The 56,860-nt window shown below is 65.3% G+C and carries 50 protein-coding genes (2 of these 50 cut by a window edge); 14 read left to right on the top strand and 36 right to left on the bottom strand.

The features are described from left to right. On the top strand, window positions 1–767 hold the 3' portion of the coding sequence (locus tag J0O65_RS11490) for an efflux RND transporter periplasmic adaptor subunit (protein ID WP_215406849.1). 439 nt of this gene lie to the left of the window's left edge; 767 of the gene's 1,206 nt are visible here — the last part of the coding sequence; its start codon lies off the left edge, out of view; the stop codon is at window positions 765–767. A 25-nt stretch (window positions 768–792) separates the two neighbouring features. Beyond that, window positions 793–3,963 carry an efflux RND transporter permease subunit gene (locus J0O65_RS11485; RefSeq protein ID WP_215406848.1) on the top strand — a complete coding sequence of 1,057 codons (3,171 nt, stop codon included), beginning with the start codon at window positions 793–795 and terminating at the stop codon, window positions 3,961–3,963. A 133-nt stretch (window positions 3,964–4,096) separates the two neighbouring features. On the opposite strand, the gene J0O65_RS11480 is transcribed toward J0O65_RS11485, so the two are convergent. Together J0O65_RS11480 and J0O65_RS11475 are read right to left on the bottom strand one after the other, a co-directional pair. Next, entirely contained in the window at window positions 4,097–4,609 is a 513-nt protein-coding gene (locus tag J0O65_RS11480; RefSeq protein ID WP_215406847.1) for a hypothetical protein, read from the bottom strand. A 123-nt stretch (window positions 4,610–4,732) separates the two neighbouring features. Then, the gene (locus tag J0O65_RS11475; RefSeq protein WP_215406846.1) at window positions 4,733–4,969 is read right to left on the bottom strand and encodes a hypothetical protein; all 237 of its coding nucleotides are present in this window, start codon (window positions 4,967–4,969) and stop codon (window positions 4,733–4,735) included. Between the two features lie 212 nt (window positions 4,970–5,181). On the opposite strand from J0O65_RS11475, the gene J0O65_RS11470 reads away from it, so the two are divergent. Continuing rightward, a complete protein-coding gene (locus J0O65_RS11470) occupies window positions 5,182–5,556 on the top strand; it encodes a hypothetical protein (protein ID WP_215406844.1) in 375 nt (124 codons plus the stop codon). Here J0O65_RS11470 and J0O65_RS11465 read toward each other — a convergent pair whose 3' ends face one another. Beyond that, a complete protein-coding gene (locus J0O65_RS11465; protein ID WP_251373674.1) occupies window positions 5,557–8,595 on the bottom strand; it encodes a sensor domain-containing diguanylate cyclase in 3,039 nt (1,012 codons plus the stop codon). Between the two features lie 203 nt (window positions 8,596–8,798). Here J0O65_RS11465 and J0O65_RS11460 point away from each other — a divergent pair, with 203 nt between their 5' ends. Beyond that, complete coding sequence (locus J0O65_RS11460) at window positions 8,799–9,296, top strand: hypothetical protein (RefSeq protein WP_215406842.1); 498 nt, start codon at window positions 8,799–8,801, stop codon at window positions 9,294–9,296. After that, a complete protein-coding gene (locus J0O65_RS11455) occupies window positions 9,293–9,529 on the top strand; it encodes a helix-turn-helix domain-containing protein (protein ID WP_215406975.1) in 237 nt (78 codons plus the stop codon). The genes J0O65_RS11460 and J0O65_RS11455 overlap by 4 nt, the downstream gene beginning before the upstream one ends. On the opposite strand, the gene J0O65_RS11450 is transcribed toward J0O65_RS11455, so the two are convergent. Together J0O65_RS11450 and queC are read right to left on the bottom strand one after the other, a co-directional pair. Continuing rightward, on the bottom strand, window positions 9,513–10,418 hold the full coding sequence (locus J0O65_RS11450; protein ID WP_215406840.1) for a sterol desaturase family protein: 906 nt from the start codon (window positions 10,416–10,418) through the stop codon (window positions 9,513–9,515). The two genes, J0O65_RS11455 and J0O65_RS11450, sit on opposite strands and share 17 nt — an antisense overlap. A 78-nt stretch (window positions 10,419–10,496) precedes the next feature. Further along, entirely contained in the window at window positions 10,497–11,210 is a 714-nt protein-coding gene (queC, locus tag J0O65_RS11445) for a 7-cyano-7-deazaguanine synthase QueC (RefSeq protein WP_215406838.1), read from the bottom strand. Between the two features lie 221 nt (window positions 11,211–11,431). On the opposite strand from queC, the gene J0O65_RS11440 reads away from it, so the two are divergent. Both J0O65_RS11440 and J0O65_RS11435 read left to right on the top strand, forming a co-directional pair. Further along, complete coding sequence (locus tag J0O65_RS11440; RefSeq protein WP_215406836.1) at window positions 11,432–13,321, top strand: autotransporter assembly complex protein TamA; 1,890 nt, start codon at window positions 11,432–11,434, stop codon at window positions 13,319–13,321. Further along, complete coding sequence (locus tag J0O65_RS11435; RefSeq protein WP_215406834.1) at window positions 13,321–17,745, top strand: translocation/assembly module TamB domain-containing protein; 4,425 nt, start codon at window positions 13,321–13,323, stop codon at window positions 17,743–17,745. Before J0O65_RS11440 ends, J0O65_RS11435 begins: the two co-directional genes overlap by 1 nt. 69 nt (window positions 17,746–17,814) lie before the next feature. Here J0O65_RS11435 and J0O65_RS11430 read toward each other — a convergent pair whose 3' ends face one another. Genes J0O65_RS11430 through J0O65_RS11420 form a run of 3 tightly spaced genes read right to left on the bottom strand, consistent with a single transcriptional unit; the run spans window position 17,815 to window position 20,784 of the window. After that, window positions 17,815–18,054 (bottom strand): hypothetical protein, encoded by a 240-nt coding sequence (locus J0O65_RS11430; RefSeq protein ID WP_099378551.1) that lies wholly within the window; start codon window positions 18,052–18,054, stop codon window positions 17,815–17,817. 24 nt (window positions 18,055–18,078) lie between these two features. Next, the gene (locus J0O65_RS11425) at window positions 18,079–18,231 is read right to left on the bottom strand and encodes a hypothetical protein (protein WP_180277129.1); all 153 of its coding nucleotides are present in this window, start codon (window positions 18,229–18,231) and stop codon (window positions 18,079–18,081) included. A gap of 57 nt (window positions 18,232–18,288) precedes the next feature. Further along, window positions 18,289–20,784, bottom strand: coding sequence for an alpha/beta hydrolase family protein (locus J0O65_RS11420; protein ID WP_251373673.1), 2,496 nt, complete (start codon window positions 20,782–20,784; stop codon window positions 18,289–18,291). Window positions 20,785–20,973: 189 nt separating this feature from the next. Between J0O65_RS11420 and J0O65_RS11415 the strand changes: the two genes are divergently transcribed. Then, the gene (locus J0O65_RS11415; RefSeq protein WP_215406832.1) at window positions 20,974–21,492 is read left to right on the top strand and encodes a CcdC protein domain-containing protein; all 519 of its coding nucleotides are present in this window, start codon (window positions 20,974–20,976) and stop codon (window positions 21,490–21,492) included. Between the two features lie 6 nt (window positions 21,493–21,498). On the opposite strand, the gene J0O65_RS11410 is transcribed toward J0O65_RS11415, so the two are convergent. From J0O65_RS11410 to J0O65_RS11375, 8 genes are all read right to left on the bottom strand, one after another. Beyond that, window positions 21,499–22,290, bottom strand: coding sequence for a hypothetical protein (locus J0O65_RS11410; RefSeq protein ID WP_215406830.1), 792 nt, complete (start codon window positions 22,288–22,290; stop codon window positions 21,499–21,501). A gap of 89 nt (window positions 22,291–22,379) precedes the next feature. Then, window positions 22,380–22,592: a nucleotidyltransferase family protein gene (locus J0O65_RS11405; RefSeq protein WP_215406828.1), complete on the bottom strand. Its 213-nt coding sequence runs from the start codon at window positions 22,590–22,592 to the stop codon at window positions 22,380–22,382. Window positions 22,593–22,596: 4 nt separating this feature from the next. Next, window positions 22,597–23,601 carry a DUF4424 family protein gene (locus J0O65_RS11400; RefSeq protein ID WP_215406826.1) on the bottom strand — a complete coding sequence of 335 codons (1,005 nt, stop codon included), beginning with the start codon at window positions 23,599–23,601 and terminating at the stop codon, window positions 22,597–22,599. After that, window positions 23,601–26,432 (bottom strand): ATP-binding protein, encoded by a 2,832-nt coding sequence (locus J0O65_RS11395; RefSeq protein WP_215406824.1) that lies wholly within the window; start codon window positions 26,430–26,432, stop codon window positions 23,601–23,603. The genes J0O65_RS11400 and J0O65_RS11395 overlap by 1 nt, the downstream gene beginning before the upstream one ends. 8 nt (window positions 26,433–26,440) lie before the next feature. Further along, entirely contained in the window at window positions 26,441–27,175 is a 735-nt protein-coding gene (locus J0O65_RS11390) for a hypothetical protein (protein ID WP_215406822.1), read from the bottom strand. Next, window positions 27,168–28,538 (bottom strand): hypothetical protein, encoded by a 1,371-nt coding sequence (locus J0O65_RS11385; protein ID WP_092608970.1) that lies wholly within the window; start codon window positions 28,536–28,538, stop codon window positions 27,168–27,170. The genes J0O65_RS11390 and J0O65_RS11385 overlap by 8 nt, the downstream gene beginning before the upstream one ends. 223 nt (window positions 28,539–28,761) lie before the next feature. Next, window positions 28,762–29,526, bottom strand: a complete 765-nt coding sequence (locus J0O65_RS11380) for a DUF3108 domain-containing protein (RefSeq protein WP_215406820.1) — start codon at window positions 29,524–29,526, stop codon at window positions 28,762–28,764. Beyond that, the gene (locus J0O65_RS11375) at window positions 29,527–30,645 is read right to left on the bottom strand and encodes a DUF3108 domain-containing protein (RefSeq protein WP_215406818.1); all 1,119 of its coding nucleotides are present in this window, start codon (window positions 30,643–30,645) and stop codon (window positions 29,527–29,529) included. It abuts the gene before it with no gap. 149 nt (window positions 30,646–30,794) lie between these two features. On the opposite strand from J0O65_RS11375, the gene J0O65_RS11370 reads away from it, so the two are divergent. Continuing rightward, on the top strand, window positions 30,795–31,517 hold the full coding sequence (locus J0O65_RS11370; RefSeq protein ID WP_215406816.1) for a PhaM family polyhydroxyalkanoate granule multifunctional regulatory protein: 723 nt from the start codon (window positions 30,795–30,797) through the stop codon (window positions 31,515–31,517). 20 nt (window positions 31,518–31,537) lie between these two features. On the opposite strand, the gene J0O65_RS11365 is transcribed toward J0O65_RS11370, so the two are convergent. From J0O65_RS11365 to pdxR, 11 genes are all read right to left on the bottom strand, one after another. Further along, window positions 31,538–31,834 carry a hypothetical protein gene (locus tag J0O65_RS11365; protein ID WP_353056183.1) on the bottom strand — a complete coding sequence of 99 codons (297 nt, stop codon included), beginning with the start codon at window positions 31,832–31,834 and terminating at the stop codon, window positions 31,538–31,540. After that, a complete protein-coding gene (locus J0O65_RS11360) occupies window positions 31,818–33,548 on the bottom strand; it encodes a tetratricopeptide repeat-containing response regulator (RefSeq protein WP_215406813.1) in 1,731 nt (576 codons plus the stop codon). The genes J0O65_RS11365 and J0O65_RS11360 overlap by 17 nt, the downstream gene beginning before the upstream one ends. An 11-nt stretch (window positions 33,549–33,559) precedes the next feature. Beyond that, the gene (locus tag J0O65_RS11355) at window positions 33,560–34,279 is read right to left on the bottom strand and encodes a sensor histidine kinase (protein WP_215406811.1); all 720 of its coding nucleotides are present in this window, start codon (window positions 34,277–34,279) and stop codon (window positions 33,560–33,562) included. 157 nt (window positions 34,280–34,436) lie between these two features. Continuing rightward, the gene (locus J0O65_RS11350) at window positions 34,437–36,230 is read right to left on the bottom strand and encodes a family 2A encapsulin nanocompartment cargo protein cysteine desulfurase (RefSeq protein ID WP_215406809.1); all 1,794 of its coding nucleotides are present in this window, start codon (window positions 36,228–36,230) and stop codon (window positions 34,437–34,439) included. Then, window positions 36,205–37,134, bottom strand: coding sequence for a family 2A encapsulin nanocompartment shell protein (locus J0O65_RS11345; RefSeq protein ID WP_092718515.1), 930 nt, complete (start codon window positions 37,132–37,134; stop codon window positions 36,205–36,207). The genes J0O65_RS11350 and J0O65_RS11345 overlap by 26 nt, the downstream gene beginning before the upstream one ends. 117 nt (window positions 37,135–37,251) lie before the next feature. Further along, window positions 37,252–37,476 (bottom strand): helix-turn-helix domain-containing protein, encoded by a 225-nt coding sequence (locus tag J0O65_RS11340; protein ID WP_034784364.1) that lies wholly within the window; start codon window positions 37,474–37,476, stop codon window positions 37,252–37,254. Window positions 37,477–37,483: 7 nt separating this feature from the next. Then, entirely contained in the window at window positions 37,484–38,470 is a 987-nt protein-coding gene (epsC, locus tag J0O65_RS11335; RefSeq protein WP_215406807.1) for a serine O-acetyltransferase EpsC, read from the bottom strand. 19 nt (window positions 38,471–38,489) lie between these two features. Continuing rightward, window positions 38,490–38,987 (bottom strand): rhodanese-like domain-containing protein, encoded by a 498-nt coding sequence (locus J0O65_RS11330; RefSeq protein WP_215406806.1) that lies wholly within the window; start codon window positions 38,985–38,987, stop codon window positions 38,490–38,492. A gap of 117 nt (window positions 38,988–39,104) precedes the next feature. After that, window positions 39,105–40,736 carry an FAD-dependent 5-carboxymethylaminomethyl-2-thiouridine(34) oxidoreductase MnmC1 gene (gene mnmC1, locus J0O65_RS11325; RefSeq protein ID WP_215406804.1) on the bottom strand — a complete coding sequence of 544 codons (1,632 nt, stop codon included), beginning with the start codon at window positions 40,734–40,736 and terminating at the stop codon, window positions 39,105–39,107. After that, a complete protein-coding gene (locus J0O65_RS11320) occupies window positions 40,736–41,308 on the bottom strand; it encodes a DNA-3-methyladenine glycosylase I (RefSeq protein ID WP_215406970.1) in 573 nt (190 codons plus the stop codon). The genes mnmC1 and J0O65_RS11320 overlap by 1 nt, the downstream gene beginning before the upstream one ends. Window positions 41,309–41,352: 44 nt before the next feature. Further along, complete coding sequence (gene pdxR, locus J0O65_RS11315) at window positions 41,353–42,849, bottom strand: MocR-like pyridoxine biosynthesis transcription factor PdxR (RefSeq protein WP_215406802.1); 1,497 nt, start codon at window positions 42,847–42,849, stop codon at window positions 41,353–41,355. A 106-nt stretch (window positions 42,850–42,955) separates the two neighbouring features. Between pdxR and J0O65_RS11310 the strand changes: the two genes are divergently transcribed. Next, entirely contained in the window at window positions 42,956–43,417 is a 462-nt protein-coding gene (locus tag J0O65_RS11310; protein ID WP_215406800.1) for an OsmC family protein, read from the top strand. Next, window positions 43,418–44,071 (top strand): FMN-binding negative transcriptional regulator, encoded by a 654-nt coding sequence (locus J0O65_RS11305; protein WP_215406798.1) that lies wholly within the window; start codon window positions 43,418–43,420, stop codon window positions 44,069–44,071. It abuts the gene before it with no gap. Between the two features lie 157 nt (window positions 44,072–44,228). Here the strand turns inward: J0O65_RS11305 and J0O65_RS11300 are convergent, their stop codons facing one another. Then, on the bottom strand, window positions 44,229–44,666 hold the full coding sequence (locus J0O65_RS11300) for a CHRD domain-containing protein (RefSeq protein ID WP_215406796.1): 438 nt from the start codon (window positions 44,664–44,666) through the stop codon (window positions 44,229–44,231). A gap of 154 nt (window positions 44,667–44,820) precedes the next feature. Then, window positions 44,821–45,378, bottom strand: coding sequence for a winged helix-turn-helix transcriptional regulator (locus tag J0O65_RS11295; RefSeq protein WP_034753667.1), 558 nt, complete (start codon window positions 45,376–45,378; stop codon window positions 44,821–44,823). Window positions 45,379–45,630: 252 nt separating this feature from the next. Here J0O65_RS11295 and J0O65_RS11290 point away from each other — a divergent pair, with 252 nt between their 5' ends. Beyond that, window positions 45,631–45,867 carry a hypothetical protein gene (locus J0O65_RS11290; protein ID WP_215406794.1) on the top strand — a complete coding sequence of 79 codons (237 nt, stop codon included), beginning with the start codon at window positions 45,631–45,633 and terminating at the stop codon, window positions 45,865–45,867. Here the strand turns inward: J0O65_RS11290 and J0O65_RS11285 are convergent. The 4 genes from J0O65_RS11285 to J0O65_RS11270 form a co-directional block, all read right to left on the bottom strand. Next, entirely contained in the window at window positions 45,864–46,868 is a 1,005-nt protein-coding gene (locus tag J0O65_RS11285) for a Csu type fimbrial protein (protein WP_215406792.1), read from the bottom strand. The genes J0O65_RS11290 and J0O65_RS11285 overlap by 4 nt on opposite strands. Then, complete coding sequence (locus J0O65_RS11280) at window positions 46,868–49,240, bottom strand: fimbria/pilus outer membrane usher protein (RefSeq protein ID WP_251373672.1); 2,373 nt, start codon at window positions 49,238–49,240, stop codon at window positions 46,868–46,870. The genes J0O65_RS11285 and J0O65_RS11280 overlap by 1 nt, the downstream gene beginning before the upstream one ends. A 64-nt stretch (window positions 49,241–49,304) precedes the next feature. Further along, window positions 49,305–50,033, bottom strand: a complete 729-nt coding sequence (locus J0O65_RS11275; RefSeq protein WP_353056182.1) for a fimbrial biogenesis chaperone — start codon at window positions 50,031–50,033, stop codon at window positions 49,305–49,307. Window positions 50,034–50,045: 12 nt separating this feature from the next. After that, the gene (locus J0O65_RS11270; protein WP_215406790.1) at window positions 50,046–50,576 is read right to left on the bottom strand and encodes a Csu type fimbrial protein; all 531 of its coding nucleotides are present in this window, start codon (window positions 50,574–50,576) and stop codon (window positions 50,046–50,048) included. Window positions 50,577–50,925: 349 nt separating this feature from the next. Here J0O65_RS11270 and J0O65_RS11265 point away from each other — a divergent pair, with 349 nt between their 5' ends. After that, entirely contained in the window at window positions 50,926–51,732 is an 807-nt protein-coding gene (locus J0O65_RS11265; protein WP_215406788.1) for a response regulator transcription factor, read from the top strand. 2 nt (window positions 51,733–51,734) lie between these two features. Here J0O65_RS11265 and J0O65_RS11260 read toward each other — a convergent pair whose 3' ends face one another. Both J0O65_RS11260 and pnuC read right to left on the bottom strand, forming a co-directional pair. Then, window positions 51,735–54,293 carry a TonB-dependent receptor gene (locus J0O65_RS11260; RefSeq protein ID WP_215406787.1) on the bottom strand — a complete coding sequence of 853 codons (2,559 nt, stop codon included), beginning with the start codon at window positions 54,291–54,293 and terminating at the stop codon, window positions 51,735–51,737. 332 nt (window positions 54,294–54,625) lie between these two features. Continuing rightward, entirely contained in the window at window positions 54,626–55,216 is a 591-nt protein-coding gene (gene pnuC, locus J0O65_RS11255) for a nicotinamide riboside transporter PnuC (protein WP_215406786.1), read from the bottom strand. Between the two features lie 229 nt (window positions 55,217–55,445). Here pnuC and J0O65_RS11250 point away from each other — a divergent pair, with 229 nt between their 5' ends. Next, entirely contained in the window at window positions 55,446–56,201 is a 756-nt protein-coding gene (locus J0O65_RS11250; RefSeq protein ID WP_251373671.1) for a substrate-binding periplasmic protein, read from the top strand. A gap of 14 nt (window positions 56,202–56,215) precedes the next feature. On the opposite strand, the gene J0O65_RS11245 is transcribed toward J0O65_RS11250, so the two are convergent. Beyond that, a protein-coding gene (locus tag J0O65_RS11245; protein WP_215406784.1) for a pirin family protein crosses the window boundary here: on the bottom strand, window positions 56,216–56,860 show its 3' portion. The gene runs 219 nt beyond the window's last position; the window shows 645 of its 864 coding nt (coding positions 220–864); the start codon falls outside the window, past its right edge — the gene reads right to left on this strand; its stop codon occupies window positions 56,216–56,218.

The raw sequence follows: 56,860 nt of genomic DNA, 5'->3' as shown, positions 1-56,860 counted from the left end.
CGCAGCGGCGGCTGTCCCTGGCCCGCTCCACGTATGAGCGCGAAGACAAACTGTGGCGCGAGAAGATTTCGGCCGAGCAGGATTATCTGCAGGCGCAGCAAGCGTGGCGCGAGGCGGAAATCGCCGTGCAGAACGCGCAGCAAAAGCTCAGCGCGCTGGGCGCCAACGCCACCAGCAAGGGCCCGCTGAACCGCTACGACATCCGCGCGCCGTTCGACGGCATGGTGCTGGAAAAACACATCACCCTGGGCGAAGCCGTCAAGGAAGACGCGAACATCTTCGTCATTTCCGACCTGTCGACCGTGTGGGCGGAAATCGCCGTGCCGGCGAAAGACCTGGCCACCGTGCGCATGGGAGGCAAGGCGGAGGTGAAAGCGTCCGCATTCGATGCCAGCGCGCAAGGCACGATCACCTACGTGGGCGCGCTGCTGGGCGAGCAGACGCGCACGGCCAAGGCACGCATCAGCTTGCAGAATCCCGACATGGCCTGGCGCCCGGGCCTGTTCGTCACGGTGGAAGTGGTGTCCGGCGAAGCGGACGCGCCCGTCACCGTGCACAGCACGGCCATCCAGACGGTGGAAGACAAGCCCGTCGTCTTCGTGCAGGTGAAAGATGGCTACCAGGCCACGCCCGTGGTGCCGGGCCGCAGCGATGGCAGCTTGACGCAGATCAAGCATGGCCTGGCCGCCGGCACGCCGTACGCGGCGCAAGGCAGTTTTGTGCTGAAGTCCGAGCTGGGCAAGGACTCCGCCGGCCACGAACACTGATCACGTCAAAGCCAAGGAAACCATCATGTTTGAACGCTTGATCCGCTTCGCCATCGACCAGCGCTGGCTGGTTCTGCTGGCCGTCGCTGCCATGGCCGGCCTGGGCATCTACAGCTATCAAAAGCTGCCCATCGACGCCGTGCCCGACATCACCAATGTACAGGTGCAAATCAATACCCAGTCCGCCGGCTATTCGCCGCTGGAAACCGAGCAAAGGGTCACCTTCCCCATCGAGACGGCCATGGCCGGCTTGCCCAACCTGGAGCAGACGCGCTCGCTGTCGCGCTATGGCCTGTCGCAGGTGACCGTGATCTTCAAGGATGGCACGGACATCTATTTTGCGCGCCAGATGATCAACGAGCGCTTGCAGGAAGCGAAGGAAAGTCTGCCGTCCGGCATCACGCCGAAGATGGGCCCGGTTTCCACGGGCCTCGGTGAAATCTACCTGTGGACGGTGGAAACACAGGACGGCGCGACAAAGCCGGACGGCACGCCGTACACGCCGACGGACTTGCGCGAAATCCAGGACTGGATCATCAAGCCGCAGTTGCGCAACGTCACGGGCGTGACGGAAATCAATGCCATCGGCGGCTACGCCAAGCAATACCAGGTGGCGCCCTACCCGGAAAAACTGGCCGCCTACGGCATCAGCCTGCAAGACGTGGTGACGGCGCTCGAGCGCAACAACGGCAACGTGGGCGCCGGCTACATCGAAAAGCAGGGCGAGCAGCTGCTGATACGCGCGCCGGTCCAGGTGGCCTCGAAAAGCGACATCGGCAACATCGTCGTCGCCAATGTGCAGGGCGTGGCCATCCGCATCCGCGACGTGGCCGACGTGGTGCTGGGGCGCGAACTGCGCACGGGCGCGGCCACGGAAAACGGCCGCGAAGTGGTGCTCGGCACGGTGTTCATGCTGATCGGCCAGAACAGCCGCGCCGTGTCGCAAGCCGTCGATAAAAAAATGCTGGAGATTAACCGCAGCCTGCCGAAGGGCGTGCACGCCGTCACCGTGTATGACCGCACGGTGCTGGTCGACAAGGCCATCAATACGGTGAAGAAAAACCTGTTGGAAGGCGCCGTCCTGGTGATCGCGATTTTGTTCCTGTTCCTCGGCAATATCCGCGCGGCCGTCATCACGGCCATGGTGATACCACTGGCCATGCTGTTCACGTTTACGGGCATGGTGCAATACCATGTGAGCGCCAACCTGATGAGTTTGGGGGCGCTGGACTTCGGCATCATCATCGATGGCGCCGTGGTGATCGTGGAAAACTGCGTGCGCCGCCTGGCCCATGCGCAGCAAAAGCTGGGACGGCCGCTGACCCTGCAGGAACGTTTTCAGGAAGTGTTTGCGGCATCGCAAGAGGCGCGCCGCCCCTTGCTGTATGGCCAGCTGATCATCATGGTCGTGTACCTGCCCATCTTCGCCCTCACCGGCGTGGAAGGCCGCATGTTTACGCCGATGGCCCTGACGGTGGTGATCGCCCTGCTGGGCGCCATGCTGCTGTCGATCACCTTCATTCCGGCCGCCGTGGCGCTGTTTATCGGCGACAAGGTGGCGGAGAAGGAAAACGCCATCATGCGCGCCGCCAAGCGCTGCTATGCGCCGCTGCTGGACCAGGTGATGCGCAACACGCCCGTCGTGCTGACGGGCGCGGCGGTGGCTGTCGTGCTGTCGGGCTTGCTGGCCACGCGCATGGGCAGCGAATTCGTGCCCAGCCTGAACGAGGGCGACATCGCCATCCAGGCCCTGCGCATCCCTGGCACCAGCCTGACGCAATCGCTGGCCATGCAGCAGCAGCTGGAACGCAAGCTGATGGCAAACCACAAGGAAATCGCGCGCGTGTTCGCCCGCACGGGAACGGCCGAGATCGCGTCGGACCCCATGCCGCCGAACATTTCCGACGGCTACATCATGCTGAAACCCCGCGACGAATGGCCGGACCCGAAAAAGTCGCGCGAGCAATTGCTGGCGGAAATCGAAGCGACGGCCACCAGCCTGCCGGGCAATAACTACGAGTTTTCGCAACCGATCCAGCTGCGCTTCAATGAACTGATTTCCGGCGTGCGCAGCGACGTGGCCGTAAAACTGTTCGGCGACGACATGCTTGTCCTCGACGGCACGGCGGCGAAGATCGCCGGCGTGCTGGGCAAGATTCCGGGCGCCACGGAAGTGAAAGTCGAGCAGACCACGGGCCTGCCCATGCTGACGGTGCAGATCGACCGCGAGCAGACGGCGCGCTACGGCCTCAATATCGCCGACGTGCAAGCGGCGATCGCCACGGCCATCGGCGGGCAGGCGGCGGGCACCCTGTTCCAGGGCGACCGCCGCTTCGACATCGTCGTGCGCCTGCCCGACAGCCTGCGCAGCGACCTGGAGCAACTCAAACGCCTGCCCATCGCCCTGCCCCTGGGCGCGGCGGCAGAAGGCCGCGCGCGCTTCATCCCGCTCGGCGAAGTGGCCAGCCTGCACGTGGCGCCGGGGCCGAACCAGATCAGCCGCGAAGACGGCAAGCGCCGCATCGTCGTCAGCGCCAACGTGCGCGGGCGCGACATCGGTTCGTTCGTGGCCGACGCCGCGCAGCAGTTGCAAACGCAGGTGGCCATTCCGCCCGGCTACTGGACCAGCTGGGGCGGCCAGTTCGAGCAGCTGCAGTCGGCCACGCAACGCCTGGAGCTGGTGGTGCCGGTGGCGCTGGCCCTCGTGTTTGTATTGCTGTTCGCCATGTTCGGCAACGTGAAGGATGGCTTGCTCGTGTTCAGCGGCATCCCGTTCGCCTTGACGGGCGGCATCGTCGCCCTGTGGCTGCGCGACATTCCCATGTCGATCTCGGCGGCCGTCGGCTTCATCGCCCTGTCCGGCGTGGCCGTGCTGAACGGCCTGGTGATGATCGCCTACATCCGCCAGCTGCGCGAACAGGGCATGCCCTTGCAGGAAGCGATACGGGCAGGGGCGATCACGCGCCTGCGGCCCGTCTTGATGACGGCGCTGGTGGCGTCCTTGGGTTTCGTGCCGATGGCGATCGCCACGGGCACGGGCGCCGAAGTGCAGCGTCCGCTGGCCACCGTGGTGATCGGGGGCATCCTGTCGTCGACGGCCTTGACCCTGCTGGTGCTGCCGCTGCTGTACCGGCTGGCGTACCGCAAGGAAGAAGAGGTGGAAATGCACACCGCGCCCGAAGGCGCGGCGGTGTAGTCATGGAGCCAGGCGTAGCAAAATCGTAGCGAGCGGCTCCGAGGCTCGGCGCCCCCTTGTGGCTGAGAAGCGCAGCTGTACTCAAGTACAGCGAGCATCGGAGGCCGCAAAGCGTGCCGCGCAGTAGATTTTGCTAGCCTGGACGGCGGTAGCCGCCTTCGATCCAGTTCGCGGCCGACGTGGCGTTGAACTTGAAGGCGGCCGAGGTGCGCACCTTGGCGATCTGTTCGCCGTCGACGTCGTAGGCGCTCAGTTCCGCGTACGGGTGGTCTTCGTCGGGCACGATGTCGAACATCACCTTGACCTGCCCCTCGTCGGTGGCGACGAACAGGTTCTTGTGCAATTGCGCATGCAGCTGCTGCTCGTGGCGGCGCAGCACTTCCGAGGCCGTCTTGACCAGCGTGTTGAAGGCGTTGACGTCGAGCGGCTTCGGGTTTTTCTTGTCGCGGCCCATGGTCCACGGGCCCACCAGCGCCGGCTCCGGTTCGCCATCCTTGATCATGGCCACGGCCCAGCCTTCATCTTCCTCGTTCTTGATCACCCGCGCCGTCCAGCCATTGCCTACCCACAGGCGCGGCTCCTGGATCGGGGCGTCATTGTCCTGCTCGGCTGCTTCGTCGGAAAAGTCGGGGAAATCGGTACTCATGGCGGTGCTCGTGATGGAAGGTCGGGGCTAACATGATAGACGAAATCAGCCTCCCGTGCCGCCTTGCCGGCGGCATGGCGGCACGTCCAGCACTTCCGTCCGGCACCTGCGCCCCGGCGGCTGTCAGCACATGGACATGGCAGGCCGGTTGGGCCAGGTCAGCGGTGGACCGGGCGGTACCCAGCGCGGGTCGATGGCCGGCAGCGGCGCATGGTAATTGAACGGGGTGATGATGATCGGCGGTATCGCCGATGGCGCGCCGACGGGCTCGGCGCAGGACTGCGTGGCGCTACGCTGGCGCGTGATGCGATGGTCGCGGGGGGATAGCGATTGATCCCCGGTATCTGCAAACACAAGCATGTTGCCCTCCTTGCGAGACTGAGGTAGTCAGTATAGGACGGCTTGCGCACATTACAAGAAAAGAAATCTTGTTCCAGGTCAGCGTTTTCTTGGCCTCCAGCGCCTTCCATACCGTGAAAATGACGGCCTGTCGCATGCCGCTGGCGGCGAGCCGGGCACGCCCCTACAGTGTGACCATGCAACACCCGATTCCCCACACACCGAGGCTTACCATGAAAAAACTGCTCACCTTCGTCCTCATCGTCATGCTCGCCTGCCTGTTCCTCGACAAGATCAGCGGCAGCGACATGCACATGCAATTCCACGGCGACGATGTCGACGGTCCGCTGGAGTGGCTGTTCGGCCTGGTGTTTGCCGGCGGCGGCTTGCTGGTCGCCGCCATTGCGCTGGTGTGCGCCGCCGTCGTGACGGGAGTCGTCCTGGCCGGCGTGGGCGTGGTGCTGATCGCCGTGGTGGCCTTCTGCGTGGTGCTGGCGCTGGCCTTGAGCACGCCCGTGCTGCTGCCGCTGCTGATTCCCGTCGCCATCATGTGGCTGATCGTCAGCCGCAACCGCAAGCAGGCGCAAGCGCGTCAGCACAGCCTGTAATCACTGCGCCATGAACTTGCTGAGCACGCGGTCGCCGCCGCCATCATTCTGTTCGATGCGGTTGCGTCCGCCCCGCTTGGCCCGGTACAGCGCCTCGTCGGCGCGCGCCAGCACGGCGTCGCAATCGGCGTCGGTGCCGGCCATGGCGGCCATGCCGATGCTCACCGTGATGGTAATCACAATGCCGCCATCGGTGGTCAGTGCACTTTCCGCCACGCGCCTGCGCAGCCGTTCGGCAAACACGGCCGCAGCGGCCAGGTCCGTGCCCGGCAACAAGATGGCGAATTCCTCGCCGCCCACGCGGCCCGGCACGTCGACCTTGCGCAGCGCCTGGCACATCAGCGCACCCAGGTGGCGCAGCACGGCATCGCCCACGGCGTGGCCATACTCGTCATTGACGCGCTTGAAGTGATCGATGTCGAGCATCAGCACGCTGGCGTAGCTGGCCAGTTCGCGCTGCAAGCGGGCATGCTCGTTTTCCAGCGACGCCATGAAGTGGCGCCGGTTCGGCAAGCCGGTGAGGAAATCCGTGGTGGCCAGCTGCAGCAGTTCTGCATTCATGCGCTTGCGCTCGGTGATATCGAGCGAGGACACCATGACGAAGTCCAGGCTGTCCGCATGGCCGGGCATCACCAGCAAGCTCAATTCATTTTGCCGCGCCGCACCGTCGAGACGCACGAAGCTGCTTTCGCACTCATACAGGTGGGCGCCGCCAGCCAGCGCCAGCAGCGCATCGCCGAAACGGTGCAAGGCGCTGTCGTCGAAATTCTGCGCCAGGCCCAGCGCGCCGCGGCGCTGGTCGTCCTCGTTGGCGCGCACCTGCGCCAGCGCGGCGCCGTTCGCATCGATGATGCGCACCAGCCCCGCCAGCCGCTGCAGCGCGTCCGGATTGGCCTGGAAGTGGGCGCCCAGGTCGCGCACGCCCGCTTGCTCGAGAGCGTCTAGCGCGGCGCGCACGGCCGACCAGTCCTGTTCCCACAGGGCCACGGGCGCATGGTCGTACAGGCTGCGGAAGCGCGCTTCGCCGGCGCGCAGGGCCAGCGCCACCTGCGCCTGTTCGATGGCCATGCCGGCCAGGTGCGCCGCCTCGCTCAGCCGCGCCAGGTGCGCCGCGCTCGGCAAGGTGGGCTGGCGGTGATACGCCATCAGCACCCCGAGGAGCTTGCCCGAGCCGCCACGCACGGGCTCGGCCCAGCACGATTGCAGCTGGGCCCGGCACGCCAGTTCCATCGTCCCCTGCGCATCCGCATGCAGGTCGCCCACGATCACGCGCTGGCCGTCGCGCACGGCTTGCGCGGCGATGCCATGCACGCCCTGCAGGGTATCGAGGTCATGGCCATGGCTGGACAGGTTGAAAAACGCGGGCAAGCCCGGCGCCGCGCCCAGCACCAGGCGGTGGCGGCTTTCATCGAGCAGCAAGATGCTGCACAGCATGGCGGGATGGTCGGCCTGCACGCTCAGCACCACGCTTTCCAGCACCCGTTCCAGCGGCGCGCCCGTGGCCAGCATTTCCAGCACTTGGCGCCGCGTGTGCTCGCGCCGCTCCATCTGGCTGCGCTCGCTGATATCGCGGAAAGTCCACAAGCGCGCCTCTTCATTGCCCAGCTGCATGCTGCGCACATATTGCTCGACCACCCGTCCATCGCGCAGGAGCAGCACGTCGCGCCGCTCGCGGTGGCCATGCGGCGCGTGGACGCGTGCCCCGAGGAAGGGCGCCGCCTGCTCCAGCTGGCTTTCCACATGGCGCACCAGCGCCGCGCCATCGGCTTGCCAGTCGAGCGCGTCGGGCACTTGCCACAGGTCGCGGAAGCGCCGGTTCGACATAAAGATGCGGCCATCGACGTTATCGACCAGAATGCCGTCGATGGTCGAATCGAGGATGCTGCGCAGCATGGCCTGGCTGCGCTGCGCCGCTTCGGCCATCGCCAGCACGCTCGCCTGCCCCTGCTCCAGCTGAGCGGTCAGCTGGCTCGAACGGGCCAGCGCCGCTTGGGCGCGGGCGCGGCTCGCCGCCAGCAGCCAGGCCGCCAGCGCCAGCACGATGCTGGCCAGCAAACCGGTCCAGGCCACCAGGCGGGGCCGCGCCAGCAGTTCGCCGTCAAAGCCCGGCATGGCGCGCACGCGCACGCTCCAGGAGCGGCCGGCGATGGTGATCGCTTGCCGCGACAGCAGGCTGTTCGAGGCCGCAGCGGACAAGCCCCCCGGCAAGCTGTCGTACATCAGGGCCGCCCCGGCCAGTTGCGCGCCGTCATAAATTTCCAGGTCCAGCTGGCGCGCGCCCTCGCCGCCCACGCCCGCCATCAGCTCGCCCATGCGGAAGGTCGCAAGGACCCAGGCGCGCAGGGCGGCGCGCCGCTGTTCCACAGTGCCACGCGGCAAGCCATTCTCATACACGGGCAGCACGACCAGGAAGCCATGCGTCTGCGCGTTGCCGCCATCTTGCACCAGGTGGATCTTGCCCGTCATGGCGGCCTGGTCCGTGTCGCGCGCCTGTTCGAGCGCGGCGCGGCGCACGGGTTCGGACGCGATGTCGTAACCGAAGGCCAGCAGGTTGCTATCGTTTAAAGGTTCCAGATAGGTGACCGGTGCATGCCAGGCGCGCAGGCCGGAAGGACGCACGGCATAGCCGGGATAGCCTTCCGCGCGCACGCCGGCCTCGTGCCGCGCCAGGGCGGCGCCGGGCACCAGTGGCAGGTAGCCGATGCCATGGATGCCGGGAAAGTGGCGGTCCACCTGCTGCACCGCCAGATAGGCATGGAATTCGCGGCGCGTAACTTCCTGCGAACTGGCATACAGTCCCTGCACCCCGTGCAGCACCTGGATATAGGTCTGCATGCGGCCGACGATGTTGCCCACCAGTTCGCGCACGCGGAAATCGAAATCGGCCTGCACCTGCTGTTCGATGGCATCGTGGGCATTGCGCCAGGCGCCATACGTCAATCCCAGGCACAGCGCCAGCACCAGCGCGGCCAGCACGCGCGGCCCCACCCAGTGCGACACTGGCCGGACAAACCACGACGAAGACGCGCGTGTAAACATGACAGGCAGGCAGACAGACAAAACGGACATCGAACCGCCACACGGCCAGCAACATGGCTGGCGGCGGGCTGTACGACTACCATTGGTAGTCGATGAGAATGATAGTACGTTACGGCGGGCGCCCTTGCAATGCCGATTATTGTATTAAAAAAATCACATATTTCGTCAGTGCAATGATACGTACTCCAGGAAAATTCGATGCCGTGAAAACTATCCGCGGCGGCTGGTATGATCGCCCGCAATCCACCGCGCAGGAGTCGCATTTGCAGCAGGATAGCTGGCAGGGAACACTCTGGCTGGCGCCGGACTTCGCCATCTTGCATGGCGCGGCAGGCGCCACGGATAGCCACGCCCATTACGCGCACCAGCTGATGCTGAGCACGGGGGCGCCCTTCACGGCCGAGCTCGACGGCATCGTCCACACGGCGCGGCACTTGCTGGTCGACAGCCTGCGCCCGCACGCCATCCTGAGCGCGCCAGCGCCCCTGCTGACGATCTATGCGGAACCGCAGCGGCTGGGCGGGGCGGCACTGCTGGCGGCGGCCGGCAGCGCAGGCGCACCTGCGCTGGACAAGCTCGCCGCCGCGCTGCAGGCCCAGCCGCGCCAGCAGCTGGCCGATCCCCGCTTGCTGCGGGCGCTGGACCAGGTCGACGCCCTGCTGTCGGGCAAGGTCAGCGCGGCGGCCGTGGCCGAGGGCTGAGCCAGCTGGAGCGCCTGTTCAGCGCCCAGCTGGGCCTGCCCGTGCGGCGACTGGTGCTGTGGCGCCGCTTGCGCCTGGCCATCCGTTTGATTGTGCTCGGCAGCACCCTGACGCAGGCGGCCCACGGCGCCGGCTTTGCCGATGCCGCGCATTTTTCGCGCACCATGCGCAGCCTGTTCGGCGTGCGCGCCGACCGCAGCTTGCGCCGGCTCGACGTCAAGCTGCTCGATTGATGGCTTTACGCAAGTCCGCCGGCAATGCGGGCGCGCGCACGCCCTCTTCCGCGCGTAACGGTTCGATCAGTTGCGGCAGGTAGGCCACCGGGTAGTCGGGTCGGCTGCCGATGCCCAGGTCCTCGCCCCGCATGCGGTAGCCCGGCGCGTCGACGGCGGTGCCCAGCAAGCGATCCCAGCAGGTAAAGAACAGGCCGAAATTCACGTCGCCGGCCGTGCCGTATTTCATGTGGTGAAAACGGTGCAGGGGCGCCCAGGCAAACACGTGACGCAGCGGCCCCATGCGCATATCGACATTCGCGTGCTGCAGCAACAGCTGGATCGCCACGGCAAACGCCAGCACGGCCATGACTGGCTCCGGGATACCCAGCAGCAGCAAGGGCAGCATGCCGCCCGCCGCTTCCAGCAGCAGGTGCAAAGGGTGTTTCATCCAGCCATTCAAACCATACAGGCGCCGCACGCTGTGGTGCACGGCATGCAGTTTCCATAGCCAATAAGAACGGTGGCTCAGGTAATGCACGAGCGTGATGCCGCAATCGGCGATGACGATCGCCAGCGGCAGCTGCACCCAGAACGGCAGCTGGACCGGCCAGAACGGCCCCAGCGCCAGGTGTCCGGCCAGCAAGGGGAAGGCGGCCAGGCCCAGCAGGTGCAGCGCCTCGTTGACGAGCGCATGCACGACGTCGCGCCCGCCGTCGCCGTGCCCGTCGTTCCACGCGCCGTCATACGGCAGATAGCGTTCGGCAAGCAAGGAAGTGAACAGGGCCAGCAGCAGCAAGGGCGGCAAGACCCAGAGAGAAGCGTGGCACGCGGCGATCAGGCAACTGGCGGCGCCGATGAAGCCGGCCCAGAACACGGGGCCGTACAGCGCGGCAAAGAGGGATTTCATGGCAAGACGCTCCTGTGGCAAAAACCACAGCATGGCTGGTCTCTCCGCCGCGCCGCTTGAAGAAACGGCGCAAACTGCTTATTTCTGGGCCTTGCGCGCGGCATATTGCCGGTAGCCGTTGGCGCGCAGGGCGCAGGCCGGGCAAGTGCCGCAGCCATAACCCCAGTCGTGCAGCTCGCCCCGCTCGCCCAGGTAGCACGTATGCGTGCCGCTGCGGATCAGGTCGACCAGCGGCTGGCCGCCCAGGTCTTCCGCCAGGTCCCAGCTTTGCGCCTTGTCCAGCCACATCAGCGGCGTTTCCAGCTTCAAGCGCGTGTCCATGCCCAGGTTCAGGGCCACTTGCAGCGCCTTCATCGTGTCGTCGCGGCAATCCGGGTAACCGGAGAAATCCGTCTCGCACATGCCGCCGACGAGCACCGTCAAGCCGCGGCGGTAGGCCACGGTGGCGGCCACCGTCATGAACAGCAAGTTACGTCCAGGCACGAAGGTGTTCGGCAAGCCGTTTTCCTGCATGACGATCTCGACGTTCTGCGTCATGGCCGTGTCGGAAATGGCGGAAATCAAGGACAGGTCGATCATGTGGTCCTGGCCCAGGCGGCTGTCCCACTCGGGCGACTGCTGGCGCATCTGTTCCAGCACGCCGGGACGCACGCTCAGCTCGATCGCATGGCGCTGGCCATAGTCGAAGCCAATCGTTTCCACGCGGCTATAGTGCTTGAGGGCCCAGGCCAGGCAGGTGGTGGAATCTTGTCCACCGCTAAAGAGCACCAGTGCGGAGTCCGTTGCTAGCATAATTTCCTTCTTTTCAGTTTGATTCTGTTCCGGGTGCGCGGGGAAACAGGATTCCCATTGCAAAAAATACTTATTCGTCCGCCATCAGTTTACCTATTCCGGTAACATGCAGTCAGCATTTACTCATCTGGAGCACCATGTTTTCTGCACGACCCATACGGCATACGGCTGCCGGCAAGGCGATACGACCACGGATTTTGGCACAAGTAGTGACAAAAGTGATGGGTCAACTGACACTGGCGGCCGCCGGCGGCGCCCTGTCGCTGTTTCCCATCGCCCATGCCGGCGCCCAGGAGGCCACGCCAGATGCGGCGCCGGAGAGCGCCAGCGCCACGGAAGCGGCGCCCGCCCCGCTGCAGTACGAGGTCAAGGTCAACGCGCCCGGCGACCTTGATGAGTTGCTTGAAAAAAACCTGGACCTGGAACGCTTCCGCGGCAACCCGCGCATGGACCGCGAGCAATTGCAGCGCCTCGTGCGCGATACGCCCGAGCAAGCCAAAAACCTCGTCGCCACAGCCGGCTACTACACGCCCGTCGTCACGGTGCGCGTCGACACGACGGGCGCCAAACCCGTCGTCATCGTCGACCTCGACCCGGGCCAGCCGGTCACCATCGACAAGGTCGAGCTGGAATTGCGCGGCTTCGACCCCACGCCGCCGCTGGCGGCCAGCGAACCCTACGATACGGAAGCCCTGAAGCGCAGCTGGTCGCTGAAGACGGGCAGCGTGTTTCGCCAGGCCGACTGGGAAGCGGCCAAGCGCGCCCTGCTGCGCGAAGTGGTGCAGACGCGCTACCCGCGCGCCCAGCTGGTCGACACGCAAGCCGTGGTCGACCCGGAAACGCACAAGGTCTCCTTGCTGGTGGTGCTCGACAGCGGCCCCGAGCTGCGCTTCGGCGAACTGCGCATCGAAGGCTTGAAGCGCTACGACGCCAGCATCATCCGCAACCTCGACAAGATACGCCCGGGCGATTACTACAGCGAATCGGCGCTGCAATCGTTCCAGGCGCGCCTGCAGGACACGGGCTACTTTGCCAGCGTGGAAGTGAGCGCCGACATGAGCAGCATCCTCAGCGAGCAGATAGAGGCGGGCCAGGAAAGCCAGCAAGCCGAGGCCGCTCCTGGCGCCAAGCCCGCCAACCGCGGCCCCGCGCCGCGGCTGCCGCTGGTCGTGCGCGTGACGGAAAACAAGCAGCAGAACGTCAGCGCCGGTCTCGGTTTCAGTACCAACACGGGTAACCGCGCCCAGCTCAACTATGACAACCTGAACGTATGGGGCACGCGCTTCAAGAGCGCGATCACCATGGAAACGAAGAAACAGGCGGCGCACGCCAATTTTTACTTTCCAACGACCGAACGCGGCTACAACGACAGCGCGGGCGCCTCGTTCGAGCGCAGCGACATTTCCAACGAAATCACGGCCGTCACCACCATCTCGGCCAAGCGCAACTGGGGTGGCACCAACCTCGAACGCAGCCTGACGTTCGAGTTCCTCAGCGAAGACAAGACCGTCGTCGGCCTGGAACAGACGCGCAGCAAGAGCTTGCCGCTGACCTACGCCATCACCAAACGCAGCCTCGACAGCCTGCTGTTTCCCACCAAGGGCTACGTCATCAACGCCCAGGTGGGCGGCGCCCTGCTGCCCGTGCTGACGGACGAGCGCTTCGTGCGCGTGGCCGGCAAGGCCGTGTATTACCGTCCGCTCGGTGAAAAAGGCGAGCTGATCGTGCGCGGCGAAATGGGCGCGCTGGGCTCGAAGGAAAAACGCGGCGTGCCGGCCGTCTACCTGTTCCGCGCGGGCGGCGACCAGTCGGTGCGCGGCTATGGCTACCAGGAACTGGGCGTCAAGGAAGGCGACGCCACCATCGGCGGGCGCTACATGCTCACCGGCAGCGCCGAATACCAGTACTGGTTCAAGCCGAAGTGGGCCATTGCCGCCTTCTATGACGCCGGCAACGCGGCCGATACCGTGAAGGCGGCCATGACGCCGAAATCGGGCTATGGCCTGGGCGGGCGCTACAAGAGCCCCGTCGGCCCCATCAATGTTGACGTGGCATATGGCCACGCCGTCCAAAAATTCCGTCTGCACTTTTCCCTGGGATTCACCTTCTGATGTCCGATACTCTTACCGAATCCCCCCACGCCGCGCCCCCGCCGCCGGCAAAGCCAGCGCGGCGCTGGATGCGCTACCTGCTGATCGCCGTCGCCAGCCTGGCCGTGCTGCTGGGCGGCGCCTTCTGGTTCCTGGGCCGCGAATCGACCTTGCAGATGCTGGTGCAAAAAGTGGCCAGCGCCAGCGGCGGCGACATCGCCGTGTCGGGCGTCTCCGGCTCGCTGTACAACCGCATGCACCTGGGCCACGTCAGCTACCGCAGCAAGACGCAGCACATCACGGCCGACAACATCGACATCAACTGGTCGCCGTTCCAGTTCTTCTCGGAAGGCATCGCCATCAGCGAACTGCACGTGGCCAGCCTGTCCGTGGAAAGCACGGCGCCGTCCGAGGAACCGTCGAGCATGCCGGCCAGCCTCGCTTCGCCGTTCAAGATCGGCGTTGCCGACGCGCGCCTGGACAAAGTCACCCTGGTCAGCGCGGGCGGCAACACGGTGTTTGAAAAGATCCGTTTCACCTTATCGGGCGACAAGACGCAATGGCAGCTGGAAGACGCCTCGGCGCAGACGCCATTCGGCCAGGCCACGGCCAGCGCGACGATCGCCGCCACGCAGCCGTTCAAGCTGAGCGGCAAGGCAGGCTTGACGCAGCTCAATGCGGCCGCCGGCGAAAAACCGGCCGCCCTGCATCTGCAGCTGGGCGGCGACTTGAACGTGCTGAAGGTGACGGCCAAGGGCAATGCGGGCGCGGCCACGGCCGACGCCCAGCTGGCGCTGGCGCCGTTCGACCCCGTCATCATCCTGCGCTCGGCCAGCATCCGTGGCCGCAACATCAATCCGGGCAAGTTCGACGCGACCCTGCCGCAGGCGGACCTGAGCCTGGAACTCGACGCGGCCATCGACACCCGGCCCAACGCGCAAACCGTGTCGGGCAAGCTGGCCATCCTCAACCACGCCACGCCGGGCCCCATCGACCAGCAAAAACTGCCGCTGCGCCAGTTCGAGGCGAGATTGGGCGGCACCCTGACGGCCACGACCCTGGAGTCGGCCATCATCGACTTCGGCAACGCGGGCAAATTCACGGGCAGCGGCAAGCTCAACCGCAACGCGGCCGACGCGCCCATCGGCACGGCGCAACTGACCTTGCACACAGACAAGATCGACTTGCAGCACATCTACAGCAGCATCAACAGCACCAGGATCGTGGGCGATATCGTGCTCGACAGCGATGGCAAGACGCAGACCCTGCGCGCCACACTGGGCGAGGCCAAGCTGCGCCTGGACGTGGAAGCGACGCTCGCCGATTCCCTCGTGCAATTGCGCAAGGCAACCTTGCAAGCAGGAAAAAGCAGCGTCAACGCGACGGGCCAGATCAGCCTGAAGGATGAACAACCGTTCAAGGCCGTGGCCAGCACCAGCCGTCTCAATCCCGCCGACTTCGGCGCCTTCCCCGTGGCCGACCTGAACCTCGACGTGCGCGCCAACGGCCACGTGGCCCCGCAATGGCTGGCGAATGCGGACTTCACCGTGCGCCCCAGCAAGCTGCTCGACCAGCCCCTGTCGGGCAAGGGCAAGCTGACGGCCGATGCGGCCCATTTCAGCGGCATCGACGTGCAATTGGCGCTGGGCAAAAACAACGTCACGGCCAAGGGCAACTTTGGCGGCGCCGGCGAAAAGCTCAACTGGAACGTCGACGCGCGCCAGCTGTCCGCGCTGCAGGGCGACTTGCTGGGCAGCGTGCTGGCCAGCGGCGTGCTGCAAGGCACCGTGCAGCAGCCGCGCACGACGTTTGTTGCCGATGCGAAAGGACTGGGCCTCACCGGCGGCAAGCGTCCCGCGCCGGACAGCGCCATCCATGCCAGCGGCGACGTGGGCTTGACGGGACCGAAGCAGGCAGCGGAATTGAAAATGACGGGGTCCTTGCAAAAGATCAACCCGGCCTCCTTTGGCGCATCACTACCCAACGGCAACGTCAACGCAGATTTCAATGGCAGCGGACGATTGACGAGCGACTGGCAGGCGACCGTCAACCTGGCCCTGCGCGAATCGACCCTGCAAAACGCGCCGCTGGCCGGCTACGCCAAACTGTCGGCCAACGCGAAACGGGTCGACAGCGTCGATGCGGAACTGCGCCTGGGGCCGAACAGCCTGCTGGCCAAGGGCGCGCTGGGCGGCGCCACCGACAAGCTGACGTGGAAACTCGATGCGCCGCAACTGTCGACCCTGGGTCCCCGCTTTGCCGGCGCGCTGCAGGCGGCCGGCTCCGTCAGCGGCAAGATGGACGCGCCCGCCGCGCAACTGACGCTCGATGGCCGCGACCTGACCTTCTTTGGCGACCAGCAATTGAAATCCATCAAGGGCAGCGCCAGCGTGGGCGCCGGCCAGGGCGCGCTCGACCCCATGGTCAGCAGCCTGGAGATTACCGGCTACGGCACGCCCACCTTCAAGCTGGGCAGCGCCCGCCTGAGTACCTCCGGCACGCGCGGCAGCCATACGGTGAACCTGGCGGCGCGCAACGACGATTTCGACGCCAGCGTGCAAGTCCGCGGCAGCCAGAGCGGCGCCAACTGGACGGGCAGCATCGACAGCCTGCAAAACAAGGGCCGCTATGCGCTCGTGCTGCAGGCGCCCGTGCCCGTGAAGGTGGCGGGCCCGGCCGGCAGCGGCGTGGCGGGCCTGGGCCAGCCGGAACAGATCAGCGTGGGCAACACCGTCATCAAATTGCCAGCCGGCAGCATCACCATGCAAAGCCTGGTCAAGAACGGTCCCCGCTGGACCAGTTCCGGCCAGGCGGCCGGCGTGGCGCTGACCTACCTGGCGCAAGTCATTCCCTCGCTGCAAGCCAATGCGCGCAGCGACCTGACCCTGGGCGCGCAATGGTCGCTCGACATGCAGGTGCCGACGGCCAAGCAGAAAGATCCGTCCCTGGCCGGCATGCTGCACGTCTACCGCGAAAAAGGCGACGTGACGGTGGGCGTGGAACAGCCGCTGGCGCTGGGCTTGCGCACCTTCGATGCGCGCATCGACGTGGCCAACCAGCAACTGCGCCTGGCCGTGAAACTCGATGGCGCGCGCGCGGGCCAGAGCGATATCAATGCCACCGTGCAAATGCTGGGCGGGCGCATCAGCAACGACAGCGCCCTGTCCCTGACGGGCACCACCAATATCGATACACTGGCGTGGCTGGCGCCGCTGACGGGCCAACCGGGCCTGGAGCTGGGCGGCGCCTTGAAAGTGGCCCTGTCCGGCAGCGGCACCATCGGCGCGCCGCAATTGAATGGCGACATCAACGGCAGCAAGCTGCTGGTGAACTGGGCCGACCAGGGCTTGAAGTTGCGCAATGGCGTGCTGCAAGCCAAGCTGGCGGGCGACCAATTGCAATTGCAGCGCCTGAGCTTTGACGGCGGCGACGGCAAGGTGCAGGCCGATGGCTGGGTGCGCTTTGCGAATGGCGAGGCGAGCCTGGAACTGAAATTGCTGGCCGACCGCCTGCAGGCGCTGTCGCGCCCCGACCGCACCCTGGTTCTGTCGGGCAACAGCACCCTGGTGCGCAACGACAAGCGTTTCAGCTTTGAGGGCAAGTTCAAGGCCAACCGCGCGCTGATCGAACTGGCGCCGCAGGATACCCCGACGCAAAGCAGCGACGTGGTGGTGCTGGGCAAGGAAGTCAGGGGTAGCAAGGAAGCGCCGTCGCTGCCCCTGAATATCGACCTGGAATTTGACCTGGGCAATAACTTCCACCTGCGCGGCATGGGCATCGACGCGGACCTGGCGGGCAATGTGCGCGCCCGCGTCATCAACCGCGCCGCGCCGCGCGTGACGGGCAGCATCAAGGTCACCAACGGCCAGTACGCGGCCTACGGGCAAAAGCTGTCCATCGAGCGGGGCCTGATCGCCTTCACGGGCGCCTACGACAATCCGTCGCTGAACATCCTGGCCGTGCGCAAGAGGCCCGAAGGCGAAGCCCTGTCGGAAACGAACGTGGAAGCGGGCGTGGAAGTGCGCGGCACGGCGCAGGCGCCGACGGCCAAGCTGGTCTCCACGCCGAGCGTGTCGGACAGCGACAAGCTGGCCTGGCTGATCCTGGGCCACGGCGCGGAAACGGCGGCCGGCGATGAAATGGCCCTCTTGACGACGGCCGCGGGCGCCCTCTTCGGCGGCTCCGGCGGCGGCTTGCAAGGCAAGCTGGCGAACTCGCTGGGCCTCGACGAAGTGGGCCTGTCGCAGGCGCAAGGGCTGGAAAGCACGGTCGTCACCGTCGGCAAGCGCCTGTCCTCGCGCGCCTACCTGACGTTCGAGCAAGGCACGAGCACGGCGACGAGCCTGGTCAAGCTGCGCTACAAGCTGAACCGCCGCATCACCCTGCAATTCCAGACCGGCACGAACAATGCGCTCGACGTTTTATATACATGGGCATTCGATTAGATTGCGACAACCAGAAACAACAAAGGGCGCCTCGGCGCCCTTTTTCTTTGCTCTGCCGCAAAGGCGAGCTTACTCGGCCACGTCGAGGCCCCGCTCGATCATGCCTTCGACGTAAGCGCGCAGATATTGTTCCAGCGCGGGGCCGGACAGCACGTTGGCCGTCAGCGCGCCGTGCGGCGAGCCTTTCAGCACGCCGTCGTGATACACGCGCGCGATCCAGGCCACGTCCGTGCCCTGGGTGTAATCGAGTTCATAGTCGAACGATTCTCCGCTGACTTTGCGTGTGTAGACTTCCTTGACAATTGCCATCTAAAACAGCCTTTCTTGACGAGATTAACTGGGATGCGGGTGCGGCACGGGATCATCCTGCGGCACCGGATGCACGGGCCCCGGATGGTGCCCGGGCGCTTCTTGCGGCTCCGGCACCGGCATGGGTTCATCGACAGGCGCCGGATCGGGCGCGCGGTGGGCATGGATGACTGACATGGCGGACCTCCCCTGCGGACAAAGGAAGACCATACCACGAGATGCCCACCGCCGCCCTTATTTGCCTGCCGGCTGGACGTCGGCGGCCGGCGGCGCCGCGTTCTTCACATATTTCTCCAGCCAGTTGTTGCTTTCATACAGCATCTGCATGATCGATTCGCGCGCGCGGTAGCCGTGGCTCTCATTCGGCAGCATCACCAGGCGCGCCGTGCCGCCCAGGCCCTTGACGGCCTGGAACATGCGCTCGCTCTGGATGGGGAAGGTGCCCGAGTTGTTGTCCTGCTCGCCATGGATCATCAACAGCGCATCCTTGATCTTGTCCGCATAGTTAAACGGCGACATGGCCTGGTAGACGGCCGGCGCCTGCCAGAACGGGCGCTCTTCCGCCTGGAAGCCGAACGGCGTCAGGGTGCGGTTGTAGGCGCCGCTGCGGGCGATGCCGGCGCGGAACAGACGCGTGTGCGCCAGCAGATTGCCCGTCATGAAAGCGCCATACGAGTGGCCGCCGATGGCGATGCGATGGCGGTCGGCCACGCCCCGCTTGACCACTTCCTCGACGGCCGCCTCGGCATCGGCCACCAGTTGCGGCAGATACGTGTCGTTCGGCTCCTGCTCGCCGTTGCCGACGATGGGAAACGATGGATTGTCGAGCACGGCGTAGCCCATGGACAGGAAGGCGGCCGGGCCCCAGTAGCTGACGGCATTGAATTTGTAGGGCGAGCCCTTGGTCTGGCTGGCCGCGCTGGCCGTCTTGAATTCCTGCGGATACGCCCACATCAGGGTCGGCAGCGGACCGTCGCGGCGGGCGTCGTAGTTCGGCGGCAGCATCAGCGTCGCCGTCAGGTCCACGCCGTCGGCGCGCTTGTAGCGGATCAGCTCTTTCTGCACGTCCTTCAATTGCGGCAGCGGATGGGGAAAATGCGTGAGGGCCGTCAATTGCGCCGCGCCCTGCTGCTTCAGGTTGCGCACATAGTAATTCGGCTGCTCGGTCGGCGATTCGCGCGTCGACAGCAAGCGGCTGCCATCCGCGTCCAGCACGGCCACCACGTTTTCATAGTAGGGCGCGGCGCTCTGGAACAGGCGCTCTTTTTGCTTCGTCGCCAGGTTCAGGCGGTCGATGAAGGGACGGTCGCCTTCCTTCGAGGCGCCCTGGCCGTCGAGCAGGATGGAACCATCAGCGGTGATGAGCAAGCGCGGCAAGCCGGCCGCATCGGCGCGCATGACGGGCGTCCCCGGATCGTTGTAGCGGTCCTCGAACGATCCCGCATACACGAGGTCGGCCGGCGTGGAAGGTTGATCTGGCGCAATCTTCCACTGCTTGACGGCGCGCGTCTTGTACCATGCTTCGCTCAGCAGGGCCAGGTCGCCGCGCCCCCAGGCCACGCCCGCATAGCGCGAACCCAGCTTGGCCAGCACGGCCGGCTTGGTGGTGAACGGCGCCGCCTGCGTGTAGACGATGTCGCGGATCTCCGCCGCCCTGGCCGGGTCGCCGCCGTCCTGCGCTTCGGCCCACACGAGGGTGGCCGGCGCATCGACGCGCCAACTGACGGAGCGCACGCCGGCCGACACGGCGTCATTGCCTGGCGGCAGCCCTTCCTCCAGCGGCAGGGCCGCCAGCGCATGCTCCACCTTGCCATTCAGGTCGCGCACGTCGATCTTGTGGCCGAAGTCGTGCGCCGGCACGATATACGAATACGGACGCACGATGCTGGTCGTCAGCAGGTGCTTGCCGTCGGGCGAGGCCGACACGCGCGAGAACTGGCCCGGCTGGCCGACGAGGCGCTGCTTGCCCGCCACGTCCAGCAAGGCCAGCTGCACGGTGATGTAGTGTTCGAACAGCTGCGCATCCTGTTCGTTTTTCAGCAGGTCGGGATAGGTGCGCAATTGCTTGACGCCGCCGCCGGGCACGCTGTCCTGGATGGATGGGCCCGTCGGGATGCCGCTGGCCACGGGCGCCGCGCCCAGCTTGGCCGGCTTCAGCTGCACCAGCAGGGTCTTGCTGTCGGGCATCCAGGAAAAGCCGCGGCCATAGACGGTCGACAGCGATTGCGTGCCCAGCTTGCGCGCCGCTTTCGTCTGCACGTCGAGCAGCCACAGTTCCACGCCGGACTCTTTTACGCCCTTGGCGGGATCGGCATAGGCGACGTGCGTAAACGCCAGGTAGCGCTGGTCGGGCGACCAGGCCAGGTCGGCGATGCGGGGCGAGGCGGGCAAGCCGCTGACCTTGATGTCCTTCTGCGTATCGATGTCGAGCAAGCCCAGTCCCGTGTGGAAGCTGAAACGGCTGGCCGAATACGTGCGCGGATTGATGCGCAAGCCGGCCAGCTTCAGCTCCGGCTGCGCCACTTCGCTGATGCTGGGCAAGGATGGCGTGGGCAGCACGGCGGCCAGGTTGCGTTTCGGGCTCAGGCTCAGGGTCGGCGCGCGCGGCGCATCGACGATGGCTTGCAGGGGCGCCGGCGGGGCTTGATAAGCGCCATCTTGCGCCATGGCCAGAGTAGACGAGGCCATCAGGCCAACGGTGATGGGCAGCAAAGGCAAACGAGTAGACATGGAACTCCAGTGTATGAAGGTGGTGACAGGCAGCGAACGCACGGCACCGCTCATGGCGGCGCTGTGTGACAGGGCATAGTGCGTTCATGCCATGTAAATGTCAACAAGCAACTTTTACCGTTTAACAAGCATCGCCGCCCGTCCCCATCTGGCTTACAATCGCTGTTTTACCCGCACCCGATTGCCTACATGGAAACCACCACCCTCGCCCTGCTGTTCCTGGTCCCGCTGCTGGTCTGGCGCATTTATTCGCGCCTGAAGAAACTGGTGGCGCGCCAGAAATCGCAGCTGTGGCGGCACTGGAGCGTGGCGGTCGCCCTGCCCGCGCTGCTGCTGTTTTTGGCCACGACGACGAAATTCGACGTCCTGCCCCTGTCCAGCCTGGGCGCGGCGGCGCTGGCCGGTGGCTGGCTGGGCGTGCTGGGCTTGAAGCTGACGCGCTTCGAACAGGTCGGCAAGGATTTCTTCTTTACCCAGCACCGCTACCTGGGCCTGGCCATCACGATGCTGTTCATCGCCCGCTTGCTGTACCGCGGCATGGAAATCTACCTGAACACGCGCCTGGACGTGCCCGTGCCGCCGCCGCCGTTCGGCCAAAGCCCGCTGACGATGGCCGCCTACGGCCTCGTCATCGGCTACTACGCCGTGTATGCGTGGGGCCTGGTGCGCTGGCGCCAGCGCAACAAGCCGCTGCAAGCCGCCGAGTAAGCGAGGTCAGTAATACCGGCACAGGCCTTCGCAACTGGTCGCCGACAAGGCCTGGCGTATCGTCGCCAGCGCCGGCGCCAGGGCCGGATCGAGATCCGTGTCCGCATCGGCCAGGCTGGTCAGCAGGCGCTCGCGCAACGGTGGCGCCATCAGCCTGGCATTCGCCGTGGCGTGCTGCGCGGCCGCTTCCAGCATCCGCTTCTTTTGCACCACGTTCCAGAACGGCACTTGCACGAACTGCACCACGCTCGTGTAAACAACGGCCGTATTCTTGCTGAACGCGCGTGCGCGCAAACGTTCGGGCCCGCTCACCGCGTCCGCCGGCTGGGCGCTGAATTCCTGCTCCATCAGCGCTATCAGATGGCCATGGCAATGCATGCTGAAAGCAAATAACATGCTCATTTCATCGCCATAATTGGCCAGGTTCTGCGTCACTTGTTCCTTGCGCGCCTGCTGCAGCTCGGTGCCGGACAGCGGCAACGGCCATTCCATGCCAAACGCATAGTATGTTTTTCCCAAACGCATGGCCTTTTCGCAGACGGCCACGCTCTGGTTCACGTCCTGCAGCGCGGCGACGGGCGCCCGGAACAGGCGCGGGCCGTCGGCGATGTGGGAAAACAGCTGCGCCACGGCAGGATCGCGCAGGCGCGGCAAGCCGCTTTGCGGCGTCGCCTTGGCCATCAGCGCTTCCAGCTGGCCGCTGGCTTGCTGGAAATCGGCATGGCTGTCGGCCCAGGCGGCGGGCGCCAAGAGGATGGAGGAAAGGCAGAACAGGCGGCCGAGGCGGCGCAACGGCATGGAAATCGACTGTGACATGGATCAGGAAAACACTATTGGAAAATAGGCAATTATAGGCAATCTGTATCCACAGTGCATTGAATTGCGTTTTACACCACACCTACCCAGGCGAGAATGGTCACGCGCGGCCAGCGCGCCGCATAGCCGTGGAAGGCATCCCACACGAGGTTGCGCACGGCGCCGGCGCCGATGCAGCAGTGGGGCAAGCCCAGCTGCTCCACTGCGTGCAGGGCCTGCAGGCACCATGGCGTGGCGCGGGCGATGACGCGCAGGCGCGCGGCAAGCAGCTCCTGCGTGCGCATGCGGCTAAGGCCGGATCTGCGGCGCCACGCCGTCGTGGCTAACCGTGCCCTCGACATTGCCGAAGTACACGTCCAGGTCTTGCTTCGGATGGAAGTTGCGCAGCTTGACTTGCAAGGTGGTGGGATTGATTTTGCTAAACGTGCCGGGGAAGCACAGGCTGACCAGCTCATCCGGCTTGCCCTTGATCAAGTTCAATGTGAAGTCTTCGATGCCATTCTTCCAGGTGTTACCTGTCGTCAAAATGTACGACACCCACACGGCATTGACGAAGCCGCCCTCGCCCTGCTGGGCCGCCAGGCGGTTCCACGTCTTGTAGAAGGCCTTGTCGCCGCAGTATTTCTTTTCAAATGTATTCCCATCGCCCAGGTAAGACGCGCCGGGGCCGGCCGCGACGAATGGCGCATATTGATGGCGCACGCGCACGACTTTACCGGCGGGGAATTTCTGCTGCCACAGGTAGATGACTTTCACGCTCCAGGCCGGCACCCATTCCTCATCGTACAGCTGGGCCAGCAAACCTTCGCGGATCATGATCTTGCTCTGCGCGGCCGTCAGCGGCGCCACCTTCTTGTCGAACGGCGTGTGCGAGGGGAAATACGCGATCTGCGCGTCCGACAAGCCCAGCTGGCGCAGCCGGGCCGTCACGTCTTTAGCGTCGAGCTTGGCGACGAAGGTGGTTTGATACTCCTTGCGCTTGCCATCCACGTCGACGGTAAACTGCTGCGGCTGGCCGTAATACGTGGGCGAGCCGTGGTAGCCGGACGAGTATTCGGGCAAGGGGAAGAAGATCGTCTCTTCCACGTCCGTTTTCGATTCGTTGAGGAACTCGTATTCGACCTTGATCAATTCCGCGCTCACGCTGAGCACTTCCTTTTTCATGGCCACGGCATCGGTCTTGCCGAACAGGATGCCGCCCGCGCTCACGGAGCCGATGCCGTCGTTGGCCACGGCCGGCGCCGAACATGCCAGCGCCAGCGCGGCAGCTGCCAGCAAGGTGCGCACAAGCATCACGCCGCCTTGCCCGAGACGGGATCGACCCGGCGTTGCAGCACGAAAATCGGTTGCGCCCATTGGGTATCCTTTTTCTTCTTGCTGGTGATCAAGGTCAGCTCCGACGGATCGTAGACATCCGTGTTGTGCGTCAGCGGCGTCGTCATCAGGTATTGCGCTTCCGTGTTTTTCAGGAACTCGCCCACCAATTGAATGTTGCGGATGTCGAGGTGGGCAAACGGTTCGTCGATGAAGACGAAGCCGCCGGAACCATCTTCCGATTTCAGCAAGCCGATCAGCAGCACCAGCGACTTCATCACCTGCTGGCCGCCCGACGCTTCGCCGTCGTTCATGCCGATGACGCCCTTGCCGTCGAACTTGAAGCGCACGTGCAGGCCTGCCTGCGACAGCTGCACGTCGTCGTTTTCCAGGCGCACGGGGTCGGCATGCACTTCGATGCCGGCCAGTTCGCCCAGCTCCTTGATGTTCTTGCTGTAGGTCTTGATGGTGTAGCGCAAGCGCTCCATGTAGGCGCCGCGCGCATTGCCCGTCGCTTCGATGGCGCGGTTGTTCTGGTAGCGGCGCTCGTCCGTTTCCGACTGGCGGCCATGCAGCTGATCCGACAGGCGGTGATGCTGGTCGATGACGGTGGCGTCGAGTTCCCAGTCGTCGCGCGCCAGGCTGTTTTGCAGGCTGGCCACGCGCAAGTCGACCTGGTGCGCATTCTGATGCTCGGCGACAAGCGCCGCGCGTCGACCCGGCCTGCGCCAGCTTTTCGGCAGGTGGCGCCACGCGTGGCGCAGGGCCAGCAAGGCGCGCGCATGCTCGGCGCGCTGTTCAATCTGCTTCTTGTAGCCGAGGCGCGCACCCGCTTCCGCCTCGGACAGGGCCAAGCGCGCGTTTTGCCACACCGTATCGGCGCGCGTGCGCGCCACGGTGGCGTTCTTGGTGAGGTTTTGCAGCTCGCCCAGGCGGCCGCCCACTTCCAGGCGCTCTTCCTTCAGCGGCTTCGAGTTGCGCAGCGCTTCGGCGAATTCTTCCTGGCGCGCGCTGAGTTCCTTGGCCGCGTCGACGCCGGCGATGCGCGCTTTCAGGGCGCCCACTTCGGCTGCCAGTTTCGAGATCGCCAACGTCAGCGTGTCTTCCTGGCCTTCCAGGCCCGGCAAGGAGCGCAGCAGCGCTTCGAGGCGGCCGCTGCGGCCAGCCTGACCAAAGCGGTAGCGCGACGCTTCCACGAACAGCGAGCGCCCGCCGCGGCGTTCGCGGTGATACGCCTCGGGCGTAATCCATTCTTCGTGGTTGCCCAGTTTAAAACCCGCCTCGACGGAATCGACGCGCGCGATGCGCGACAGTTGCTCGATCAGCCAGCTGGGCACGGGCGCGGAGAATTTCACCACGGCCAGCAGGCTCTCGTCTTTCGCCACTGGCGCCGTGACCAGGTCGGGCACGATGAAGTGGCGGTAGCGCTCCTTCTCGGCCAGGCGGTAGGCGGCCGCCGCATCCTTGGCCTTGTCCAGCAACACCACCGAAGCGTAGCCGCCCAGCACGCCTTCGACGGCGCCCTGCCAGCGGCTGTCCGTCACCTCGACGATGTCCGACAGCATGGCGTGGGATATCCCCGCATCGCGCAGCGCGCGGCGCATGCCGCGCACATTGTCCGGCTCCGGCATGGCCGTCTTGCCTTGCAGCGCGGCAATCGTCGCCTGCTCGGCCGCGATGCGCGCCGACAGGGCGTCACGCTGCTGGCGCTGCTGCAGCAATTGCGCTTCCTTCTGTTCCAGCTGCGCCGCCACTTCGGCGATGTCGCTGCCCGAATCGGCAGCCAGCTTGTGCAGGCGCTCCTTCTGCTCCAGCAGGCTGTCCAGCGGCTTTAATTTGGCATTGATCAGGGACAAACGGCTCTGCAAGCCGATCGACTCCTGCTCCAGCAGGGTTTCATTCATCTGCGCGTCGGACAGGGCCTTCGCCTGCGCGGCCAGCGCATTGCGTTTATCCGTCAGCTGCTGGTCCGCCTGCGCCATCGGTTTGCGCGCATCGCGCAATTGCCGGCTGGCGATGGCCGCCTTTTCGCGCGCCTCGTGGTACTGCAAGCTGGGCAGCACCTCTTCCAGCAGGTTGCGGCGTTCCTTATGTAAACCTTCCCATTGGTGGTAATTGGCCACGCGCAGGCGCAAGCCTTCCAGGTTGGTCTTCGATGCTTCCAGTTCCGTCTCGAAACGCTTCAGCTCCACTTCCGTGTCGCGCTGGTGGCGCTTGGCTTCGTCGTAGGCGTCCAGCACTTCCTTGTCGCCAAACACCTGGAACACCAGGTCGAGCAGCTGGCGCGGCGCGTATTCGCACAATTTGTCCGTCTCGCCCTGCTCCAGCGCCAGCACTTTCGACATGGCCGGCGACAGGCCCGCATTGGCCAGGCGCTTGCGGTAGTTTTCCACACCGAGCCAGTCGTTGGCATCCGTGATGTCCTCGATCTGCACATTGCCCGGACGCATCAGATACTGGCGCTTCCAGTCGCCGCCATTTTTCTGGATCTGGCAAAACAGGGTCACTTCATCGTCGCTGAAAAAGCCGGAACTGCGGAACGGCCGGTTCGACAGCTGCTTGCCCATGTTCTTGTTGTCGACCACGGCGCGCAGCCAGGCCGTCTGCTGGCCCGAGTGGCGCGCATAGTGCTTATAGGTGCGCCCCATCGAACAATCGAGGCCGAACAGGGTGCGCAAGGCGTCGAGCAAGGTGGTCTTGCCCGAGCCGTTCTGCCCCGCGATGGTGATGATCTTCGCGTCGAGCGGGATGTTCTTGATGCGCTGCCAGTAATCCCAGTGCACCAGTTCAAGTGATTTGATATGAAACATGGGCGCTTTCAGTGAGGAAGGTCGGACGCGGGCTCGTCGCCCGCGTCAGGCAGGTCGCCGATGTCGGCGGACAGGTCGTCGTCGAGCGGCGTATCGCCACTGACGGCCACCAGGCGGGCCGGGGCGCGCTTGAACACGTCGGCCAGCGCGCCATTGATGATGCGTTCTTTCAAGACATCCGTGTCCATCATCAGGTCCAGCAGCGGGCCTTCCAGGATGACATCGCCGCGCCGCTCGATGAAGCCCAGCTTGGCCAGGGTGCCCAGGTTCATGTCCATGCGCGTCTTCTTGCCCAGCTTGTCGCCGAAGTCCGACAGCAGCGCCTTGTAGGAAATACCCATGGACGCGTCTTCCGCGCGCGGCAGCGGTTTTTCCGTGCCAAACATATCGTTCTGGTCGTCGTCCGCGTGCTGGTGCGTTTCCTGGCGTTCACGCTTGGGCAGGATGATCTGCGCCCACAGCACCACCAGCAAGGCCACGCCATCGCGCGCCAAACCAAAATTATTGTTTTGCCAGACGTCGCGCGCGCCGAAGATCTTCGGCTCGATGGTGCGCGTCAGGGCCAGGGTCACATGGTCGGCATACACGTTGTCAAGCAGTTTCAAGCCGCAGGCCAGCAGGCGCGCATCGATCTCGGCGCGGAACAGCTCGTCGGACAGCACGCGCTTGACGAGCTTGTCGTCGCGGCGCAGGGTTTGATGCGTGAGCAGGCGCGCAATCAGGATTTGGGAATCGTCATTCATCGGCAGTGCCGCTATCTAAATCAAGTGAAACATTCAGTGAAAGCGAGGCGATCGACATGGCCGCCACGTGGGGGTCGGTCAGTTGGACCATCTCGTCGGTCGGTGTAAAGGTGATCGGCAAACGGGCCAGTTCGGCCGTGGATCCCTGCAAGCTCGCTTCGGACACGTCGCCCAGCAGCGGCAGCATCGAGGCGCGGTACGAGGCCACGGCAAAGCTGGCCGGCAGCAGCGAATCCTGCACCGGCACGCTCTTCGGCCCCTCTTCGCCTATGCTGGGGAAATTGCCCAGGCTGGCGAAGTTCGACAGGCGTTCGAGCAAGTCATCGAGTTCAAGCTGCATGGCGGGTCCGTCGCTGATGGTGGTGGGCGCATCCTCTCCGCTGGGCAGGCCCGTGTTGATGACGCCTGCCGCCCGTTCGGACAGCAGTTCCGTTTCGGCCACGTCGATCATCTCGGCCGGCGTGGAAAACAGGGGCACGACGGGCTGGTCGATGGCGCCCTCGGCCAGGCTGGCCAGGTCGTCATGCAGCAAGAGCCAGCGCTTGATGTCCGTGGTCGACAGGCCCGACTGGCCCAGGTGCACGCGCTGGCGCTCGATCTGGTTCAGGGCGCGCGAAAACATGCCTTGCATGTTGAGCAATTTACTTTGCGCGCGGCCGATCGCCTGCGCCGCCTTGTGCGTGGCGCTGTCCGCGTTTTCATCGGACGTGATGGCCACGAGAATTTCGGAACCTTTCTCGACCCAGTCGCACGCCATGTTCCACTTCGCTTGCGCCGTGCGCAGGCGAAATTCCGAACCGGAGGCGATGGCGTCGGAGAATTCTTCCGTCAAGTCCACCAGACGGCCCAGCAAATGCTGGAGTTGCTCGACGGACACGCCGCCGACGGCTTGCGCGCCCGCCACCTGCGACAGCAGGAACCCCATTTCCGCTTCGTCTTCCGTTTGCCCCAGGCCCAGCAAGCTGTCGATGGCGGACAGCACATTGCGCGCCATGGGCGTGACGCGGTACACGCCCTGCTGCGCATCCCAGGCCAGCAACTGGTTCGAGCGCAGACGCAGCAAGACCGTTTCCAGGCTTTCCGGCAGCAGATACGCCAGTTTCGTGTTGATATCGGCGCGCGTGTAGGCGGACGTGGCCGCATCGGACGCCAGCTCGCGCAACACCAGCAGCCGCACCAGCACGCCATCGAAACCGCCGTGGAACAGGGCCGTGAACACTTGCAGCAAGGGCTGCGCCCGCTTCAAGTGAAACACCTGCTCGATCTCGTCGGCCGAAATATTGGGCTGGAAATGCGCCTGCAAGGAATCGTGATGCTCCTGCTCTGTCTGATTTGCATCCGTAGCCACGGCTGCACTTGCCATTATATCAATCATTCTTTTCCGGATGAGTGTTCAGCGGGCGGCGCTGCGGGCTAACGCGGCGCTGCGGGGCGGGGGCGTCAGTATATCAGTTCTGACATGCAATTTAGCGTGCGGGAGGGGGCGCTGCGGACACGGCGCAACACGGCTGCCGCCCCATGTTGCGCCAAGAGGGCAAATCAGGGGACCAAGCACGCCATGTCTGGCCCCACACGTTGGTAAACACTTACTTTTTAATGATCTTCTGCAGGGTTTGTTCGACGTAATCGCCGCCGTCCGCATCGGCGAACGTCACCTTCACGGGATACCATTCCAGCGACGGCGCCAGCCACAGGTCCACTTGCTGGCCCTTCTTGTCCGGTGGCGGCGCCTTGACCAGGTGGATGGCGGCGACCTCTCCCATGCCCGTGGCTACCGTCTCTTCCTTGACCACCTTGAAGGTCCACGGCTCGGCATCGTGCGCGCCCGCCACGAAGAAGGCCCATTCCGAGCCGGGGACGAATTTCTCGGGCGCGGCGCGCGCCACGCTGGCCAGTTGCCAGACGGTGCTGTTGCGGTCCTGCTCGCCGCCTTTCAGCGGATAGCTGTCATCGCCTTCGCCAAAGACGATGGTCTTGCTGTCGCGCTTGAACGTGGTCGTGACGGCATCCTTGCGGAAGCGCTTTTCCACGAACTGGAATGGCGCCAGGCCGTAATCGTCGACCGTGCCTTCGCTGCGCTGCTCGAGGATCTTGCCGAACAGGGCGGCCCTGGTTTCGGCCAGCAGCGAATACTTGCCGTCGGCCACGCGCCAGTTGCTGACCGATTCGCCGGACAGCGCAATGCCGCGCTGCTTGGCCTTGATCGAATAGACGAGGTCGGCCGACGGCGCCAGCTTGTACGGGCGCTTGATGACGGGATGGTCCACGGGCGCGTCGGCCATGGCGGGAATCAGGGTGGCGGCCAGTACGCCGGCGGCCAGCAAGTGTTTCAAAGTGGTCAGAGTCATCATTTATTTTCCTGTAGCGTCATTGACGGAGATCTTGGTCACGGTTTGCGTGGTCAGCGCCCCGTTCGCTTCGGTATTGCGTATTTGTACCGGATACCATTGCATGGACGGCGCCAGCCAGATATCGAGCTGCGACGAATACGTGCCGGGCTTCGGCGGCCGGCGCAGATGCCAGGTCACCAGGCGGCCCATCTTGGTGTCCAGTTCTTCCTCGCCCACCAGCTGGAAGCGGAACACGGTCGCTTCCTTTTCCTCGCCGACGAGAATGTCGATATTGCCCGCCAGCTGGTTGACGTCGGCGCGGCCGATGGCGGCCAGCTGGAACGGCACCGTGGCCTTGTCTTGCGCCCCCTCCTGCCATGGCACGGTCGCCGTCGTGGCCGAAAACGTGATGGCCTTGGCGTCGCGGTTGAAATGCGTGGCCGTTTGCGCGCGGCCCTTGCGTTTCTCCGTGGCCGTGACGGGCACGATGCCGCTGCCATCGATCACGCCCTCGCTGGTCAATACCAGCAGGTTGATGCGCGTGATCAGCATGCTCAAGCCCACTTCCAGCTTCAGCTGGTAGGTGTCGCCCCGGTTGTCCCACGCCATCGCGGCCACGCCCTGCCACTTGGTGCCGTCCGCATCGCGCCGGTCCACGTGCAGGTCGAACTGGGCCGAGGTGGGCGCATTCGTCTTGTAGCGCCGCGCCTGCTCGACGGGCGGTGGCGGCGGCGCGCTGGCCGGCTCGGGTGCAGCCGCCACGGCGGGCGCGGGCGCCGTGATGGCCGGGGCCGCCACCGCGGCCGGCTCGGTCGTGGCCGGGCCTGGCGGCACGTCGCTGGCAGGCGCCGTCAACTGCGGCGTTTCGCTCGACGCCAGTTCCGTCAGGGGCGGCGGTGGCGGCGGCCTGGGCTTGGGCATGGGGAGCTCGGGCGGCGGCGGTGGCGGCGCCACCGGCAGAGGCCTGGGCGGCTCGGCGATCAATGCCATGCTGACCACCTGCGCATGATCCTGCCGCAGCGGCACCATGCGGGCATGCGAGGTCAGCCATTCCAGCGCCACGTAATGCAGTGCGCCGATGACCGCGACAAAGACGACGGTGCGGCGGCGCGGTGGCGAAAAGAAGGAGTCAGGCATCATAGGCCGTAGTGTAACGCTTTCACTGCGCTTCCCGCTTCTTGCCCGCGCTCAACTCCCCCTGTTTTATGTAAGAAAATGTTGGCGGCTTTGCGTCAGTTGCAAGCTGATATCTGCTACGCTAGGCACATCCACCTACCAGGAGATTTCGCATGGCAAACCCGCAAATGCCCCAAATACCGGGCGCAGCAGTTGTGACCGATACGCTCGACTTCGTCAAAAACCTGTGGGGAAGCATGAGCGTGCCCGGCATGGGCATGCCTGGCATCACGGCGCCCACCATGTCGGTGGAAGAGCTGGACAAGAAAATCAGCGACTTGAAAGCCGTCGAAGCCTGGCTGAACCTCAATACCAGCATGCTGCGCGGCAGTATCCAGGCCTTGGAAGTGCAGCGCGGCACCATCGCCACCCTGAAATCGATGGGTGCGTCACTGGCCGCTGCCATCACGCAACCGGGCGCCAGCGAGAAATCCGTGTTTGAATCCGTGCCCTACGCTTCCGCGTTTTTCCAGCATGCCGCACCTGCGGCGCCAGCGCCTGAACCGAAACCGGCGCCTGCACCGGCACCTGCGCCGGAACCGGCCGCGGCGGCGCCCGCCGATGCCGGCGGCCAGGCGGCAGCCCAGCTGGCCAATCCAAGTGCCTGGTGGAATTTGTTACAAGATCAGTTCAAGCAAGCCGTGTCGACGGCCATGTCGCCCGACGCCGCCAGCGCGGCGGCGGCCAGCTTTGGCAGCGCAAGCAAAGCCAAGCCCGCAGCCAGCAAGCCCGCCAAACCTGCCGAGGCAGGCACGGCAGCCAAGGCCAAGGCCCCGCTGCGCAAGGCACCCGCCAAACGCGCAGCGCCCAAGGCTAAAGCACCAGGCAAGGCCTGATGTTCAAGCCGGCAATATGATCAGGCGATACGATGAATGCGGATCGCCTCGATCATGTTGTCGGCCTGGCGTTTTACGTCACCGATCGTGATCAGGCCTTCGTCGGCCAGCGCCTTGGCGTGCTCGTACGAAGACTGGAATGTCTCCAGCGTGTCTCCCTTGGCGGCGACCGGGCGTACCCAGGCAACGGCGCCGACTTTCATTTTCTTGTACACTTCATTGACCACATCACGCATAGTTTCTTCCTTATTGTTGTAAAGCAACTCAAGCGCAGGCGAACCCACGCTGGCCTCTAGTTTATCATCCGGCACGCTCACGCACGGCTTTTCCCCCTTTTTCCGCTAGCGGCGGCGCATTTTCCGGCGCCGCGGCGGCGTCTTCCGGCCCGGGCGGCGGCGTCAGTCGCACCAGTTGCTCCATCAATTGCGCGAAGCGCTGCTGCCCTGGTGCAATTTTGTCCACATATAACAACACTTCCATGGCTTCGGCCGCCAATGCCGCCTGGTAGCCCCGCTGCTCCAGGAAGGAGACGATGATTTGCGCGGAATTGAACAGGATGCGCAGATTGTTCGGCAGTTTCTCGCGCGCCGCGCGCATCCAGGCCACCGCTTCGTTGAGCTTGTCCGTCTTCCACAGCAGCACGCCCTTGTTCATCAAGTCCGACGCTTCCTTGCGCGAGGCGATGATCAGGCTGGTGCCTTCATCGCCCATCTTCGCCTTGTCGAAAATCTTTTGCACCTCGTCCTGCACCACCTGGTTGTCGTGGTTGTTCTTCACCACATAGCACAGCAGGCCCGCCGGCGCATCCTTGACGCCGACGGCGAACAGCAAGGTGGCCAGTTCCATGCAGATGGCCTTCTCGGGCCGCGCCGGGTCTTCGGCCAGCATGGCTTCGAGCTCGTCGCCGCACTTGCGCGCGCGCCGGTAGTCGCCCGTTTCGTGGTGCACCATGCCTTCCGTGATCTTCGCGCGCAAGCCGATCTGCTCGGGAGAGAACTCGCGCTGCGCCAGCAGCAGCCATTGCAGCGCTTCCTTGGCGTCCTTCTTCAGGCCGCATACGCGCGCCAGTCCCAGGTAAGCGTCCGGCGTCTTCATGACGGAAAACTCGCCGATGGAAATACACTTGCGAAAGGCCTTTTCCGCCATGCCGACATTGCCGATTTTGAGCGCCGCGAGCCCCAGGTTGCGCTGGCGCGGCACGGAATTGGGCGACAGGCGCGCCGCCTTTTCCAGCACGCCGCACGCTTCCTCGTGCTGGCCCATCAGCTGGTAGGCGACGGCCATCTGGTCATAGGCGTCGATGTAATACTTGTTCTCGACGATCACGCCCTGGAAGATCTGCCGCGCCGCCTCGTGCTCGCCGTTGTTCATGCGGATCTTGCCCAGGCCCGCCTTGGCCCAGCTGTAATCGCGCTCGGCCAGCACTTTCTCGTACACGGCGCGGGCCTTTTCCGGCTCGCCGCTTTTCAGCAGCAGGGTCGCCTTCATGCGCAGCAGTTCCAGCTCGTGCAGCTTGTTGACCTCGATCTGCGCGTCGCACAATTTGGCCGCGCGCAAATAATCCTTTTCCATGCAAGCCTGGTCGATTTCGCGGAATACCTGTTTCTTGTGCCACACGCGGTTCAGCCGCGTCAGCAGCACGCCTTCCGTGATCGGCTTGATCAGGTAGGCGTCGGGCTGGTGCTCGGCCGCGCCCATCACGGATTCCACGCTTTTCTCGGCCGACACCATCAGCCACACGCTCGACGGCGCCGTCAGGTTGCGCACGCGCGTCTCTTCCAGCACTTGCTGGCCATTCTTGCCTTCGCCGAGGTTGTAATCGCACAGCACCACGTCGTAGCGCGTCTTGGCCAGCAGCTTCATGGCTTCGCCGCCGCTGGCCGCCTGGTCGATATGGCGCGCGCCCAGGTTGCGCAGCGATTCGCGCAGCAGGATGCGGATGCCGATGAAGTCGTCGACCAGCAGATAATGCTTGTCGGCCCAGTCGGTGCTGCCCGCCTCGGCGGCGGTGGCGTGGCTGTCTGTCGTCATGGCATCCTCGTTCAGGGCAGGCGCAGGATGAAACAGCCGCCGCCCAGCGCGCCGCCATTTTCCAGGGCGATGCTGCCGCTGCTGCCCCGGTGCTTGTGCATCTTCGCCACCTCGCTGGAAAAATACAGGCCCAGGCCCGTGCTGTTGGTGGAAAAATTCACGCCGGCCGCCATGCCTTCCATGGCCGCGCCGCCCGCGTCGAGCAAGGCCTGGGTATAGCCGTCGCCATTGTCTTCCACGCGCAGTTCCAGCAAGGTGCCGACCTGGCGCACCGACAGGCGGATCGTGTCCTTCGTGTAGCGGATGGCGTTGTTGATGGCATGCGCCAGCACGCCGATGACCAGGTCTTCATCGAGGGTCCAGATCAGCTCCGGCGGACAAGCCGTCTCCAGCTGGATGCCTTTCGAGGCCAGCAGGATCTTTTCCTGGTCCACCACCTGGTCGATGACCTGGCTCACCAGCTGCGGCTGCACGTCGAAGGGGTAGCCGGGCTTGCCCACTTCCTTGTACAGGGCCAGCAGCTGGATCAGGTTATCGTTGAGGCGCTTGGTCTGGTACAGCATCTGCGCCATCTGCAGGTAGGCGGGGTCGGCCTGGGGCGCGGGCTTGGCCTGCTCGGCCGCCAGCAGCGACTCCAGGGTGCCGCTGACGACGCTGATCGAATTTTTCATGTCGTGCACGGTCGACGCCAGGAACAGGAATAGCTCGGGCGAGCTGTGTTGATCTTCCACCGGATATCTCCTTGGGGCCGCAGCTTGAATATTGCCAAGGATAAATTATACCGCCAGCCTGCGGACGCCAGCCAGCCGCGCGCAAAGTCCGTGACATGACGCAACAATGCCGCCCCCGCTGGCGCAGGGGCGGCATCGGACGGCCAGGCCGGCAAGGTCAGCGCCGCGCGCCCGCCAGGCGGCGCACCACCGCGATCATGCGGTCGATTTCCTCATACGTGTTGTAGAAGGCGAACGAGGGCCGCACCGTCGCTTCCACGCCGAAGCGGCGCAGGATCGGCTGGGCGCAGTGGTGGCCCGAACGCACGGCGATGCCCTCGTCGTTCAGGGCGCGCCCCACTTCGGCCGGCGCGTAGCCGGCCAGCACGAACGAGGCGACGCTGGCCTTCTCCAGCGCCGTGCCGATCAGGCGCACGCCGGCAATGGCTTGCAAGTGCTGCGTGGCGTATTCCAGCAGCGCGTGCTCGTAGGCGGCGATGTTGTCCAGGCCGATGCGCTGCACGTAATCGATGGCCGCGCCCAGGCCCACGGCATCGGCGATATTGCCCGTGCCCGCCTCGAAACGGTTCGGCACGCCCTGGTAGACGGTGCGCTCGAACGTGACGTCGGCGATCATGTTGCCGCCGCCCTGCCACGGCGGCAGCTGCTCCAGCAAGTCCGCCTTGCCATACACGGCGCCGATGCCCGTCGGGCCGAACACCTTGTGCCCCGAGAAGACATAGAAATCCGCGCCCAGCGCCTGCACGTCCACGCGCAGGTGCGACACGGCTTGCGCCCCGTCGACCAGCACGCGCACGCCGGCCGCATGCGCGAGCGCGATGATCTGCGCCACGGGCGTGACCGTCCCCAGCGCATTCGACACCTGCGTCACGGACACCAGTTTGGTGCGCCCGTTGAGCAGCTTGCGGAACTCGTCGAGGAGGATCTGCCCGCTGTCATCGACGGGAATCACGCGCAGGGTCGCGCCCTTCTCCGCCGCCAGCTGCTGCCACGGCACGATGTTGGCGTGGTGCTCGAGCTGCGAGACGATGATCTCGTCGCCGCTGGCGATGTACTTGCGCCCAAACGTATTGGCGACCAGGTTGATGCCCTCGGTGGCGCCGCGGACAAAAATGATTTCATTGGCCGAGGCGGCGCCAAGAAAACTGGCCACCTTGGCGCGCGCCGCTTCATAGGCATCGCTGGCGCGCGCCGCCAGCGCGTGCGCGGCGCGGTGGATGTTCGAATTCTCGTGCGCATAGAAATACGACACCCGGTCGATCACCGACTGCGGCTTGTGCGTGGTGGCCGCATTGTCGAACCACGCCAAAGGCTTGCCGTTGACCCGTTCGCCCAGCACGGGAAAATCGCGCCGCACGGCGTGCACGTCGAATGGCGCGGGCGCCTGGTGCTGGCCCGGTTGCGTCGCCGCCGGCAGGACAGTCTGGAAATAGAATTCAGGCTGCTTGTCGGCTGGCGATACGGGCAGCTGGCGCGCGGGGGCACGCTGCGGCGTGGCAAACAGCCCCCGCACATCGTCGGGAGCGGCTTGTCCCAGCCCCTGCAGCGCCAGGCCGTCGAGCTTATTGTTCGAGGCAGGATAGCCATGCGCGCCGCCGACAAAATAGTAGGGCGACGGCGCGCCGAGGCTCGACGCGCGCGGCGTGGGAAGCGCTGCCGGCGCCGGCGCGATGGGCGACTCCAGGGGCGCCGTCACGGGCGGCACCTGCGCCGTCGCCACGCCGGGGGCGATGGCGGCGAACGCAGGACCGGGCTGCGGCGGCGGACGGTGCGCATAGCGGGGCGCCGCATCGGGCACGCTGCCGGAGCCGCCAAGGCTGGGCGACTTGTCCAAGCCCGGCAGGCGCGCGAAAAACTCGCCCGCCAGGCGGTTCAGGGTCGCTTCGTCTGGCAACAGGGACGACGGCGCCAGGGCCGCCGCGCCATCACTTGTAGGTGTCTGGGTAGTCATGGTATTTACCGATCTCCACGTCTTCCAGTACGGCCAGCGCATCGTCGGTCAGCACGGCCAGCGAGCAATACAGCGAAATCAGATAGGACGAAATCGCGTGGCGGTTGATGCCCATGAAGCGCACGGACAGGCCCGGGCTTTGCTCGCCCGCCAGGCCAGGCTGGAACAGGCCGATCACGCCTTGCCGCTGTTCGCCCGCGCGCAGCAAAATGATTTTCGTCTTGCCGTCTTCGATCGGCAGTTTGTCGGATGGCACCAGCGGCACGCCGCGCCACGTCAAAAACTGCGAACCGAACAGGCTGACGGTCGGCGGCGGCACGCCGCGGCGCGTGCATTCGCGGCCGAAGGCGGCGATCGCCAGCGGGTGCGCGAGGAAGAAGCCCGGCTCCTTCCACACTTTCGTCAGCAGTTCGTCGAGGTCGTCCGGCGTGGGTGCGCCCGTCAGGGTGAAGATGCGCTGGTCGTCGTGCACGCTGGCCAGCAGGCCGTAGTCGGGATTGTTGATCAGTTCGCTTTCCTGGCGCTCCTTGATCGTCTCGATGGTCAGGCGCAGCTGCTCCTTGATCTGGTCGTGCGGGCTGCTGTACAGGTCCGACACGCGCGTGTGCACGTCGAGCACCGTACTGACGGCATTGAGGAAATACTCGCGCGGCTGCTCGTCGTAGTCGACGAAGGTTTGCGGCAATTCCGACTCGTCGCGCTGCGAGCAGGCCACGCGCACGTCCTTCGGATTCTTCACGCGGTTGAGGCGGTAGATACCCGCTTCCACGGGCAGCCATTGCAGCAGGTGCACGAGCCAGCGCGGCGTGATCGTGGACAGCTGGGGGACGCTCTTGCTTGCATTGGCCAGCTGGCGCGCGGCGTTATCGCCCAGCGCGAACTGGCTCTCTGTTGCTACTGTCATGACTACTCCTGATGAGAAAAGTGAATATGCTTATCTGAAAAACAAATAAAGTATCGAGCGTCTCCCCTCTTCTCTCAACATGCTATCGCCATCATCGTGGCGTTTAATCGACCCGCTTTAATCCACCAATTCCGGTTCGCAGCGGGCCATCAAGCCCGCCAGGCCGATGCCCAGCGCGCCGGCCAGTTTTTCCACCGTCAGCAGCGACGGCGTGGCGGCGCCCCGTTCGATTTCGCCGATGAAGGAGCGGTTCAAGTCGGCCGCTTCGGCCAGCCGCTCCTGCGACCAGCCATGCCCTTCGCGCAACTGGCGCACGGCCAGTCCAAACTGTTTGATCAACATGCTGTCCTCATGGGTGGTGGGCAAAAGCGGGGTGGGATGGCGCTGGAAGATCCGCTGCCTCCTGCTGGTTGTGCGCTTGTGTGACATGGCTGCCGGGCGCCACGCTGCGGGTCAGCCAGACATTGCCGCCGACGACGGAGCCCTGGCCGATGGTCACCCGTCCCAGGATCGTCGCGCCCGCGTAGATGACCACGTCGTCCTGTACGATGGGATGGCGCGCCAGCCCCTTTTTCAGCACGCCGTCGGCGTCGGCGGGAAAGCGCTTCGCGCCCAGGGTCACGGCTTGATAGATGCGCACGCGCTCGCCGATGATGGCCGTCTCGCCGATCACCACGCCCGTGCCATGGTCGATGAAAAAGCTGCTGCCGATGATGGCGCCCGGGTGGATGTCGATGCCCGTCTGCGAATGGGCCACTTCGGCGATGATGCGCGCCACCAGCGGCGCGCCCAGTGCATACAAGGCATGCGCCAGGCGGTAGTGGATGATGGCCAGGATGCCCGGATAGCACAGCAGCACTTCATCGACGCTGTGCGCGGCCGGGTCGCCCTGGAAGGCGGCCGCCACGTCCGTGTCGAGCTGGGCGCGGATGCGCGGCAGCGCGCGGGCGAAGCGCTGCACGATGGCCAGCGCCTGCTGTTCGATGGAGACCGTCTGCTGCAGACCGTGCTGGCGCGCGTGGTAACTGAGTTCGCGCCGCACTTGTTCGTGCAGGCCGGTCAAGGTCGTGTCGAGCGTGTGGCCGACAAAGAAATCCTCGCTCTCCTGCTGCAGGTCGAGGGGGCCCAGGCGCATGGGAAACAGGGCCGCGCACAGCGCACCGACGATGTCGCGCAAATGCTGGCGCGACGGGAATTCGCGCGCGCCGCACTCCCGATTGCTTGCCAGTCCTTCGCGCCACTGCGCGCGCACGGCGCGCAATTCATCGACGATCTGGCGCAGCTCCCACTGCGGCTGCGCGGCAAGGGAGGCGGGGGGGATGGCTCGCTGGTGCATGGTGGTCCCGGGAAGAGAGTTAATCTTGCAGCCAGGGCAGCGCATGCCAGCGCCAGCCGCCGCTGTGGCCACGCTGCCGCTGCGCGTCGAGGTCGCCCTCGAAGCCTTGCGCGATATTGAAGACGTGCGCGAAACCGGCCTTGGCCGCCGCTTCGGCGGCTGCGGCCGAGCGCTTGCCGCTGCGGCACAGCAGCAGCACGACGCCATCCTTGCCGCCCACCTTCGCTTCCAGTTCGCGCACGAAGCGGGGGTTGCGATTCATGGCCGTGCCGGTCGCCCACGCCACGTGCAAAGATTGCGGCACGTAGCCGACGAAGGTGCGTTCTTCATTGGTGCGCACGTCGACCAACACGGCTTTGCCGGCCTGCACCAGCTGCCACGCATCCTGCGCGCTGACGATGCCCGCATACGGCAAGCCCTGGGCCTGCGCCTGGAGGCGCGCGTTATTCAGCACTTCGTCAAACGCCGCCTCGCCGTGCGCGGCGCGGGGATCGAAAATCAGTTCTGCAGCAGCCATTTGTCCACCTCTTTCTTCCGTCGTCAAAAACCAGCACGCGTCCACTGTAGCGAACTTATGTTGTTCGGAAAACAAATTAAAAAGAGTTTGGAAAGCTGAAAAACGTATATGGAGGATTTATGCAGCGCGGCGGCGTTCGCGCAGTAAAAACCGGGCAGGATCGAGCGCCTCGGCCAGCTGGCGCTCCAGCGGCAGCGGCTCGCCCTCCAGCTGGCACGCCAGCAGCTCGGCCGCCAGCGGCGCCCAGATCAGGCCACGCGAGGCATAGCCCAGCAAGCCAAACAGGCCGGGCCAGCGGGGCACGTCGCGCAGGCGCTCGCAGCGGCCCGGCACGCCGGGATCGGGCAAGGCGCCTGCCAGCGGCAAGCGGTCCGGCGCCACGCAGCGAAAGCCCGTGCGCCCGGCCAGCGGCGCCTCGAACGGAGCCACGCCGAGGATGTCGGCGATCTTCGCGATATTGTCGTGCTGGCTGACCATGCGCAAGCTGCCGTCCTCATCGGCATCATAGGTCGCGCCCACGCACACGACGCCCTCATGCGCCGGCGTCATGTAGGCTTCGCGGCAGGCGACGAACGGTAAGGAAGGCAAGCTGCCTTCGGCCAGGTGCGTGACCTGGCCGCGCACGGCGTCCAGCGGCAGGCCGGCCGCCTGCTCGAAATCGACCGCTCCCGTGCCCGCCGCCAGGATGACCGTGGGCGCCGCCGCGATCAGGGCGCCGTCCGCATCGCGCACCAGCCATTCCTGATCGCCACGCGCCAGGCGCAGGGCGCTGCTGGAAAAGCGCCGCGTGAGCAAGGCGCCGCAGGCGTCCAGCATGGCGGCGCAGACGGAAGACGGGCGCGCCCAGCCGCCCTGCTCGAACCACCAGGCGCCGTCGGGCGCCGGCGCGCCCAGCATGGCGCTCGCCTCGGGCGCTTCCAGCCAGCGGGCGAATTCGCGCGGATACACGCCACTGGCGGCGATGTGCCGCTGCACGTACGCGTGTTCGGCATCGCGCGCCAGGTGCAGCACGCCGCATTGCGCGCCATCGAAGGCGGCGCCGATGCCGCCCAGGTCTTGCCAGCGGCGCAGCGAGTACAGGTAGGCGGCGCGTACCAGGCGCGTGGCGATATTGTCGTCCTTCGACATCAGCGGCATGAAGATGCCGGCCAGGTTGCCCGACGCTTCGCTGGCCGGCTGCGCGTGGCGCTCGACCAGCGTCACCTTCCAGCCGCGCGCGGCCAGCCGTTCGCAGGCGGCCGCACCGGCCACGCCAGCGCCGATGACGATGGCGCGCCGCTCGGGCGCGGTGTCGGCCGCGTACTCTTGGCGCCGCGCATAAAACACGGCGCGCAAGCGGCTCTCGTCAAACACAAAACCCTGCTGTTGCAGGGCCGCGCGCTGCGCCTCGTCCAGGTGCACGGCCTGCAGGCGGGCGCCATCGGCCATCAGGCGCGCCAGCACCGGCGTGGCCGCCGGTACCCAGGCCAGGTGTACTTCATCGACGCGCGCCGACAATTGCGCCAGGCAGGCATCGGGCTCGCCGATCAGCACATCGAGCGTGACGCGGCCATCGGGCGAGACCATGCGGTGCAGGCCCGGCACGCAGGGCGGCCATTGCGCGCGCCACTGCTCGGGCAAATGGCTGGCATCGACGGGACGCGGCGCCAGCGCGATGTAGTGCAGGCGGCGGCCGCCATGCGCCGCGCAGACGGCACGCAGGCGGGCGCCGTCAAAATCCGTGTCGAGCAGGACCAGCGCGCGGCGCATCACTGCCCCGCGCGGCGGCAAAAACAGGTCGGCGCATGGTCGTTGACCATGCCGATGCCCTGCATGTAGGCGTAGACGATGGTCGAGCCGACGAACTTGAAGCCCCGCTTGAGCAAATCCTTCGACAATTGGTCGGATAAGGCCGTCTTGGCGGGAAACTCGCCCGGCCGCCAGCTGTTGACGATGGGCTGGCCATCGACGTACGCCCACAAAAAGCTGTCCAGGGTATGACCATCCGCGCGCAGGCGCAGGTAGGCTTGCGCATTCGTGATGGCGGCCGCCACCTTCAGGCGGTTGCGCACGATGCCGGGGTCGAGCAACAGCTGCGCCACCTTGTCCGGGCCATACGCGGCGATCTTTTCCGCATCCCACTGGTCGAAAGCGGCGCGGTAGGTGTCGCGCTTGTTGAGAATGGTTTCCCAGCTCAGGCCCGCCTGCGCGCCTTCCAGGTTCAGCATCTCGAACAGCCGGCGCTCGTCGTGGCAGGGCACGCCCCACTCCGTGTCGTGGTAGTCGAGATAGCGGGGATTGGCCGGATTGGCCCAGGCGCAGCGGGTAATGGTCGCGGTCATCGTCATGGTCATGTTCTTCAGGTGCGGGCAAGCACCAGTATAGTTTATCGGCCGCGCAGCAGGCGCCCCAGTTCCAGCAAGCCGTGCGCCATCTCGGCCGGGGGAATCGCCGCAAAACCCAGCAGCAGCCCTGGCGGCGTGGCGCACGCCGGCCCCGCCGCCGGATCCGCATAGTGGCCCAGCGGGCGCAGTTCGATGCCGCGAGCCAGGCCCGCGCGCGACACCGTTTCCTCATCGTGGCCGGCGCGAAAATACGCGCACAGTTCCAGGCCGCTGTCGGCCGGGCCGCACAGCAGTTGGTCGTCGAGTTCGCGCGCCAGGCCGCGCACCAGCAGGTCGCGCCGTTCGGCATTGCTGTCGCGCGTGCGGCGGATATGCCGGCCAAAGTGGCCCTCGGCGATGAAGTCGGCCAGCGCCATCTGCGGCACGATGGCCGCGTGGCGGTCCATCACGGCCTTGGCCTGCACCAGCGCCTCGACCAGCGCGGGCGGCGCCACCATGTAGCCCAGGCGCAGCCCGGGGAACAGCACTTTCGACAGGGTGCCCACGTACACCACGCAACCGGCCCGGTCCAGGCTTTGCAGCGAGGCCAGCGGCGCGCCCGCGTAGCGGTATTCGCTGTCGTAATCGTCCTCCACCAGCCACGCCTTGTTGCGCGCGGCCCAGGCCAGCAAGGCCAGGCGGCGGGGCAAGCTCATGCTCACGCCCAGCGGCATCTGGTGCGACGGCGTCACGTAGGCCAGCCTGGCCTGCGGGCAGTGCGCCGCGCCATACGCCACGTCGAGCCCCTGCGCATCGACGGGGACGGGAAAAACCTGCGCGCCGGCCGCGCGCAAGGGGCCGCTGGCGCCGCGGTAGCCGGGCGACTCCATCCAGGCCGCGTCGCCCGGCGCCAGCAGGATGGTCGACAACAGAAACAGCGCCTGCTGCGAACCCGAGGTGATGACGATCTGCTGCGGCGTGCACTGGACGCCGCGCGACGCTTTCAAATACACGCACAGCAGTTCGCGCAGCGGCAGGTAGCCGGCCGGGTCGCTGTAGCCGAACTGATGGTCGGGCCGGCGCCAGCGGCGCGCTTCCAGGCGGTTCCACACGTCGAACGGGAAATGGTCGATGCGCGGCATGCCGACGCGGAAAGCGCGCAGCGGGCCCCGGTGGAAGGCCACCTGGCGCATGGCCGCCACCACGCCCTGCCCGCGCGCCGACAGGGGCCGCAGCAGGCCGGGCGCGTCCGCCTTGCCGGCCGGCGCGGCCAGGCACACGGGCAGCGGTACGTCGCGGCTGACAAAGGTGCCGCGCCCCACGGCGCCATCGAGATAGCCTTCGGCCGCCAGCTGCGCATACGCATTGAGCACCGTCTGGCGCGACACGGCCAGCAGGCGGCAAAAATCGCGCGTGGGCGGCAACTGCATGCCGGGGCTGATGCGGCCATCGAGGATGGCGGCCTTGATGGCCGCATACAGCTGGCGAAACAGCGGTTCGACGGCGTCGCGCCGCAGCGGCAAGGCGGCGATGATCTGGTTCAGGTGGGAAGCTGGCATGGCTAGTCTCGACATTGGTAGCTTCAAGATAGCACTTATTGGCTGTTTTAAATAGCCAAAACTGGCGCTAAGATGGCCCTTCCCCTTCCACTCTTGCGGAGCACCCATGCATCAGTTTTTCGCCACCGTGGCCTGGCAGCGCGACGGCCAGGATTTCGCCGGCCAGCGCTACAGCCGTGGCCATGAATGGCAGTTCGACGGCGGCCTGACGGTCCCCGCCTCGTCCTCGCCCCTGTCCGTGCCGCTGCCCATGTCGGTGGCGGCCAACGTCGACCCGGAAGAAGCGCTGGTGGCCGCCACGTCGAGCTGCCACATGCTGTTCTTCCTGTCGCTGGCGGCGCAGCGCGGCTACGTCATCGACGACTACCGCGACGAAGCCGTCGGCGAGCTGGGAAAAAATGCGGCCGGGCGCCTGGCCATGACGCGCATCGTGCTGCGTCCCCGTATCGTCTTCGCGGGTGAAGCGCCTTCGCCCGAGGCGCTGGCCACCCTGCACCATGATGCGCACGAGCGCTGCTACATCGCCAATTCGCTCACGGCCGACGTGGTCGTGGCAGGAGCGCACTAGATGTACACGCCCGCCACCTTCCGCGAGGAGCGCCTCGACGTGCTGCATGGCCTGCTGGCCGCGCATCCGCTGGGCGCGCTGGTGCGCCACGGCGCCGATGGCCTGTGCGCCGACCATCTGCCGTTCGAGATCGGCGCGCCCACGCCCGAGGCCCCGTTCGGCATCCTGCGCGCCCACGTGGCGCGCGCCAATCCGCTGTGGCGCGGCGCCGGCGGCAGCGAGGACTGCATGGTGATCTTCCAGGGGCCGCACGCCTACATCACGCCCGCCTGGTATGCGGAAAAACAGCGCAGCGGCAAGGAAGTGCCGACCTTCAATTACGCGGTGGTGCACGCCCACGGTCCCCTGCGCGCCGTCGACGATGCGGCCTGGCTGCTGGCATTGGTGGAGCGGCTGACGGCGCGCCATGAAGCGGGGCTGGCCGCGCCGTGGCGGGTGAGCGATGCGCCGGCCGGCTATATCGACAAACTATTGAAAGCCATCGTCGGCATCGAGATTCCCCTCGCGCGCCTGGAAGGGAAATGGAAGCTGGGACAGAACCGCAGCATGCAGGACCAGGCCAGCATGGCGCACGGCCTGGCGCTGGACCATCAACCGGGCGCAGCGCAGGCGCTCGGCGCGCTGATCGCCGCCAACGTCACGCCGGCCAGCTGACGGCCGCCGAAAACGTCAGGAAGCCCATAGTCGGGAAAGCCGCCACCAGCGAACCGAAGGCGGCGTTGTTCCGGTCGATGCGATGGCTGGACGCCGGGCGCAAAAAAAGGCCGCTCGCGCGGCCCAAGGAGGTTTCAGGGAAAACGCCGGCAGCCGGCTAGGGCTTGAGCTGGGCGCGGATCTCGCCGGCCGGGTAGGCGGCGCTGTGCACGTTCACGTACAGGTTGCCTGCCTGGTAGCTCGCATACTGGGGCGGTGTGAGCATGGCGCCGGCCGGCACGGCAAACATGCCTTCGGCGGTCTTCACCAGCGGCACGATGACGGGGCCATTGGCGCCGACGGGCGCTTCATGGATATGCGCGACGGTGGCCACCATGCCCGTGTAGCGCACGCCGCCGCTGACGCTGCGGTCGTGGGCGACGCGGATATTGCTGCTGCCGCTGGCCATGCTGGTATTGGCCGGCACTTCCTGCGCGCCCGTCAGGGTGACGTCATGGCCGCCCGGGTGGTGCGGACCATGGGAACAGGCGCCCAGCAAGGCGGCCAGCGCCAGCACGCCGGCGGCGCGGCGCACGTGTTGTGGCAATGTGATCATCGCAGTACTCCTTCAACGGACATCGGCTCACGGATGGCGCCCTGCCCTGCACTGCCGGGCCTGCGCCGCACTTGTTGCATGGTGCGACAGTAACGCCATGCCGCCTTGTCCGCTTTGCTGTACGCCAAACTTGCTGCTCGCCCGCAGCGCATCTTCAGGCCAGATGCCCTTCCGCCACCCAGCCGCGGTTGGCGGCCGGCGCCTTCGGCTTGGGTGCGATGCCGCTGCTTTTTTCCGCATCGAGGATGATGCTGCGCATGCTGTCGCTGGCGGCCGGCCCAGGCGCGAACGCGTAGTACTCGTCATTGATGGGCAAGCCCGTCGTGGCGTCGACCAGCACCGGGTCGGCGGCCAGGCCCGTGTCGCGGCTGGCAATGACGAGGCTGGCCCCTTCCGGCGCGAAGTTCTCATTACCCCAGGCAATAAAGGCCAGCAGCACGGGCTTGAAGGCGCGCCCGGACTTGGTCAGCACGTAGTCGTAGCGGGGCGGCTTGGCGCAGTACAGGCGGCGCGTCATCAAGCCCCCTTCCACCAGGTCGGCCAGGCGGCGCGTCAGGATGGTGGGCGCGATCTTGAGGCTTTTTTCAAATTCATCGAAACGCGTCTTGCCATAAAACGCTTCGCGCAGGATGAGGATGCTCCACCATTCGCCCACCTTGCCGAGGCTGCGAGCTATCGGGCAAGGCAAATTATTAAAGTTGGTATGTTTCATGACCATCTCCTCGCATAAATTCCAGCACATCGATCAAAAAATGCCCTTTGCAGCATCAACACTTCAGTTACTATTCATTTGCAAGCCACTCGCCGCCCATGGCAACGGCATCAAAATACGCAAAAAATCACTTTTTTATTGCTCTATTACAATAATGCCTTGTTCAACCACCCCATCCCGGTGCGAAAAACGTTGCCAGCCAGCCCAGCACGCGCGACTGCCAACAGGCGTTTTTTACTCGATAGATGCACGATGACTCCTTTGAAGCTTGCCGTACTGCCCGCCCTGTTCACCCTCGCCGTTTGCCAGACCACCACCGCCGGTACTGTCTCCTCCGCCTCGTTCCAGGCCACCTTCGTCATCCACGAAGCGTGCACCGTCGTCTCGCAGCGCGGCATGGCCCGGGTGCAGTGCCGGCACAACTCGCCCTACCTGATGCAGCAGCAAGCCACGCCATCCGGCGCCGGCCTCGTCACCGTCACCTTCTAAAAATAAACCGTCGCCGTGACCGTGTCCTTGTAATCGCCAGGACGCGGTGCAGCCTGCGCCGGCACACGGCCGTAAATCGTCAGCGGCACGCTGGCCCCCGTTCCCGTGCCCGTCACCATGCTGGTGCCGGCCGTGCCATCCCCCCACAGTGGGCCGTCGAGGGTGGCCGACAGGCGATAACTGAGCTGGTCCGTCGTCAGCGTATTTTTCATTTGCCGATTGGCCACGCTGGCCGCCACGCTGCCGCCGTTCAAGGCGATCTGGTAGGCGTTGTTGTTCACGCAACGCACCGACAGCGTGCTGGTGCTGCGCAAGCTGCCCGTCAGGATGGAGGCGTTGGCGAACGCCATCGGACTGGCCGTGATGGTGCAGTCATTGACGGCCGTGGCATTCACCGTGAAACCGAAACTGCCGCTGTTGACCGTGCAGCCGAACAGGTTGATCAGGCCATACGTGGTGTAGGTGTACGTACCCTGCCCCGCAAAGCTCGAGGTATAGACGGTATTGGCGTTGGCCACCGTGGGCACGGCGGCCAGGGCCGTGCCGGCAGGGATCTTCGCGTACACGGTAAACGTGGTGGAATACGTGCCGGCCGGCGCCAGCAAGCCGGCCGACAGGAAGATCGTGAAGAACGACGGTGCGCCCGCCACGCCGGCGCCGCCCCAGATCTTCGCCGTCGCATACGAACTGTCCACGTACACGTTGTACTCCATGCGGTTGCTGCCGTTGCCCAGGTTGCGCGGCAGGGCCGAGGTGGAATTGCTCCCCAGCCCCAGCGAAATGCACGCTTGCGCATTTGGCGTGAGCAATTGCCCCAAATTCAGCGAAAAGAAATCGCAACTGAGGGTGCCCGTTGCCTGTGCCACGTAATCGCTGCCGGAAATCGGGCTGACGGTGCCGAAATCGATATTCGTCATGCTGACCGAGCAGGTATCGGCCTGCGCGGTACCGCCCCAGGCGCAGCCCAGCAGCAAAGCCAGCCAGAGCAGCAGGCGGCGCATCAGCGGCTCCTCGCGGCGCCGGCGCTGCAGCGCAGCGGGCCGATCACGGGCAAGCCGCCCGCGGCAGGGCGCACATACGCAAAGCGCACCGTGCACGCGCTGTCGCCCTCACCGACTTGCAACTGATTCTGTTCGAGCAAATCGTCGACGAAAATGATGCCGTCAAATCCCACCACCGTCTGCTTGCCGCTTTGCATGTGCAGCACGGACAAGCCCGTGGCCAGCGGCTTGCCGTCGGCGCCCTGGACGATGACGGTGGCCGCACTGTAGCGTTCGATGGGGAAGGCGGCCAGCACGCCGGCCAGGTGTTGCGGCACCACATTGATGTTGATCACCGGCACGCGCGCATCGACGGCCAGGTCTTCGGTGGCGATGCTGATCTGGTTATTGCCATAGGGATTCAAATTCGGCACCAGCAGATAGCCGCTGCTGCCCGTCACGCCGATCTGGCGATTTTCATGCAGCACGGGAATGTCGGCCACGCCGCCCGTGGAGACGAGGGCGAAACCGTTGCCCACCTGGCGCGCCGCCGCCACGTGGCCATCCATCAGCACCAGCGCGCCGGCGGCGCCCAGCGAGGAAGCATTGCCTGCGTCGCCGCCTTGCACGCGCGCGTACGCGCGCCCCTCATTGCCCAGGTATTCCACTTGCGCCTGCCGATAGGCATTGCCGCCCGCCGTGCCCGCCTGCATATTCCAGCCGAAGCCGCCGCCGAAGTCCGCCGCGCGCTGCGCGCTGACGCTGCGGCCGCTCTGGCCATTTTGCCGGCTGCTGTTGACGCTGATGGCGAGATTGTTGTCGAACGCCATGCTCAAGCCAAAGTAGAAACCCCGCTTCTCGCGCTGCCGCAAATCCTGGAACAGGCTGGCGTTGAAGAACAGGCCGTGGAACAGGGTGGCCGAATAGCCCGCGGTGGCAATCTTCGACGGCGGCGCGCCCGCCGTGCGGTAGCTGATATAGCTGGTGCTGACGCTGCTTCCTGCCGGCAAGGGCAGGCTGACGGTGAAACGGTCCGCCGCGCGCACCACGGGGCTGCCGTCGCGCGCGGCCAGGTCGCCAAATCCGGCGCTGGCGCGCACGCTTTGCGCATCGACGCTGAAGCGCGGCCCCAGGTATTGATAGCCGGCGCCCACCTGCGCGCCGCGGCTGCGGCCGGCGCTGGCCGACAGCGTACCGTTGAGCACGCCGGCTTGTCCCAGCCGCAGCAAGGCGCCCGCCCCCGCCTGGTACAGGCCGGCGGCCAGCTCCGCATGGCCTTCGAGCGTGACACTGTCGCTGACGCCATGCCGGGCCGAAGCGCTGGCGACCGGCCGGCCGTCATAGCCGAACAGGCGGCGGCCATAGTCGCGCCGCACGGCGCCCGCCTCGAACGAGTAATCGCTCAAGCCGCTGGCCAGCAGGCGCGTATCGACATACAGGGGCAGCACGGTCGTCACGCTGCGTCCCAGCGCATCGCGCGTGATGAGGGTGGCTTGCCCCGCGCCATTGATGCCGGCCACCTGGTTCAGGACGAATGGGCCGCTGGGAACGCTGGCAGCATATTGCTGCACGCCATTGACGTACAGGCTCAGCGACGAAGGCACGAGCGCCGTGCCGTCGACGGAAGCGACGGGAAAGGTCAGCAAATCGGGACGCAGCTGGAAATTCTTGCGCCACTGCACGCCGCCGATGCGCACGGCGCGGCTCCAGCTCAGCGACGAGGAAATCAGGTCGCCCACTTGCCACGTCTGCAGGGTGTCAGGGTTGGCGCGGCTCCAGAAGGTGTCGAAACGCATGTATTGGCGTTGTCCCGCCCCCAGATTCAGGGTACCCGTATTGCAGAAGACGCCGCTATCGTTGAAATAGCGCAAGTCGTTGAAGATGGCGACACGCCGCGTCTGGCCCAGCTCCGCATAGGCTTCGTAATTGAGGACGGCGCCGGGCGTGACCTGCGCTGGCGGCGCCTGCGCCGGCGTGCGCGCGCTGAGGCGGTAAGGGGTGCGCAAATCGTCCGCCACCTGCAGCGAGATGCTCTGGCGCGCGGCGTCATAATCGTAGCTGAGCCCCGGGATGGCATCGAGCACCACTTCGGTCTGACCGGGCGCGACCAGGCGCGCCGGGTCCAGCCCCAGCTGCTGCAAGTTCGCCACACTGCTGCGCAAGCGTCTACCCGCCTGGGTAAAACGCAAGATCAGCCCGGTTGATTCAGCATTCACGCTTACCTCCAGATACAGTTCATTCGGTGCCGCCGGATCGCCGGGCAGGCGGGCCGGGCCAGGATCGGCCCCCGTCACCCCATTCGCCGCCGTCCCCTCGGCCCGCGCCAGCGGCGCCAGCGCCAGCGCCAGCAGCAGCAAGGTCCAGCAAGTCCGCCATGTCAGTGCGCGTTTCATGGTTCAAGCCGGTTGCGCCCGCTGCGGCGGCACGCGCCAGGCGTGCACGCCAGGACGGTAGTGTTCAAGGTGTGGAATTCGTGGCAATGAGCGCCTTTGCATTCACGTTCACCGCGATACCCAACGGTCCATCCAGTTCGGCCTCCCGGGCGACGGGCAGGCGCCACACGCGCATGCGTCCCGCCAGCACGTAGCCAAACAAGCCCTTGCTGATGACAAATTCCTTGCCGCGCTGGTTCGTCAGCGTCAGCGCGCCGATCTGCGCATGGAAGTTGCCGCTGTTCTTGATACGCAACATCCACTCGCCCTGCTCGCGAAAAACCTGCCAGGCGAGCACTTCCTTGCCTGGCGCACCGCCCGGCAGCACGAAGACGGGCACCGAGTAACGCAGGCGGATATCGACGCCGCTGCGGCCCGTGTCATCCTCGCGGCTGATCTCGTCGATGAGCACGCGGTAGGTCTTTTCCTGCGCGACCGGACCCGCCTGCGCACGCACCAGGCGGATGGTCTGCCGGCTGTTGGGAGCGATCTCGACAATGGGCGGGCTGGCCACCAGCTCCTGCGTCGGCGCCAGCACTTCCTCGCCGTCGCGCTGATCCCAGGCAAATACGCGCACCTGGCCATACATGGGCTGCTCGCCCAGGTTTTGCAGGTTGATCCCCGTCGCGCTCTGTTCCGCGCGGAAATTGAGCGTCACCGGCGAAATCTGCAGGTTCGCGCCGTGCGCGCCTGCGGCGTGGCAGGCCAGCAACGCCAGCAAGCACCTGAGCACGGAGGCAAGACGGGCCTTCACGCGGGGTCCGGTTTAAAAGTACACGGTGGCCGTGATGGTCGACTTGTAGGTATCGGGCGCCGGTGTCGCCTGTGGCGGAATGTTGCCGTACACGGTGAGCGGCTGCGACGTGCCGTTGCCGGTGGCGCCGACCGTATCGGTGCCCTGCGTATCGCCCCACAGGGTGGCGCCGGCCGTCTGGTACAGATTGAATTGCACCTTGCCGAGATTGCCGCCGGTGCCGCTCATGTAGCGCGTGGTGCCGGTCGAGCCCGTACCCGAACCGGCCGTCAGTCCCACGTTGTACGGCGTGGTATTGGTGCAGGTGACATTCACGGTCGTATTGACGTTAACGGCAGTAGCCAGCACGCCCTGACTTTGGCCAAAGTCGAGATTGGCCGCCGAAATGGTGCAGTTGGCGATGATTTTCAGGGTGACGTCAAAGGTGGCGGTATTGCTGCCGTTCAGATAAACGGCGGCGTCGGCCTGGCCGGACAGCAGGACCGTACCGGCGATGGCGACGCTGGCGGCAGCGGCACAGCGGGAGAAATTAACTCGCAACATGATACCTCCTGATGATGGAACATCATTAATGAGCCCGCCAATATGAGGGGCATCGAGGATAGTCACGGTATTGCCGGCGTTTTCTTGGGCACGCAAACCAGGACGACAAAAAACTGGTGCCGAGAGTCAGGAACCCGGGGACTCCGGCATTTTTTGCAGCATTTGCAAGACAGATTTTTTAACAAGCGACATTGCTTTAAATCAATGCATGAGTGAATTATTAGCGATCTGTGAAAACGCCGCTTCTTCTTGCGGAGAAACCTCTTTTGAAACACGAGAAAAACAGAAAAAAAAGAAAAAGCGAGGCATAATAAGCTACAACTTGCTATTTGGTTAAGTCATCCATGCCATGCCATTGACCAGCGAAACCATCAAAAAGAACATCTTGATCGTGGACGATTCCGCGTTCGAGCAGCGCATGCTGATGGAGTTGCTCAGCGAGCAGCCCTACCGTTTCAGCATCGCCTTCAACGGTTACCAGGGCTACCAGCTGGCGCTGGCCACGCATCCCGACCTGATCCTGCTCGACGTGCGCATGCCCGAGATGGATGGCTACACGGCGTGCCGTTTGCTCAAGGCCAATCCCGAGACGGAACAGATCCCCGTGATCTTCCTCAGCGGCGCCGACGCCGCCAAGGAACGCATCATGGGCTTGCAGGTGGGCGGCGTCGACTACATTTCGAAGCCGTTCACGCCGGAAGAACTGGCCGCGCGCATCCATATTCACCTGGGTTTGATGCGTAAAAGCAACAGTACCTTGCCGGCAGCGACGCCGATCAGCGACAGGCCGCAGCATCCCGACCTGGTGTTCGTCAATGCGGTCAAACAACTGATTCTCGACAACTTGGGCAGCCTGCCGAACCTGTCCGAAATCGCCCGCAGCGTGGGCACTTACCGCGAAAAGCTGACCCTGATGTTCCGCGAGCAGACGGGCATGACGGTCTTCGCCTTCATCCGCGAAGCGCGCATTGCCCGCGGCGTGGAATTGCTGCAGCAGACCGAGATCGACGTGCAGGACATCGCCCTGCTGATCGGCTTTCACAACGCGGGCAACTTCGCCACCGCCTTCCGCGAGCGCATGGGCGTCACGCCCAGCGCCTACCGCCAGCGCCTGCAGGAGCAGACGGGCCAGCGGCAGGCGGCCAACGGACACTGACGCTAGAACTTGTAGTTCAGCTTGAGCGCCGCGACGCGGCCGCGCGGATCGGCCTGGGTAAAGTCAAAGCCGGTGGAGGCATAGTCCCAGGGCGCCCGTTTGTTGGCCAGGTTTTGCACGATGAAGGTGACGTTCGCCTGTGGCGTCACCTGCCAGCTGCTGGTCGCGTCAAAGGTGCTGAAGGCGGCCACCGATTCATCGAGATGCGTCTCCTGCGCATAGCTGCCCACGTAATTCCAGGTGAGCGTGGACGACCACTTGCCCTGTTCCCAGGTGGCCGACGTGACGCCGCGCCATTTCGGGATGGAGCCGAAGTGATTGGTGCCGGCGCCATTGGTCAGCGGCGCGCCATCGGACAGCGGCTCGGCAAAGCGCAGCACGCGGCTCAGCTGGCCCGCCAGGGTCAGCTTGCCCCAGTCCTTGTCGACGAAGCGCTGGCGCAGGTCGATATCGATGCCCGACACTTCGCGCTGGCCCTGGTTGCGGAACTGGCGGTACAGGGTCGTGATGCGTCCATCGGCGCCGCGCGTGATCTGTTGCGGCGCCGTCTTTTCATTCGCGAGAATGGTGGTGGCGCTGGCCGTGCCGATCACGCCATCCTGCTTGATGCGGTAGTAATCGAGGCCGATGCTGGAGCTGCTGGTGGGTGACACCACCACGCCCAGATTCAGGTTTTTCGACCGCTCCGGGCGCAGGTTCGGATTGGCGATGGTCATCACCGTCACGCCGCGCGCCTGCGTCGGCGTGAGCGGATCGCGGGCATCGATCACGCTGGTATAGCTGACGGCCGTGCTGTCGGTGATTTCCGGCAGCGACGGCGCGCGGAAGGCGCGTGAAACGGTGCCGCGCAGCAGCAACCAGGGCGCCGCCTGATAGCGCGCGCTCGCTTTCGGCGAAAACGCATTGCCGAAGTCGCTGTAATGGTCGGCGCGGCCGGCCACGTTGACGGACAGGTCTTTTACGACGGGCACGTTGAATTCGGCGAACAGGGCCGACACATTGCGCGAGCCGTTGATGATGTTGAGCGCGGGGCGCAGTTCCGTGCCCGACAACACCGCCGTCGAGGTTTGCGCATCCATCTTTTCGCGGCGCCATTGAGCGCCGGCGGCAAAGCCCAGCGGACCGGCCGGCAAGTCCCAGATATCCTTGGCCGCCGAGAAGTCGAGCGTGTCGAGGGTCGACTCGGCCGGGCGCAGGGTCGACAGGCGCAGGCGGTTGCGCACGGCTTCGCTGTTTTGCGACTGATCAAAGAAATTGTAGCTGCCCTCGGCCAGCACCTTCTGGAATTCGTAGCGGTTGACGAAGTTCTGCACCGTTTCTTCCAGCTTGCTGCTGGAATGGGCCACGGCCGTATCCCAGTCCCAGCCCGCCCACGTGCCCTTGGCGCCGGCCAGCGCGCGGTAGAAGGTGACGCGGTCCTGCTTCAGGCGCGGTCCCAGGTCGAACAGCGTGGCAGTGAAGGGCAAGGGCGTCGTGCCCGGATTGTTCGGGTGGCCCACGGGCAGCACCACGGGAATGGTATCGAGCAGCTTGGTGCTGTTGTTCCACACGCGCGTGGCGTTATTCACCGTCAGTGGCGCGCTGAAGGTCTGGTCGGCGCGCGAATAACTGTGCAGCAGGTCGACGTAGGCTTCCGTGTCCGCGTTCAGCTTGAGGGTGCCGCGCAGCGACGAGTGGATGCGCTGGATGCCCGGAATCAGCGTCTTGTACGGCGCCGGATTGTAGGCCAGCACCTGGCCGCTGCGATCGGGATTGATGTCGTGGTACGGCACCAGTTGCAGCGGGCCGCGCACGCCGCCGAGGGTCTGCGTGGGATCGTTGCCGGCGTAATTCGTGGCGGTCCAGCCCAGGCTGCCGCGCTGCTGCTGGCGGTAATCGGCGTCGCGCAGCCATGCCACGTCGCTTTGCTGCAGCTTGTCGCGCTGCTGCGCGTCGACCGAGAAGACCACGCTGTAGCCATCTTCCTCAAGCTTGCCGAAACCCGTTTGCAGCGCCGCGCTCTTTTCATGCTGGCCCGTGCCTTGCGTCGAGCCGCCCCATTGCGCCGTGATGTCCGTGCCCGTGAATTCCTTGTACAGGATGATGTTGACCACGCCGGCCACGGCGTCGGAGCCGTACACGGACGAGGCGCCATCCTTGAGCACCTCGATGCGCTGCACGGCCGCCATCGGCAGGCTGTTGAGGTCAACGAAGGTCTGCTGCAAGTCCTGCGCCGTGGCATAGCTGGCCACGCGGCGGCCATTCACCAGGATCAGGGTGTTTTGCTGGCCAATGCCGCGCAGCGACAGGCCCGAGGTGCCGGCCGAAAAACTGCCCGTGTATTGTTCGTTGTAGCTGTTGCCGCTGTTGGCGGAGATGGCGCGCAGCACGTCCGACACGCTGGTCTTGCCGCTGGCTTTCAATTCCTTGGCCGTGATGACTTGCACGGCGCTGGCGCCCTCCTTTTCGCTGACGCGGATATTCGATCCGGTGACATTCACGCGCAGCATGTCGTCTTCTGCATGGACGAAAGCGGGAAAGGCGGCGGCGATGGCAAGACTGATGGCGAGTGGTTTGAACATGGTTTCCTCTTATTGGGATTGCAGCCTTTTTCCGATAAAAAAGGCCGAACAGGGGCACGCGGGCCGGGTGGGCCTGCGGGCAAAACGACGATGGGGGGGGTGAAGCGCTTACGGGATGCGTGGACGGGCACGCACCGGCATCGACTGCGCCATGCATTGCATGGTCAGCTGGTGCGGGGCGGTATAAAAACAGGCGGAAATGGTAAAACGCAACATAAAAGACACCGGTAAGCGGGGAAAGGCCACTATATCCCGGCGTCTTTATGGCGTGAACGAATTAAAAATTGATTGTATATATGATTTGAATCTAAGGACTTGTCGTTTGACAACATTCAGGCATCGGCATGCGCCACTGGCGCCAGCGCCGCGCGGCGCGCCTGCACGTTCCACCAGTACCAGGAAATCAGGGCATTGACCCAGTAGGCCGCATACAGCACGGCCGTCAGGTGCAGGCCGCGGCTGTAGTACAGCGGCACGGCCACGGTGTTGACCAGCAGCCAGAAAGCCCAGGTTTCGATGCGCCGGCTCATCAGCAAAAATTGCGCGATGATACTAAATACCAACACCGCCGAATCGATGAAGGGTGCGTAGGCATTCGTGAAGCGGTGCAGCAGCATGCCATAGATCACCACGGAGGCGATGCCGGCCGGCACCACCCAGGCCAAGGTGCGCCAGCGCGTGCGCGTGATCGGCAAGGGCTTGCCGCCGGCGCCGCGCCGCCATTGCAGCCAGCCGATGACGCAGGTGACGATGAAAAACAGTTGCAGCATCACGTCGGCGTACAGGTTGACCTGGAAAAACAGCACGGCAAACAGCACGCAGCCGACCATGCCGATCCACCAGGAATGAATATTATTGCGTCCGGCCAAGATGATGGAGGCAGTCATCAATACATTTGCGGCGATCTCGAGCGGGGGAGTCAAGCGGATTTCCTTTGCAGGGCAGTGGTTGCACCGCGCCACTATAGCCGATTACACTGCGCGGTGTTCGCCGTGCCGGAAGCGACGCCCATGGGGGCACGCGGCAAAAAACGCGCGTAGATCGAGAAAATGCGAGTCAGGCCGCGCTTCAGCAGCCGCAGCCCTTGACTTCCATGGCCATTCTGGCACATTGAATATCAAGTTGAAACTCCTGGGAAGTCTCCATATGCGCATGCGCCATCTCCTGTTTGCGGCAGTGCTCGGCGTATCCGCCCTGCCCGCCGTGGCTTGCCGCATGACGATGGCGCTGGAACAGTGGCCGCCGTATCTCCATCGCGATGCCCAGGGCCGCGCTACGGGCCTGGACCTGGAACTGCTGCGCGCCATCTTCAAGGAAGCGCACTGCACCCTCGTCACCGTGCCGGAACTGCCCACCGCGCGGCGCCAGCTGCTGTTCCAGAAGGGGGGACTGGACCTGATGCTGGCCGCGTCCGAGACGCCGGAACGCCAGTCGTATGCGCGCTTTTCCATTGCGTATCGCGACGAAACCGTGGGGCTCTTCAGCAAATCCGGCGCGCCCGCCGCCCAGCGCCAGCTCGCCAGCTTCGCGCAGCTCGCGCGCGGCAAGGCGACCTTGCTGGCGCCCAAGGTGGGCTGGTATGGCGCGCAATACGCCGCGGCCCGGCCGGCGCTGGAAAAGGCCGGCCGCCTGAACGCGTTCGGCAGCTTCCAGCAAGGCGTGCGCATGCTCGAGGCGGGCCGCGCCGACCTGCTGCTGGGCGACGTGCTGGCCGTGCGCCACGAAGCGCGCCTGCAAGGCGTTGCCTTGAGCACCCTGCCCTTCCTCGTCCTGCGCGCCCCCGTGCACCTGATGCTCAATGCGCGCACGACCAGCGCCGCCGACCTGGCGCGCCTGAACGCCGCCATCACGCGCCTGGAACAGCGCGGCGTGCTGGCGGCGATACGCAACAACTACGAAGCGCCGTAGCGGACTGGCACGCTTCAAACGATGCGGGCGAAGCGGCCGCTGTTGAAGTCCTCGAACGCCTGCGCGATTTCCGCTTCGGTATTCATGACGAAGGGACCGTGGCCGACGATGGGTTCATCGATCGGCTCGCCGCTCAGCAGCAGCACCACAGCGTCGTTGTTCGCCTCGACGGTGATGCTGTCGCCATCGCGCCCGAACAGCGCCATCTGCGCTTCGCGCACCACGCTCTCGCCATTCACCAGTACCGTGCCGTGCAGGACGATCAGCGCCGTGCTCCAGCCGGCGTGCACCGGCAGCTGCGTCAGCTTGCCCTGGGCCAGGCGCACGTCCCACACCTGCATAGCCGAAAACGTGCGGGCCGGGCCATGCTGGCCAGCGAAATCGCCAGCGATCACGCGCACGGAACCGGCGTCCTCCGGCAGCGCCACCGTGGGTATCGTGTCGCTGGTGATGGCCTGGTAGCCGGGCGCCGTCATCTTGTCTTTGGCCGGCAGGTTCACCCACAGCTGCACCATTTCCAGCGTGCCGCCCGACTGCGTGAAGGCAGGCGAGTGAAACTCTTCATGCACGATGCCGGCGCCGGCCGTCATCCATTGCACGTCACCGGGACCGATCACGCCGCCCTGGCCCGTCGAATCGCGGTGCGCCACTTCGCCCTT

The sequence above is a fragment of the Janthinobacterium sp. JC611 genome, from assembly GCF_018682595.1.
Classification (GTDB): Bacteria; Pseudomonadota; Gammaproteobacteria; order Burkholderiales; family Burkholderiaceae_D; genus Janthinobacterium.
Note: the sequence above shows the minus strand (reverse complement) of the source record. Positions and strands in the feature narration are given on the sequence as shown.

Coding starts and splice junctions, on each gene's coding strand:
- queC (WP_215406838.1), bottom strand. CDS start 11,210: ATGCTAGCAACGGACTCCGCACTGGTGCTCTTTAGCGGTGGACAAGAT.
- J0O65_RS11410 (WP_215406830.1), bottom strand. CDS start 22,290: ATGCCGTTGCGCCGCCTCGGCCGCCTGTTCTGCCTTTCCTCCATCCTC.
- J0O65_RS11310 (WP_215406800.1), top strand. CDS start 42,956: ATGCATCAGTTTTTCGCCACCGTGGCCTGGCAGCGCGACGGCCAGGAT.
- J0O65_RS11280 (WP_251373672.1), bottom strand. CDS start 49,240: ATGAAACGCGCACTGACATGGCGGACTTGCTGGACCTTGCTGCTGCTG.
- J0O65_RS11330 (WP_215406806.1), bottom strand. CDS start 38,987: ATGGCTGCTGCAGAACTGATTTTCGATCCCCGCGCCGCGCACGGCGAG.
- J0O65_RS11435 (WP_215406834.1), top strand. CDS start 13,321: ATGTCCGATACTCTTACCGAATCCCCCCACGCCGCGCCCCCGCCGCCG.
- J0O65_RS11385 (WP_092608970.1), bottom strand. CDS start 28,538: ATGGCAAGTGCAGCCGTGGCTACGGATGCAAATCAGACAGAGCAGGAG.
- J0O65_RS11420 (WP_251373673.1), bottom strand. CDS start 20,784: ATGTCTACTCGTTTGCCTTTGCTGCCCATCACCGTTGGCCTGATGGCC.
- J0O65_RS11290 (WP_215406794.1), top strand. CDS start 45,631: ATGACTCCTTTGAAGCTTGCCGTACTGCCCGCCCTGTTCACCCTCGCC.
- J0O65_RS11260 (WP_215406787.1), bottom strand. CDS start 54,293: ATGTTCAAACCACTCGCCATCAGTCTTGCCATCGCCGCCGCCTTTCCC.
- J0O65_RS11295 (WP_034753667.1), bottom strand. CDS start 45,378: ATGAAACATACCAACTTTAATAATTTGCCTTGCCCGATAGCTCGCAGC.
- mnmC1 (WP_215406804.1), bottom strand. CDS start 40,736: ATGCGCCGCGCGCTGGTCCTGCTCGACACGGATTTTGACGGCGCCCGC.
- J0O65_RS11485 (WP_215406848.1), top strand. CDS start 793: ATGTTTGAACGCTTGATCCGCTTCGCCATCGACCAGCGCTGGCTGGTT.
- J0O65_RS11405 (WP_215406828.1), bottom strand. CDS start 22,592: ATGCGCACGCAGGAGCTGCTTGCCGCGCGCCTGCGCGTCATCGCCCGC.
- J0O65_RS11400 (WP_215406826.1), bottom strand. CDS start 23,601: ATGCTTGTGCGCACCTTGCTGGCAGCTGCCGCGCTGGCGCTGGCATGT.
- J0O65_RS11395 (WP_215406824.1), bottom strand. CDS start 26,432: ATGTTTCATATCAAATCACTTGAACTGGTGCACTGGGATTACTGGCAG.
- J0O65_RS11465 (WP_251373674.1), bottom strand. CDS start 8,595: ATGTTTACACGCGCGTCTTCGTCGTGGTTTGTCCGGCCAGTGTCGCAC.
- J0O65_RS11350 (WP_215406809.1), bottom strand. CDS start 36,230: ATGACTACCCAGACACCTACAAGTGATGGCGCGGCGGCCCTGGCGCCG.
- J0O65_RS11370 (WP_215406816.1), top strand. CDS start 30,795: ATGGCAAACCCGCAAATGCCCCAAATACCGGGCGCAGCAGTTGTGACC.
- J0O65_RS11475 (WP_215406846.1), bottom strand. CDS start 4,969: ATGCTTGTGTTTGCAGATACCGGGGATCAATCGCTATCCCCCCGCGAC.
- J0O65_RS11340 (WP_034784364.1), bottom strand. CDS start 37,476: ATGTTGATCAAACAGTTTGGACTGGCCGTGCGCCAGTTGCGCGAAGGG.
- J0O65_RS11390 (WP_215406822.1), bottom strand. CDS start 27,175: ATGAATGACGATTCCCAAATCCTGATTGCGCGCCTGCTCACGCATCAA.
- J0O65_RS11425 (WP_180277129.1), bottom strand. CDS start 18,231: ATGTCAGTCATCCATGCCCACCGCGCGCCCGATCCGGCGCCTGTCGAT.
- J0O65_RS11415 (WP_215406832.1), top strand. CDS start 20,974: ATGGAAACCACCACCCTCGCCCTGCTGTTCCTGGTCCCGCTGCTGGTC.
- epsC (WP_215406807.1), bottom strand. CDS start 38,470: ATGCACCAGCGAGCCATCCCCCCCGCCTCCCTTGCCGCGCAGCCGCAG.
- pdxR (WP_215406802.1), bottom strand. CDS start 42,849: ATGCCAGCTTCCCACCTGAACCAGATCATCGCCGCCTTGCCGCTGCGG.
- J0O65_RS11285 (WP_215406792.1), bottom strand. CDS start 46,868: ATGCGCCGCCTGCTGCTCTGGCTGGCTTTGCTGCTGGGCTGCGCCTGG.
- J0O65_RS11345 (WP_092718515.1), bottom strand. CDS start 37,134: ATGACAGTAGCAACAGAGAGCCAGTTCGCGCTGGGCGATAACGCCGCG.
- J0O65_RS11305 (WP_215406798.1), top strand. CDS start 43,418: ATGTACACGCCCGCCACCTTCCGCGAGGAGCGCCTCGACGTGCTGCAT.
- J0O65_RS11265 (WP_215406788.1), top strand. CDS start 50,926: ATGCCATTGACCAGCGAAACCATCAAAAAGAACATCTTGATCGTGGAC.
- J0O65_RS11380 (WP_215406820.1), bottom strand. CDS start 29,526: ATGATGACTCTGACCACTTTGAAACACTTGCTGGCCGCCGGCGTACTG.
- J0O65_RS11450 (WP_215406840.1), bottom strand. CDS start 10,418: ATGAAATCCCTCTTTGCCGCGCTGTACGGCCCCGTGTTCTGGGCCGGC.
- J0O65_RS11440 (WP_215406836.1), top strand. CDS start 11,432: ATGGGTCAACTGACACTGGCGGCCGCCGGCGGCGCCCTGTCGCTGTTT.
- J0O65_RS11470 (WP_215406844.1), top strand. CDS start 5,182: ATGAAAAAACTGCTCACCTTCGTCCTCATCGTCATGCTCGCCTGCCTG.
- J0O65_RS11320 (WP_215406970.1), bottom strand. CDS start 41,308: ATGACCGCGACCATTACCCGCTGCGCCTGGGCCAATCCGGCCAATCCC.
- J0O65_RS11480 (WP_215406847.1), bottom strand. CDS start 4,609: ATGAGTACCGATTTCCCCGACTTTTCCGACGAAGCAGCCGAGCAGGAC.
- J0O65_RS11375 (WP_215406818.1), bottom strand. CDS start 30,645: ATGATGCCTGACTCCTTCTTTTCGCCACCGCGCCGCCGCACCGTCGTC.
- J0O65_RS11430 (WP_099378551.1), bottom strand. CDS start 18,054: ATGGCAATTGTCAAGGAAGTCTACACACGCAAAGTCAGCGGAGAATCG.
- J0O65_RS11270 (WP_215406790.1), bottom strand. CDS start 50,576: ATGTTGCGAGTTAATTTCTCCCGCTGTGCCGCTGCCGCCAGCGTCGCC.
- J0O65_RS11300 (WP_215406796.1), bottom strand. CDS start 44,666: ATGATCACATTGCCACAACACGTGCGCCGCGCCGCCGGCGTGCTGGCG.
- J0O65_RS11250 (WP_251373671.1), top strand. CDS start 55,446: ATGCGCCATCTCCTGTTTGCGGCAGTGCTCGGCGTATCCGCCCTGCCC.
- J0O65_RS11360 (WP_215406813.1), bottom strand. CDS start 33,548: ATGACGACAGACAGCCACGCCACCGCCGCCGAGGCGGGCAGCACCGAC.